The sequence below is a fragment of the Escherichia sp. MOD1-EC5990 genome (assembly GCF_002965285.1).
In the GTDB taxonomy this organism is placed as follows: Bacteria; Pseudomonadota; Gammaproteobacteria; order Enterobacterales; family Enterobacteriaceae; genus Escherichia; species Escherichia coli_F.
Genome location: NZ_PTRV01000007.1, coordinates 1 through 57671, shown reverse-complemented (window position 1 = coordinate 57671; position 57671 = coordinate 1). Strand labels below are relative to the sequence as shown.

Here is a 57671-nt window from a genome sequence, read left to right as displayed (position 1 = left end):
CTTAACGAAGGCTGTGAGGTATGCAGTTTTTCCGCCGCACGGGTAAAGTTCAGTGCCTGCGCCACTGCGACGAAATAGCGTAAATGCCGTAGTTCCATCACCTTCCCCTTGTTATCGAAAAAACGTCTCAGTTGGTAGAAATTAACTATTTCACATATCAGCAACCAACCAGCAACATCCTTATGGCACAAAAATAGAAGGTCAATACATCTTATCTTTCAGGATTAAAAAATATGACCACACCCTCAGATTTGAACATTTACCAACTGATTGACACCCAAAACGGTCGGGTTACTCCGCGTATTTATACCGACCCGGATATTTACCAACTGGAGCTTGAGCGCATTTTCGGTCGTTGCTGGCTGTTTCTCGCTCATGAAAGCCAGATCCCTAAACCCGGTGATTTTTTTAACACCTACATGGGAGAAGATGCGGTTGTCGTGGTGCGCCAGAAAGACGGCAGCATCAAGGCGTTTCTCAACCAATGCCGCCACCGGGCCATGCGTGTGAGTTATGCCGATTGCGGCAACACTCGCGCCTTTACCTGCCCGTATCATGGCTGGTCTTATGGTATTAACGGCGAGTTGATTGATGTACCGCTGGAACCTCGCGCCTACCCACAAGGGCTGTGTAAATCCCACTGGGGGTTAAACGAAGTTCCCTGTGTGGAGAGTTATAAGGGGCTGATTTTTGGCAACTGGGATACCTCCGCGCCGGGCCTGCGTGATTACCTGGGTGACATTGCCTGGTATCTAGATGGCATGCTGGATCGTCGCGAAGGCGGTACCGAAATTGTCGGCGGCGTACAGAAGTGGGTGATCAACTGCAACTGGAAATTCCCGGCAGAGCAGTTCGCCAGTGACCAGTATCACGCCCTGTTCAGCCATGCTTCTGCCGTACAGGTATTAGGGGCGAAAGATGATGGCAGCGATAAGCGTCTCGGCGATGGACAAACCGCCCGCCCGGTATGGGAAACCGCTAAAGATGCCCTACAATTCGGTCAGGACGGACACGGTAGCGGTTTCTTCTTTACCGAAAAGCCAGACGCCAATGTCTGGGTCGATGGTGCAGTTTCCAGCTATTACCGCGAAACCTACGCCGAAGCAGAACAGCGTTTAGGCGAAGTTCGCGCCCTACGCCTGGCAGGTCATAACAACATATTCCCCACACTTTCCTGGCTCAACGGCACTGCCACACTCCGCGTCTGGCATCCGCGCGGCCCTGATCAAGTTGAAGTGTGGGCGTTCTGTATTACTGACAAAGCCGCCTCTGATGAAGTTAAAGCCGCTTTTGAAAACAGCGCCACCCGCGCTTTTGGTCCTGCTGGTTTTCTTGAGCAGGATGACTCGGAGAACTGGTGTGAAATTCAGAAATTGCTGAAAGGCCACCGCGCCCGCAACAGTAAACTTTGTCTGGAAATGGGGCTTGGTCAGGAAAAACGTCGCGACGACGGCATTCCAGGCATTACAAACTATATCTTCTCAGAAACGGCCGCCCGAGGAATGTATCAACGCTGGGCCGATCTCCTGAGCAGCGAAAGCTGGCAGGAAGTGCTCGATAAAACCGCCGCATACCAGCAGGAGGTGATGAAATGAGTGCGCAGGTTTCACTGGAGTTACATCACCGCATTAGCCAGTTTCTCTATCACGAAGCCAGTCTGCTGGATGACTGGAAATTTCGTGACTGGCTGGCGCAGCTCGACAAAGAGATTCGTTACACCATGCGCACCACGGTTAACGCGCAAACGCGTGACCGCCGCAAAGGCGTTCAGCCACCGACAACCTGGATTTTTAATGACACCAAAGACCAGCTGGAGCGGCGAATCGCGCGTCTGGAAACGGGCATGGCCTGGGCGGAAGAGCCGCCGTCGCGCACCCGTCACTTAATCAGCAACTGCCAGGTAAGCGAAACCGACACCCCAGACGTGTTTGCTGTTCGGGTAAATTATCTGCTTTATCGGGCACAAAAAGAGCGCGATGAAACGTTCTATGTCGGGACTCGTTTTGACAAAGTTCGTCGTCTGGAAGATGGCAACTGGCGCTTGCTGGAACGGGATATCGTCCTGGATCAAGCGGTGATCACGTCCCATAACCTGAGTGTACTGTTCTGATGAATCGAATTTATGCGTGTCCCGTTGCGGATGTGCCGGAGGGTGAGGCTCTCCGGATCGATACCTCGCCCGTCATCGCCCTGTTCAACGTTGGCGGCGAGTTTTATGCCATTAACGATCGTTGCAGCCATGGTAATGCGTCGATGTCAGAAGGGTATCTGGAAGATGATGCTACGGTAGAGTGCCCACTGCACGCCGCCAGTTTTTGCCTGAAAACGGGGAAAGCGTTATGCCTGCCCGCCACCGATCCGCTAACCACTTATCCAGTACACGTTGAAGGTGGTGATATCTTCATCGACTTACCGGAGGCGCAGCCATGAGCGATCTGCATAACGAGTCCATCTTTATTACTGGTGGCGGATCGGGATTAGGACTGGCACTGGTCGAGCGATTTATCGAAGAAGGTGCGCAGGTTGCCACGCTGGAACTGTCGGCGGCAAAAGTCGCCAGTCTGCGTCAGCGATTTGGCGAACATATTCTGGCGGTGGAAGGTAACGTGACCTGCTATGCCGATTATCAACGCGCGGTCGATCAGATCCTGACTCGTTCTGGCAAGCTGGATTGTTTTATCGGCAATGCGGGCATCTGGGATCACAATGCCTCACTGGTTAATACTCCCGCAGAGACGCTCGAAACCGGCTTCCACGAGCTGTTTAACGTCAACGTACTCGGTTACCTGCTGGGCGCAAAAGCCTGCGCTCCGGCGTTAATCGCCAGTGAAGGCAGCATGATTTTCACACTGTCAAATGCCGCCTGGTATCCCGGCGGCGGTGGCCCGCTGTACACCGCCAGTAAACATGCCGCAACCGGACTTATTCGCCAACTGGCTTATGAACTGGCACCGAAAGTGCGGGTGAATGGCGTCGGCCCGTGTGGTATGGCCAGCGACCTGCGCGGCCCACAGGCGCTCGGGCAAAGTGAAACCTCGATAATGCAGTCTCTGACGCCGGAGAAAATTGCCGCCATATTACCGCTGCAATTTTTCCCGCAACCGGCGGATTTTACGGGTCCGTATGTGATGTTGGCATCGCGGCGCAATAATCGCGCATTAAGCGGTGTGATGATCAACGCTGATGCAGGTTTAGCGATTCGCGGCATTCGCCACGTAGCGGCTGGGCTGGATCTTTAAGGAAGTACGATGAAAGAAAAAACGATCATTATTGTCGGTGGCGGGCAAGCGGCGGCAATGGCTGCGGCCTCGCTACGCCAGCAAGGGTTCACCGGTGAGCTGCATCTGTTTTCCGATGAGCAACATCTTCCTTATGAACGCCCCCCGCTCTCGAAATCCATGTTGCTGGAAGATTCCCCGCAGTTACAGCAGGTGTTACCCGCTCACTGGTGGCAGGAAAACAATGTTCATCTGCATTCCGGTGTAACCATCAAATCGCTGGGCCGCGACACAAGAGAGTTAGTGTTAACCAACGGCGAAAGTTGGCACTGGGATCAGCTGTTTATGGCAACCGGCGCGGCAGCCCGACCGCTGCCATTGCTTGATGCACTGGGAGAACGCTGCTTTACCCTGCGCCATGCCGGCGATGCCGCCAGACTGCGAGAAGTTCTGCAGCCCGAACGGTCAGTCGTGATTGTCGGTGCCGGAACTATTGGTCTGGAACTGGCTGCCAGCGCCACGCAGCGTGGATGTAAGGTGACAGTGATTGAACTGGCGGTAACCGTCATGGGCCGTAATGCACCACCACCCGTGCAACACTATCTTTTACAGCGCCATCAGCAGGCTGGTGTGCGCATTCTGCTCAATAATGCCATTGAACATGTGGTCGATGGTGAAAAAGTAGAACTGACGCTGCAAAGTGGCGAAACGCTTCAGGCCGATGTGGTGATTTACGGTATTGGTATCAGCGCCAACGACCAACTGGCTCGCGAGGCCAACCTTGATACTGCCAATGGTATTGTCATTGATGAAGCTTGCCGCACCTGCGATCCCGCGATCTTTGCCGGTGGCGATGTGGCAATCACCCGTCTTGATAATGGTGCACTACACCGCTGCGAAAGCTGGGAAAACGCCAATAACCAGGCGCAAATTGCCGCTGCCGCAATGTTGGGGCTACCGCTTCCGCGACTGCCGCCGCCGTGGTTCTGGAGCGATCAGTACAGTGATAACTTACAGTTTATTGGCGATATGCGTGGCGATGACTGGATTTGTCGTGGCAACCCGGAAACTCAGAAGGCGATTTGGTTTAATCTGCAAAACGGCGTGCTTATCGGTGCGGTAACACTGAATCAGGGCCGTGAGATTCGCCCAATCCGCAAATGGATCCAGAGCGGCAAAACGTTTGATGCGAAACTGCTGATAGATGAGGACATCGCGCTTAAATCACTGTAACCAGGATAATTAGCGAATATCTCAACGCCTGGGGCGTGGCGAGGTACCAGAGTGTGTATTACGTTTAAATCACATTATCTTGCAAAGGGATTGGTTATGAACACACTACGTTATTTTGATTTTGGTGCTGCCCGCCCCGTTTTGTTATTAATTGCCCGTATCGCCGTGGTCTTAATTTTCATTATTTTTGGTTTTCCCAAAATGATGGGCTTTGACGGTACGGTCCAATATATGGCCTCGCTGGGCGCGCCAATGCCGATGCTGGCAGCGATTATTGCGGTAGTTATGGAAGTGCCCGCCGCGATTTTAATCGTACTTGGCTTTTTCACCCGTCCGCTGGCGGTGCTGTTTATTTTCTACACGCTGGGTACGGCGGTGATTGGTCACCATTACTGGGATATGACCGGCGATGCGGTTGGGCCAAATATGATTAATTTCTGGAAGAATGTCAGTATCGCTGGCGCATTCCTGCTGTTGGCAATTACCGGGCCGGGGGCAATTTCTCTCGATCGGCGTTAAAAACATGCCGGATGCGGCGTGAACGCCTTATCCGGCATTTTATAAATTACAGTAACGCAATCCGCAACGACATCTCTGACGTTATTGATTCCCCCGGAGCAAGCGCAATGAGGTCACCTCCTTCCGGACGATGATGGTCATCCGGCGCATGGCTCATCGGTTCCAGACAGAAGAAATCAAACGCATATCCTTTATCAAACGCCGGATCGGAAACAAAGATGAAATAACATGGTGCAGGCGGCGTCGTTTCCATGATGATGGCATAACCCTCCTGCGGCTGCTCAATGCGGGCCTGACCATTCCATCCGGCAAAGCCATTGTTCACCCACTGGTGCGGCAACGGCGCGAGCTGGTTGAAATCCAGCTCCTGCGGTAGCTGCTCGCAAAACTCACCCGCCAGCCACTGCTCCCGCTCCAGCCAGTAACCGCTCGCCTGCGCCTGAATCCGCGTTTGTGGTGACAACGGAAAATAAGGATGCCAGCCGGTACCAAATGGCAGCGTCTCTGTCCCTTGGTTGGTGACAGAGAGCGTCACCGTCAGCGTATCTGCCGTTAAATGAAACGCCTGACTTACCCGATACTGATAAATACCTGTGCGATGTTCATATACCAGACACAAGCTTTCATCGCTGCGCGAGACACATTGCCACTCGCCCAGCCAGCCGTCGCCGTGCAGATAGTGCGCATCCCATTCAATATTCGGTTGCAGTTGATACTCACGCCCCTGCCAGACAAAATGGTTGCCGCTCACCCGGTTTGCAAACGGCACCAGCGGAAAACAAGAGGCATCGGTTGCCACACCGCTTTTTTTACCGGGACGTAAGAGCGGCGTCACGTCACGCCAGAAGCCTTCGATGACGCCGCCCCGGTCAGAAACGTCCAGCTTTAGCGGCCCGTGAGATAAGGTATAGATGGTCATCCGCTGACTCCTTAATCCGGGAAGTTAATCACAACTTTCCCGCATTTGCCGCTCGCCATCAGCGCATAGGCATCAGCTGCCTGTTCCAGCGTGAAGCGGTGGGTAATGGCGTTACGCGGCCACAGTTTCCAGTCAGTCAAATCATGGGCACATTTTTCCATATGGAACAAACTGGTCACCCAGGAGCCAATAATCCGCCGTTGATGGTGCATCAGGTCGGCGCTAACCTCGAACTCGACTTTTCCGGTTTCTCCGATGTAAACCACGCGTCCCCAGTCAGCGGTGGATTGCAAAGCCAGTAAGCGACCTGCGGCATTACCGGAACAATCGAGCGCAACATCCGCGCCGCCGTGGGTAAGTTCGGCGATAATCTGCGGCAGACCTTCAGTGGTTGCTAAATAACCATGATCCATCACCCCTAACTGTTTCGCCATCGCCAGACGTTCCGGCAGCATATCAACGCCGATGATCCTTTTTGCACCGCGACCTTTCGCCAGCATCATCGCCATCATGCCGACCGGCCCCAGACCGACCACCAGCACGTTATCACTGCCGGAAACTTCGCCACGCAAAATCCCTTCATACGCTGTGCCAACGCCACAACTGATAAACGCACCATCTTCGTAGCTCAACGCATCCGGCAGGAGGATCAGATCTTTTTCTTCCGCCAGCAGATATTCAGCATGACCGCCGTCACGCTGCCAGCCGTAAGCAGCTTTTCCTTCGCCAGTACAAGAGATAGGAAAACCGTGACGGCAGTTCGGGCAAAAACCACAGCCAGAAATGTGATACACCAGCACGCGGTCGCCCTCTTTAAAATGGCGACAACCTTGCCCCATCGCCACAATTTGCCCGCACGGTTCATGACCGTTGATAAATCCCTGGTATAACGGTTTATCGGGAGCCGCCGCTGTGGCGCGGTGTTGATGATAGATATAGTGGACATCGCTTCCGCAAATCCCGGAGGATTTCATTTTAATCAGTACCTGGTTAATCCCCGGTGTCGGCACCGCAACTTCCCGCAGATCGACGGTCGAATTTCCTGGTAAATAAGCTGCCAGCATCGTTTTCATAATTCCCTCATTAACAATACGATTAATTTTCATCCCTGCCGCACCCGCGCCAGGGGCGTTAAGGTTTAGCGTTTCGCTTTACTGCTTCGCTGGGTCAGCAAGATATTCGCCAGAACCGCCACCACGATGATGACGCCGCGCACCACCTGCTGGAAAAAAGAGTTAATCCCGAGCAACACCAGACCGTTACCGATTAGCGTAATCACCAGCACACCAAGCAACGTACCGAACAAGGAACCGCGACCGCCGGAAAGTGCCGTACCGCCGACCACGACCGCAGCGATGACGTCAAACTCCAGACCGTTTGCGGCACCTGCGTTACCAGAACCGAGGCGCGCCGCCAACAAAATGCCGGTCACCGCCGCTAATAATCCCGAAAGGGTAAAAATAAGAATGCGTACCCGACGAACGTTAATACCGCACAACTGCGCCGCCGTGGCATTACCGCCAACAGCAAAAACCGAGCGCCCGAAGGCGGTTTTGCGGCTAATGAACACAAACAGCGCAAACAACACCATCATGATCAGCGCGGATACTGGCACACCGAGAAATTGTCCCCCCAGCCAGTCCAGTACCTCGTTTTCGTCAATCGGCACTGGCAGGGCGTTAGTCATAAACAGCCCCATTCCGCGCAGGGCGCTCCACAGCCCCAGCGTGGCAACGAAACTTGGCACGTTAAACACGCCGCGCAGTACCCCGGCGAGCGTTCCCATCAGCGCCCCTAACAGCAACACCAGCAGACAAGCAATCGCCAGCGGAACCTCAAATTGCAGCAAAAATGCCAGGCACACCGAGACAAAAGCCACCATCGGTCCAACGCTGACATCAATTTCACCGGAGATAATAATCAGCGTCATCGCCCAGGCGGCAATCCCAATGGTGGCGGCATCGCGCAGCACGTTCATCTGGTTATTCAATGAGATAAAACCCGGCGCGTTCAGAGAGAAGACCAGATAAAGAATGGCAATCACCACCAGCAAACCGATCTCATTAATATGGCGACTGACAAATTGTTTGAGCGAGACGCTCTTGCCCTGCGGCAATGATAATGACGAAGCAGACATCTTCAGGTTCCTCGGTAAAATTCATCAGTGCACAGACAGAATGGCGGACATCAGCTCATCCACATTGACCGGCGAGTGAAACTCCTGCGAGAACGTGCCGTGCTGTAACAACAGGATGCGGTCGCACACCAGCGGCAACTCCTCCACTTCACTGGAGATAAACACCACGCTTTTCCCTTCGGCAGCCAGCTCGCGGACAATACGGTAAATCTGCTGTTTGGCTTCGATATCGACGCCGCGCGTTGGCTCGTCGAGCAATAAAATCTGGCTGGCGGCATAGACCCAACGACCGATCACCACTTTTTGCTGATTGCCGCCAGAAAGCGTGCCAATAGGCGTTTCGCTACTGGCTGCCTTGACCGTCATCCGCTGCATCACCTCTTCGGTCAGGCGGCGGATGGTGGACCATTGCAGCACACCGTTGGCGCTGATTTTTTGCCGATTGGTCAGTACCGTATTTTCGTCAACGCCCAGCCAGGGAATGATCCCCGCTTCTTTGCGGTTTTCTGGCGTATAGCCAATACCGCGTTTCAGCATCTCGCCGTAATCGGGGCGCGTGATTTTCTCGCCGTTGATAACAATTTCGCCCTGTTCATACGTCTCCAGCCCAACAATCGCCTTCAGCAATTCACTGCGCCCTGCCCCCAGCAGGCCAGCAATGCCGAGCACTTCGCCACGACGCAGGGAAAAACTGATCTCCGTAAGTTTTGGTCTGTGGCGTAACGCGCGAACTTCCAGTACGGTCTGGTCCGCAATCTCCTGAGCTACAACCGGTGCAAGATCAACGTGATCGCGCCCGAGCATCAGCGACACAATATGACGGGTTGAGGTGTTTTCGAGCATCACATCGCCCGCCACCTGACCATCGCGCATAACGGTGGCACAGGAGGCAATGCGGCGAATTTCTTCCATCCGGTGGCTGACATAAATCACCGCCACGCCCAGTGCTGACATTTTTTTCACGGCGCTGATTACCAGTTCAACTTCCGTACTGGCAAGCGAGCTGGTGGGTTCATCAAGAATGACCACGCGCGGCTCGCCTTTCATCACCCGCGCAATTTCCACCAGTTGCTTTTGCGCCGGGCTTAGTGTCGAAACAAGTTGTTCAGGGCTAACATCGACGCCCAGCGCCTGCAAGCAACGTTGGGCGTCCTGCGCCATTTGCAGGTAATCAATCATGCCGTTGCGGCGGGGCCACTGACCGAGGCAGAGGTTTTCCGCCACTGTCAGCCCTTCCACCAGACTTAATTCCTGATAAACCGCGCGTACCCCCAGTTCAGCGGCACGGCGAGTCAGCGTAGCTTCGTCACCTTCCAGTCGCGTCTCGCCAATCCAGATATCACCGCTATCCGGACGTTCGCTACCGGTAAGCATTCGAATGAGGGTCGATTTTCCCGCACCGTTTTTGCCTAACAGCGCGCGAACTTCGCCTTTATTGAGCGTAAAGTTAACGTTATCCAGCGCAACGACACCGGGGTAACGCTTATTTCCTGCCACCACTTTTGCTACCGGAACTGCCTCTGTTGCCGTGAACATAGGGACCTCTGCGAATCAGCTATTAGGGCAGACCATCAACGTGCGTTGCCAGCCACTGTTTACCGTCTTCCGTTTTGGTATAGAGATCGATTGGCACCTGAATCACTTTTTCACCGTCGGCTTGTTTATTGATAACCTTCAATGTTTGCGCGAAAACAGCATTGCCCATTTTCTTACCGGAAATATCCACTACCGCTTTCAGCACCTGGTTATTTTCCAGTTCCTGTGCAATTTCAGTGGTCATATCCGAACCGAAAACGGCAATTTTTCCAGCCTGATTTTGATTACGTACCGCTTTTACCGCGCCGAGTGTCGCTCCACCCGATTCCCCCATAATGGCGTTGAGATCTGGCGTGGAGATAATCAGTTTTTCACCAACAGAAATCGCTTTATCTAAAACAGTCCCTTCCTGATTAGCGACAATTTTCGCGCCGGGAACGCGGGCTTTTAATACTTCTTCAAACCCTTTACGTCGTTGCACACAAACTTCAAAGGCTTCGCAATTGATGACAGCAATTTTCGGCTGGTCAATTTTGTTAGCAATAAAATAATCGGCGGCAGCGTTACCCAGTTTTTTACCAAATTCCAGCGGATCGCCAACCAGATATGCCGAGACATATTTATCGACACCCTTTTGATTAATACAGGTGTTGTAGCAAATCACCGGAATACCCGCCTCACTGGCGCGGCGAACGGTGCGGCTACTGCCATTTTCAGACACTGCCGACAAAATAATGGCATCGACATTACGCGCCACGAGGGTATCAACAAAGGTACTTTCTTTCGAAATATCGCCCTGGGCGTTAGTTTCAATTAACTGTACGTGTACTGAAGAATCTTTTGCCGCATCCTGAACGCCCTGGCGCACTCCAGCGTAATATCCCTGGGTATCAAGGTATATTGCGCCAATGGTCATTTCTTTATCCGCAGCGTTGGCAAATAGTGTGCTACCTAATAGCGTAGCCATTAATAATAGATTACGGGTTGTTCTCATTTTTTTAGGCATAGTGCCTCCTGTAGGGTTTTTATTTACAACGGCTTATTTTAATTATTTGAGCGTGAGCGGCAGCGCGTGCCGCTCAAATATTACAGTTAATAAGGTTTAGTGAACGCGGTTAAAAATAAAAGGCATCACGGTGGTGAATAATGCCGCTTTCGGCCAGGCCGGATTAATCGCCGTCAATTCAGCGCGAGCAGATTCGTATTGCGCAATCTCGCCTAATCCCGCGGCCGCCAGCATCGCCACCATCAGGCATTTTTCTTTATGTTGCTGTTGTAAATCGCCATACAGCGATAACAAGTCAGGTTGCGAGACGGCAAAGAAATCCGCTTCGATACTGGTTTTTGCCATCTCTTGCGCCCACTGTTTCATTTCACTAAACAGTTGCTGTGCGGTTTTTTGTTCGCCCAGTAATCGCAACGCCATCCCTTGCCAGAAGAGATAATCAACCGGTTGATCGTTGTAATAACTGTGAATGTTAATGGTGCGATCGCCAGTCGCCGCCAGACGTAAACAGCGCGTTGCTGCAGTTTCATCGCCCTGGGCTTTGGCACATATCGCCTGCCAGAACCAGATGTCGTTGTCAGTTTGCCCCGGTAAACGGCCTTCGCTTAAATTCTCCGGATAGTGCAGCGCGGCATGAAGCAGTTCGCTGGCCTGCTGCAGTTGTCTGGCATCAAGGTGTTGCCAGGCGCGTAACAACTGGTTGAGGATAAACTGACTGGTGACTTTCCCTTCTCCGCCTTCCCACGGATGGAATTTACGCGTGGCGAGAATGTCTGCCGCTTTGTCCGCCTGACCAGTGAGATGCCACAAATTGAGCAATTCTGCGGTCATGTCGTCGCGTTTCAGAGCAATTTCCAGATTATTTTCCAGACGAGCCAGTCGTTTCTCCGGTGCGGCTCCGGTTAGCTTATCCAGCAAATCCCGTTCAAAAAGCAGACGAGCATCCTGCGGCGCAAGCTGATAAGCACTATCAAGATAACGCGCGGCCAGTTCATAATCATGCTGCTTATTCCACGCATGGATTGCCAGCCCACGCCAGCCGTCGGCAAACTCCGGCGACATCTCAACGCAACGTTGCCATAAGGCAATTGCTTTGCCGTAGCTGCGCTTGTTGTAGTAGAAACAGGCCAGTAAATGCCGGGCAAACCAGCACTCTTCAATACTCTCCAGCGCCGCAACCTCTTCCAGCGTATTAGGGAAACGGACAAACTGCGGGAAAACATCAATGGCTTTTGCGACCAGTTCGCCGCGTTCAGCTTTCGGCAGCAAGCTGGCTTGCAGGTAAAGCGGTAGCGTGCGCTGACAGTCCAGTGCGTTCAGCATCTCTGCCGCCAGAGCGGGCATGCCCCAGTTAATCAGTTGCCCGGCGGTCATCAGGGCGTTAACGTCGCGTCCCTGACACAGACCTCGCCACTGTACGAGGGCAGATTCGCTACAACCATCGAACCAGTTCAGCCACCACAGAGTGGCGTTCAGCGGATAATCACGCAGCAACTTCTCTCGCTGCAAACGCGCGTTGTCCTGACGACCACTTAACACCAGCAGCAGGTTATGCAGGCAAAGCACTTCCTGATTGGTTGGGCAGGCGCGAAGACTTTGTTGGCAAAAATCCAGACCAGCGTCAAAGTTACCATTACGCGCAGCCAGCCGTGCCAGACCATAATAGCCACCCGCTTTACTGTTGCCGCTCCAGACCGCACGCCAGAAATCCTCTTCGGCTTGTTGATATTGCCCCTGACGTTCGTAAGCACTGGCGCGAATTAAACTCGCCTGTCCGCACTGCGGGTTTTTGTTCAACGCATGTGCGCGTTTCAGCGCCTGAGTGGCATACGCCACCGTTTGCGGGAAGTCGGCGCGGTTATATTCCAGCATCGCCAACGCCAGGTTACAGCGATAATCCAGCGGGTCCAGCGCCACGCCGCGCAGGTAGTAATCGAAGGGGGAACGGCTGGCATGATGATATTGCTCCAGATGCTGCCCGATAAACCAGGCTTCATCTGTACTGGTAATCTCTTGTGCTGCCAGTGGCGCTTTGGCGACGTCCGGCAACGGCAACTCTTGTGGCTGATGTTCCTGATAACTCAGTACGATATTGCCATCGGCATCGGAGAGTTCAATGGTTAGTCTGTCAGGATTGATACCATGCAACACGCCCTGAATGGCGTTCGCTGGTGTCAGAGCCACGGCATCGTCGAGTAACGCGTTGCATCTGCCGATTTCGCGGATCGCCAGCCGGTATCCGTTCAACGGGGAGATGGCATACAGCCCCCACTCAATCCCCCGCTCGCTACGCTGGAGTTTAATCACCGCATCGCGGGAGGCGTTTTGCACCATGCCCAGAGAATGATAAGGCAGGAAATACTGCTCGAAACGCTTCTCTTCGTAAGCATCAAGCCAGGTAAAATCGGGCTGGTTATCGGCAAAAATCCCCGTCATCAGTTCGATATACGGGCCGTTATTGTCGGTCAGGCTCTTATCCCACGCCTGGCCGAATTCACTGTGTCCCCAGCTCCACTGTTTTTTACCTGGCGCGATGTGGTGGTTGGCAACGTGTAGCAAACCGCCATCTTCATCGTGACACCATGCGCCAACAAAATCGTACTGCGATTTTTCGGCCATATACGAAGTCGGCACTGGCACATTTTTATAGCGAGAAATATCCACTCCGGCGGAGTAGTCCACTTTGTAGTAAGTGCCGGTAGCGATAGGGAAAGCTGAAACAGCCCGTTTGCCGTGATCAAACACCGCCGTTACATCCGGCGGGAAAACGCTCTGATGCCCTTCGCCACCTTTCACTGCCGGGTTGGCCCACCACAAGAAATGACGCGGCGTGGCATTGCCGTTATAGACGCGGCTGGCAATCTCCAGCGCCGCCTGGTCAGGGCGTAGTGTGAAACCGGTCATCACCTGTAAACCGTGCATCGGCTCCGTTTCGCCGACCCACACCGTCTGTGCGCCGTCTTCATGGGCTTCGATGGTGAAATCAACGGGCATAAAGGTAGTCGGGCGATGGTGTTGTGGCCAGTTAAACTCAATCCCGCCCGAAATCCACGGCCCCAATAGCCCTACCAGCGCCGGTTTAATCACCTCATTGTGATAGACAAAATCGCGCTGTTTCACTTTATCCCAAGCGCGATGCACCCGACCGCCCAACTCCGGCAGGATCATCACTTTGATATAGTCGTTTTCCAGCCACACCGCTTGCCAGGATTTCAGGACTTTCTGCTCGCTCAGCGTATCGGTCACGCCGTAGGGATAAACCGCGCCGGACGATCCCTGATAAACGCGATTTTCCAGGAACATAGGGTGTATATCCTGCGGCCCGGTTTCATAAGTCGGGATCTCAACGCGCTCTTGCCACACTTTTACTGGAGTCATGGTGCCCTCAATATTAACAAGACATAATGAATTAAAAGATTTGTGGCAGTGTATTGAACAATCTGGCAATGTTTTCGCGGAATAATCACGCAATTAACTAAACAAGGTTTAGTGAATATGAGAGCCTGCATTAACAATCAACAGATCCGCCACCATAACAAATGCGTGATTCTGGAACTGCTGTACCGGCAAAAGCGCGCCAATAAATCAACGCTGGCCCGGCTGGCGCAAATTTCAATTCCAGCGGTCAGTAATATTTTGCAGGAGCTGGAAAGCGAAAAACGGGTGGTGAATATCGACGATGAAAGCCAGACGCGCGGGCACAGTAGCGGTACATGGCTGATCGCGCCGGAAGGTGACTGGACGCTGTGCCTGAACGTAACGCCCACCAGCATTGAGTGTCAGGTCGCTAATGCCTGTTTAAGTCCGAAAGGCGAATTTGAGTATTTTCAGATTGATGCACCGACACCGCAGGCTCTGTTGTCCGAAATCGAAAAATGCTGGCATCGTCATCGTAAACTGTGGCCGGACCGTACTATCAACCTGGCGCTGGCAATCCACGGTCAGGTTGATCCAGTGACTGGCGTGTCGCAAACCATGCCGCAAGCGCCGTGGACAACGCCGGTTGAGGTGAAGTATCTGCTGGAAGAGAAGCTGGGCATTCGGGTGATGGTCGATAATGACTGCGTGATGCTGGCGCTTGCGGAGAAATGGCAAAATAATTCGCAGGGCCGGGATTTCTGCGTGATCAACGTTGATTACGGTATTGGCTCGTCGTTCGTGATTAACGAGCAAATTTATCGCGGCAGTTTGTATGGTAGCGGACAGATTGGTCACACCATCGTTAATCCGGATGGCGTCGCCTGCGACTGTGGACGTTATGGCTGCCTGGAAACCGTCGCCTCGTTAAGCGCATTAAAAAAACAGGCGCGAGTATGGCTAAAATCACAACCGGTTAATACTCAGCTTGATCCTGAAAAATTGACAACCGCACAATTAATCGCTGCCTGGCAGAGTGGAGAACCGTGGATCACCAGCTGGGTTGACCGCAGTGCCAACGCCATTGGTTTGAGTCTGTATAACTTCCTGAATATCCTCAATATTAATCAGATTTGGCTGTATGGTCGCAGCTGCGCCTTTGGTGAGAACTGGCTTAATTCCATTATTCGCCAGACAGGATTTAACCCGTTCGACCGTGACGAAGGACCGAGCGTGAAAGCGACACAGATTGGCTTTGGGCAATTAAGCCGCGCACAACAGGTGATGGGGATTGGCTATTTGTATGTTGAGGCGCAGTTACGACAGATTTGATGGCGCGATAACGTAACAAGGCTTCCCGAAGAAAGCCTTGATGATCACAAACGAAAAATTGCCTGATGCGCTACGCTTATCAGGCCTACACGGAGATTGCAATATCTTGAATTTGCAATAATTTGTAGGCCGGATAAGGCGTTCACGCCGCATTCGGCATGAACAACGAGCACATTGTCAGCAAATCACCGTTTCGCTTATGCGTAAACCGGGTAACGTGAGCAGATGTCGAGAACTTTACCTTTGATGCGCTCGATAACGGCTTCATCATTGATGCTGTCCAGCACGTCACACATCCAGCCAGCCAGTTCTTTCGCTTCGGCTTCTTTAAAGCCACGACGTGTAATCGCCGGAGTACCCACGCGAATACCGGAGGTTACAAACGGGCTCTTCGGATCGTTCGGTACGCTGTTTTTGTTGACGGTGATGTTAGCACGGCCCAGAGCGGCGTCAGCTTCTTTACCGGTCAGGTTTTTATCAACCAGATCAACCAGGAACAGGTGGTTATCAGTACCGCCGGAAACCACTTTGTAGCCGCGCTCCAGGAATACTTCTACCATCGCTTTAGCGTTTTTCGCGACCTGCTGTTGGTAAGTTTTGAACTCAGGTTCCATCGCTTCTTTCAGAGCAACCGCTTTACCAGCGATTACGTGCATCAACGGGCCGCCCTGACCACCAGGGAAAACGGCAGAGTTCAGTTTTTTGTACAGTTCTTCGCTACCGCCTTTCGCCAGGATCAGGCCGCCGCGCGGACCCGCCAGGGTTTTGTGAGTGGTGGTAGTCACTACGTGAGCATGAGGAACCGGGTTCGGGTAGACGCCAGCAGCGACCAGTCCCGCAACGTGCGCCATATCAACGAACAGGTAAGCACCGATGCTGTCAGCGATTTCACGCATTTTCGCCCAGTCAACCACGCCGGAATATGCAGAGAAGCCACCGATGATCATTTTCGGCTTGTGTTCTTTGGCTTGTTTTTCCAGATCGGCGTAGTCGATATGACCGGTAGCATCGATACCGTAAGGAACGATGTTGTACAGTTTACCGGAGAAGTTAACCGGAGAACCGTGAGTCAGGTGACCGCCATGCGCCAGGTTCATCCCCAGAACGGTGTCGCCGGGTTCCAGCAGCGCGGTGTAGACCGCAAAGTTCGCCTGGGAGCCGGAGTGCGGCTGGACGTTAGCGTAGTCAGCGCCGAACAGTTCTTTCGCGCGATCGATCGCCAGTTGTTCAACGATATCAACATACTCGCAACCGCCGTAGTAGCGTTTGCCCGGATAACCTTCAGCATATTTGTTGGTCAGCTGAGAACCCTGCGCCTGCATTACGCGCGGGCTGGTGTAGTTTTCGGAGGCGATCAGTTCGATGTGCTCTTCCTGACGTACTTTTTCCTGCTCCATAGCCTGCCACAGTTCGGCATCATAATCGGCAATGTTCATTTCACGCTTTAACATCCGCATCTCCTGACTCAGCTAACAATAAAATTTTCGGCCTTTATAGGCGGTCCTGTTGGACAACGGCGAACAGTATAACCGAATCATTGTGCGATAACAGGTCTTGACAAAGGAATTTACGCAAACGATTACCTTAAGGCTGCGCAAGGCTTTGGAGAATAAAGAGCTTGCAACCGTAAACGGATTTCTTTTCAGGTTTGTGATGCAAATTTTTCACTTCATCACATTCTTCATGAAAAACACCAAAGAACCATTTACATTGCAGGGCTATTTTTTATAAGATGCATTTGAGATACATCAATTAAGATGCAAAAAAAGGAAGACCATATGCTTGACGCTCAAACCATCGCTACAGTAAAAGCCACCATCCCTTTACTGGTGGAAACAGGGCCAAAGTTAACCGCCCATTTCTACGACCGTATGTTTACTCATAACCCAGAACTCAAAGAAATTTTTAACATGAGTAACCAGCGTAATGGCGATCAACGTGAAGCCCTGTTTAACGCTATTGCCGCCTACGCCAGCAATATTGAAAACCTGCCTGCGCTGTTACCAGCGGTAGAAAAAATCGCTCAGAAACACACCAGCTTCCAGATCAAACCGGAACAATACAATATCGTCGGTGAACACCTGTTGGCGACGCTGGACGAAATGTTCAGCCCGGGCCAGGAAGTACTGGACGCGTGGGGTAAAGCCTATGGCGTACTGGCTAATGTATTTATTAATCGCGAGGCGGAAATCTATAACGAAAACGCCAGCAAAGCCGGTGGCTGGGAAGGTACTCGCGATTTCCGCATTGTAGCTAAAACACCGCGCAGCACGCTTATCACCAGTTTCGAACTTGAGCCGGTGGACGGCGGCGCAGTGGCGGAATACCGTCCAGGGCAATATCTCGGCGTCTGGCTGAAGCCGGAAGGTTTCCCACATCAGGAAATTCGTCAGTACTCTTTGACGCGCAAACCGGATGGCAAAGGCTATCGTATTGCAGTGAAACGCGAAGAGGGTGGGCAGGTATCAAACTGGTTACACAATCACGCCAACGTTGGCGATGTCGTGAAACTGGTCGCTCCGGCAGGTGATTTCTTTATGGCTATCGCAGATGACACGCCGGTGACGTTAATCTCTGCAGGTGTCGGTCAAACACCAATGCTGGCAATGCTCGACACGCTGGCAAAAGCAGGTCATAGCGCTCAGGTAAACTGGTTCCATGCGGCAGAAAATGGCGATGTTCATGCCTTTGCCGATGAAGTTAAGGAACTGGGGCAAGCACTGCCACGCTTTACCGCGCACACCTGGTATCGTCAGCCGAGCGAAGCCGATCGCGCTAAAGGTCAGTTTGATAGTGAAGGTCTGATGGATTTGAGCAAACTGGAAGGTGCGTTCAGCGATCCGACAATGCAGTTCTATCTCTGCGGCCCGGTTGGCTTCATGCAGTTTGCCGCGAAACAGTTAGTGGACCTGGGTGTGAAACAGGAAAACATTCATTACGAATGCTTTGGCCCGCATAAAGTGCTGTGATTTGAGGTTGCCGGATGGAGACATCCGGCAACCCTGACGCGGTTTAAATTGCCGCGTCATCCTCTTCGCCAGTACGGATACGAATGACCCGTGCCACGTCAAAGACGAAAATTTTACCGTCACCGATTTTGCCGGTTTGCGCCGTGCGAATAATCGTATCTACGCAGATATCGACAATGTCGTCCGGCACGACAATCTCAATTTTCACTTTCGGCAGAAAATCCACCATATACTCCGCGCCGCGATACAGCTCGGTATGGCCTTTCTGGCGGCCAAAACCTTTCACCTCGGTGACCGTCATGCCGGTAATGCCGACTTCAGCCAGTGCTTCGCGGACATCGTCCAGCTTGAAGGGTTTAATAATCGCATCAATCTTTTTCATGCTATTCCTTGAAAAGGTCGCCTGTCTTTTGATCTGCTAAACGTAACACATTACGCCGATTCATTCCTTGAAATCGTTTGCATCCAGCTCGTGTCGGGAAAGCAGTTTATAAAATTCTGTCCGGTTGCGCCCCGCCATTCTCGCCGCGTGGGTGACATTACCTTTGGTGATTTGCAGCAGCTTACGCAAGTAGTTGAGTTCAAACTGATTACGCGCCTCAACAAAGGTTGGCAGAGCCGTATTTTCGCCCTCCAGCGCCTGCTCGACTAACGCATCACTAATCACCGGAGATGATGTTAGCGCCACGCACTGTTCAATCACGTTGACCAACTGGCGCACATTACCCGGCCAGCTCGCGGTCATCAGTCGTTTCATTGCATCGGTGGAGAATGCGCGGACAAACGGTTTATGTCGCTCTGCCGCCTGGCGCAATAAGTGGTTTGCCAGTAGCGGAATGTCTTCTGTGCGCTCCGCCAATGCCGGAATTTTCAGACTGACAACATTGAGGCGATAGTAGAGATCTTCACGGAATTCCCCGCGCGCCATCGCCTTTGGCAGGTCACGGTGAGTGGCGGAAATAATCCGCACGTCGATATCAATATCGCGGTTGCTGCCCAGCGGGCGCACTTTGCGCTCCTGCAACACGCGTAGCAGTTTGACCTGCAACGGTGCGGGCATGTCGCCAATCTCATCGAGAAACAGCGTACCGCCTTCCGCCGCCTGGAATAAACCTTCGCGATTGCTGACAGCGCCAGTAAACGCGCCACGCGCATGACCAAACAGCTCGGACTCCAGTAATTGCTCGGGCAATGCGCCACAGTTAATAGCAATAAACGGCTTGCTGTTGCGCGGGCTGGCGTTGTGGATCGCCTGGGCAAAAATCTCTTTCCCGGTACCGCTCTGACCGTTAATCAAAACGCTAACATCTGACTGCGCCACCAGCCTCGCCTGTTCCAGCAAACGCAGCATCAGCGGGCTGCGGGTGACAATCGCCTCGCGCCAGCGTTCGTCGGTGGTTGGCGCGGATTGTTCCAGCGCATCATCAATTGCCTGATACAGCGCGTCTTTATCGACGGGCTTGGTGAGGAAACTGAACACGCCCTGCTGTGTCGCGGCAACCGCATCGGGAATGGAGCCATGCGCGGTGAGGATGATTACTGGCATACCTGGCTGCACTTTCTGGATTTCGGCAAACAACTGCATACCGTCCATTTCATCCATCCGCAGGTCGCTGATGACTAAATCTACTTTTTCGCGATTCAGTACCCGCAATCCTTCAGCTCCACTTTCTGCCGTAACCACGCTGTAGCCTTCGCTGGTCAGACGCAAGCCAAGCAGTTTCAGCAATCCAGGATCGTCATCGACCAGTAATAAATGCGCAGGTTTATGGCTCATCAGGAGTGACCTCATGGGTAGATGGCGCGGGATTTTCGCTCTCGTGCGGCGTATCGGGCGAGAAATTGCCAGCCGGTTTGCGGGTCGAGAGCTGACGTTCAATATCGGTCAGATTTTCCAGCTTGCGGGTGGTGAGCTCCAGTTGCTGCTGTAGAACGTGATGTTGCTGGCGCAAAGTATCCAGTTCGCTGTCGCTGGACTGCTGGAGTTTGCTGTAGCGTTGGCGCTCTTCCGCCAGTTGCAGTTGCAGCGCCTGACCGTCGCGCCAGAGTTGATACAGTGGGCGAACCTGTGCCGGGATCTCGGTACTTAACCCATCAATGCGCGCGACCAGCTGGCGGCGCTCATAAGGCGTAATTTTGGCGTCGGCGAGCAAAATCCCTTGTTTGAAGGTATTTTGCCAGCTGCCGTCGTCATATTGGCGGGCTTGCTGACGCGACTGCGCAGGCATTAAACGATCAGCACAATCCATCGCCCGCAGCCAGTAAAGCGGATTGGTTTCGGTTGACTTACCGTGCAGTGCCCAGATGTCGCTGCATTCAGTAGAAAGATAGTCAGCCAGTTGATAAACCGGAATTTTTTCTTCTGCTGGCGTATCAATAGCTGGCTTATTGTGACTCTGCACGCAACCCAGCAATGCCAGACATGGCAGCCCTGCCAGCCATAGCCGTCGGGGCAATAATCGTTGAAAAATGTGTCGCATATTCACCAGACTTAAAACCTATCCCAGTGGGCGTAATTGTTGCAGGCAGTTTGGACATGGACAGCGCGGAGAAACCGGAGCGTACACGTAGTACGTAAGGATTTCGAGCACTGCACGGGGCCAAACTGGCAAATAAAATAGCCTGATGGGATAGGCTCTTAACATTATTTCGTGTTTTTCGACGACGGTAATTCAATGCGGAAGCAAACCTCTTGCCCGCTCTCGTCGACCAGATACAGTTCCCCCTGCATACGGCGAATACAATCCCTGGCAATGCTTAATCCCAGACCGCTGCCCTTCACCGCCCCTTTTCGCTGGTGGCTTCCCTGAAAAAAGGGTTCGAAGATCATGGCGCGTTCCTCTTGCGGAATGGGTGTGCCCGTATTGATGACATCAATATAAACCCGCGCGCCATGTAAACTGCTGCGAAGGCAAATGTTACCGGATTCAGCCCCGTAGTGCACCGCATTGGAGTAAAGATTATCCAGTACGCTCATCAGCAGCATTGGCTCCGCCAGGCAAGCTGTTGCTTTGAGATCGACGTCGGTATGCATCATTTTAGCCCGTGCGGGCAGGCTATGAGCAGAAACCACCATTTCCACCAGCGGTGCCAGCTCTACACTCTCCAGTTCCACCGCGCCGTCCGCCTGTTTACGGTTGTAATCAAGCAGTTGTTCGATCAGTTTTTGCAAATTGCGGCTGCTGCTATCAAGGATGCTCACCACCTCTTTTTGCTCGGGCGTAAGCGGCCCGACAACCTGGTCAGCCAGTAATTCAGTGCCCTCGCGCATACTCGCCAGCGGGGTTTTTAATTCATGAGATAAATGTCTTAAAAATTGATGACGTTGGGATTCCAGCCATGACAGGCGCTCACTTAACCAAAGAATACGTTGCCCAACCGAGCGTAACTCACTCGGTCCACTGAACGAAACGCTATTGCCCAGAGAACGCCCTTCCCCCAGACGGTTGATCATCCGTTCAATATTTTTTACCGGGCCGATAATCATCCGGGTGAAGAGCAGTACCATCACCAGACTTACCAGAAATAACACCAGCGATTGCCAACCAAAATATTGCCCACGTTCGGCGATTTCACGCTGAAGCTGCTGTCCGCGAGAGAACACCACTGTGCGCGTGGCCTGTACCATTTCGGTATTGGCACTGGCAAAGGCTTCCAGACGCGCGGCGGCAGCAGCATCGGGACCGCTGTTGTTACACTGAAGTTGAGCCAGATTGTTCAAATCCTGACGCAATGCCTGGTAAAGTTTATCGTCCGGCAGTACGCCTGCGTGGGCATCGAGCATTTCGCTGTAACGCTTGCGCTGGCTTTGATAAACCTTCGCCAGAGTTGGGTCGTCCAGCACGCAATACTGACGGTAGCTACGCTCCATCTCCAGCGCCGCGTTGGTCATCGCTTCACTGCGTCGGGCATCAATAAGCGTAGTGCGGTTAACCAGCGCCGCCTGATCGCTAAGCGCATTCAGGCTTTGCCAGGCTTGCCATGCCAGCACCAACAGGGGTAGCAGAATCAGCAAAAATGCCAGCATTACCAGTTGTCGTAATGAGCGGGGAAAAACGGGCCAGCGTTTCAAGGTGTTACTCTCGTCAGACGCGAATAGCCTGATGCTAACCGAGGGGAAGTTCAGATACAACAAAGCCGGGAATGACCCGGCTTTGTTATGGAATAAGGCGGTGCCTAACTCGACGTTTCGCCCGAGGGTTGATATAGCTAAGCTGATATCAGAAGTTGGACGGCAGGCACCTTGTTGTGCGTCATTCGAATTTTATGTAGCACGTCCCGAAGGGGCTGACATAAGTCGGTGAATGAGCCACTAATGACTATTATGCAGTAACTGTGCCAATAAATAAAATAGTTTGGTAACGTACTGATTATACGTTGTTTTGATGGATTTATGACTTCTTCGCTATTTGGGTGTAAATCAGCCATTGTGTCGCTAAAAAGAGACACCTTAAGATAAATTTATTAGATCCAAATAAAATCAATCAATTAAATGTCGCCAAAAAGCGACACGGTAAACCACCCATTGTCGTGATTTACAGACACAAAAAAAGCTCCCGGAGCTGGGAGCTTATGATAGTGGTCGGCGTTTAATGCCGGATGCGGCGTGAATGCCACATCCGGGCAGCAAAACCAATAGTTTGACGACTTACCCCAACTGCTTACGCGCATTGCGGAAAATACGCATCCATGGGCCATCCTCGCCCCAGTTTTCCGGATGCCAGGAGTTACTGACAGTACGGAAAACACGTTCCGGGTGCGGCATCATAATGGTGACTCGACCACTTTCAGTCGTGACCGCCGTAATACCATTCGGAGAACCGTTCGGGTTAGCCGGGTAGGTTTCAGTGACTTTGCCGAAGTTATCGACATAGCGCAGTGCCACCAGCCCTTTGCTTTCCAGTGCCGCCAGATGCGCCGCATCGCGCACTTCCACGCGCCCTTCGCCGTGAGAGACAGCAATCGGCATCTGCGAACCCACCATCCCTTGCAACAGCAGAGACGGGCTTTGGGTCACTTCTACCAGGCTGAAACGCGCTTCAAAGCGATCGGAGGTGTTACGCACGAAACGTGGCCACAACTCGCTACCTGGGATCAGTTCGCGTAGGTTAGACATCATCTGGCAACCGTTACATACCCCCAGCGCCAGCGTTTGCGGACGGTGGAAGAAGGTTGCAAACTCATCGCGTACACGGTCATTGAACAGGATAGACTTCGCCCAGCCTTCACCTGCACCCAGCACGTCACCGTAGGAGAAACCGCCGCACGCTACCAGAGCGTGGAAATCCTCCAGGCCCGTGCGTCCAGCCAGCAGGTCGCTCATATGCACATCGATTGCATCGAAGCCTGCACGGTGGAAAGCTGCCGCCATTTCAACATGCGAGTTCACCCCCTGCTCACGCAGCACGGCAACTTTCGGACGCGCACCGGTGGCAATATACGGTGCTGCCACATCTTCGTTGATATCAAACGACAGTTTCACATTCAGGCCCGGATCGGCGTCGTTAGATTTCGCCTGATGTTCCTGATCGGCACACTCCGGGTTGTCACGCAGGCGCTGCATCTGCCAGGTAGTTTCTGCCCACCAGACACGCAACGTGGTGCGGCTTTCGCTGAATACAGTCTGCCCGTTGGCGGTAATTACAAAACGGTCACCGGAAACCGCCTGGCCAACATAATGGACGCAATCAGCAAGCCCATGCTGTGCCAGTACCGCTTCAACTGCTTCACGGTCAGCGGCTCGAACCTGAATCACCGCACCCAGTTCTTCGTTAAACAACGCCGCCAGGCGATCGTCACCCAGAGTGGCGATATCCGCGTCAATGCCGCAATGACCAGCAAAGGCCATTTCCGCCAGCGTTACCACCAGCCCGCCATCAGAGCGGTCGTGATACGCGAGCAGCTTACGCTGTGCAACCAGCGCCTGAATCGCATCATAGAAGCCTTTCAGTTGCGCGACATCGCGTACATCTGCCGGTTTGTCGCCAAGCTGACGATAAACCTGCGCCAGTGCCGTTGCGCCCAGCGCGTTATTGCCTTTGCCTAAATCAATCAGCAGCAGTGCGTTATCTTCGGTAGAAAGCTGCGGCGTGATGGTGTGACGCACATCTTCCACGCGGGCAAATGCAGAAATCACCAGCGAAAGCGGCGAGGTCATTTCGCGCTCTTCGCTACCTTCCTGCCAGCGGGTTTTCATCGACATAGAGTCTTTACCCACCGGAATCGTCAGGCCCAGCGCCGGACAAAGCTCTTCGCCCACCGCTTTAACGGCTTCATACAGGCCCGCGTCTTCACCTGGATGACCTGCTGCCGCCATCCAGTTAGCGGAAAGTTTAATGCGTTTGATATCGCCAATCTGCGTAGCGGCGATGTTAGTTAACGCTTCACCGACCGCCAGGCGGGCAGAAGCGGCGAAATCCAGCAGTGCAACTGGCGCACGTTCGCCTATTGCCATCGCTTCACCGTAGTAACTGTCGAGGCTGGCGGTAGTGACTGCGCAGTTAGCGACCGGCACCTGCCACGGACCCACCATCTGATCGCGCGCCACCATGCCGGTTACGCTGCGATCGCCGATGGTCACCAGAAAGGTTTTCTCCGCCACAGTCGGCAGATGTAACACACGTTTCACCGCGTCAGCGATGGTGATCCCTTCACGGGCCAGCGCGTCGCCTTTCGCTTTCAGCGTTTGCACATCGCGGGTCATCTTCGGCGTTTTGCCAAGTAGTACGTCGAGCGGCAGATCGATGGGTTGATTATCAAAATGACGATCGTGCAGAGAAAGATGTAATTCTTCGGTGGCCTCACCAATCACCGCGTACGGTGCGCGCTCACGCTTACACAGTTCGTCAAACAGCGGTAACTGATCGGCAGCAACGGCCAGCACGTAGCGTTCCTGGGATTCGTTACACCAGATTTCCAGCGGGCTCATGCCCGGTTCGTCGCTCAGGATATCGCGCAGTTCAAATTTACCGCCGCGCCCGCCGTCGCTCACCAGCTCCGGCATGGCGTTAGAAAGACCGCCTGCGCCGACGTCGTGGATAAACAGAATCGGGTTCGCGTCGCCAAGCTGCCAGCAGCGGTCGATCACTTCCTGGCAACGACGTTCCATTTCCGGGTTATCGCGCTGAACGGACGCGAAATCGAGATCCGCGTCAGACTGGCCGGAGGCCATGGAAGAGGCCGCGCCGCCGCCAAGACCGATGTTCATTGCCGGGCCGCCGAGAACGACCAGTTTCGCACCGACGTTGATCTCGCCTTTTTGTACGTGATCGGCGCGAATGTTGCCGATCCCACCCGCCAGCATGATCGGTTTGTGATACCCGCGCAGCTCTTCGCCGTTGTGGCTGTTCACTTTTTCTTCATAGGTACGGAAGTAGCCGTTCAGTGCCGGACGACCAAATTCGTTGTTAAATGCCGCGCCGCCCAGCGGACCTTCTGTCATGATGTCCAGCGCGGTGACAATGCGCTCAGGCTTACCGAAATCTTCTTCCCACGGTTGTTCAAAGCCAGGAATACGCAGGTTGGATACGGAGAAACCGACCAGACCAGCTTTCGGCTTCGCGCCGCGGCCGGTGGCACCTTCATCACGAATTTCGCCACCGGAACCGGTTGCCGCACCCGGCCACGGAGAAATCGCCGTTGGGTGGTTGTGGGTTTCGACTTTCATCAGGATGTGCGCCGGTTCCTGATGGAAATCGTAGCGGCCCGTTTCGTGGTCAGCAAAGTAGCGGCCCACTTCAGAACCTTCCATTACGGCGGCGTTATCTTTATAAGCCGAAAGAACGTGATCCGGCGTGGTTTCGAAGGTGTTTTTGATCATCTTGAACAGCGATTTCGGCTGTTGTTCTCCGTCGATAATCCAGTCGGCGTTAAAAATTTTATGACGGCAGTGCTCAGAGTTCGCCTGGGCGAACATATACAGCTCGATGTCGTTCGGGTTACGACCCAGCTTTGTGAATGCATCCTGCAGATAGTCAATTTCATCTTCCGCCAGTGCCAGGCCAAGACGCAGGTTAGCGTCGATTAGCGCCTGACGGCCCTGCCCCAGCAAATCAACGCTGGTGACCGGAGTCGGTTGATGGTGTGCAAACAGCTGCTCTGCATCATCTAAAGCAGAAAAGACCGTTTCCATCATGCGGTCGTGCAGTTCAGCGGTCACCTGCTGCCATTGTTCATGGGTCAGCGTACCGGCTTCTATATAGTAAGCAACGCCGCGCTCAAGGCGGTTTACCTGTTGCAGCCCGCAGTTATGGGCGATATCGGTCGCTTTCGAAGACCAGGGAGAGATGGTACCAGGACGCGGGGTCACCAGCAGGAGTTTACCTTGCGGGGCGTGGCTGGCGAGTGCCGGGCCATATTTCAGCAGGCGTTCAAGTTGTGCGTGCTCATCATCGTTTAACGGCGCATTGAGGTCAGCAAAATGGACATACTCGGCGTAAATATTGTGAACCGGGAGCCTGGCAGCCTGAAAACGTGCCAGCAGTTTGTTGATTCGGAATGCCGACAATGCAGGCGAACCACGCAGAATTTCCATCATAAGTCTCTCGTCTTCTAAGCTTTCGGTGTACCCAAGGGGGGGAAACGGGCGTCATTATAAAGAATCTGATGCGCTGACGAAACCGTTTGCGTGGAAATAAAATCACCATTGTGAATTAGCAACGCGTGCCGCCAATGGCTGTAATAAGTTGCCAACTGGCGCTGGTTTACGCAAAATGCCGCTCATTTATGAGTAAACCTTTCACTATTATTACGTTTTTTCAAGCTGGGATGCGCACGACACAGAGAATTAACTAATTGAAAAAATTAAAGATTAATTATCTGTTCATCGGCATTCTGGCACTGCTGCTCGCGGTCGCTCTCTGGCCACCCATTCCCTGGTTTGGTAAAGCCGACAACCGTATCGCCGCCATTCAAGCGCGGGGAGAGTTGCGTGTGAGCACTATTCATACCCCACTGACTTATAACGAAATCAACGGGAAACCTTTTGGCCTGGATTACGAACTGGCGAAACAGTTTGCCGAGTACCTCGGCGTAAAACTGAAAGTGACCGTGCGGCAGAATATCAGCCAGCTGTTTGACGACCTCGATAACGGCAACGCCGATCTGCTGGCTGCAGGACTGGTTTATAACAGTGAGCGGGTAAAAAACTATCAGCCTGGCCCTACCTACTATTCCGTGTCACAACAACTGGTTTATAAAGTGGGTCAGTATCGCCCGCGTACGCTGGGCAATCTGACAGCGGAGCAACTTACCATCGCACCAGGCCATGTGGTGGTTAACGATCTCCAGACCCTGAAAGAAACAAAATTCCCGGAATTAAGCTGGAAGGTAGACGACAAAAAAGGCTCAGCAGAATTAATGGAAGATGTCATCGAAGGAAAACTCGATTACACCATTGCTGATTCTGTCGCCATCAGCCTGTTTCAGCGCGTTCACCCGGAACTCGCTGTAGCGCTTGATATCACCGACGAACAGCCGGTGACCTGGTTTAGCCGATTAGATGGCGATAATACCCTTTCTGCCGCTCTGCTCGACTTCTTCAACGAAATGAATGAAGACGGTACGCTGGCACGCATTGAAGAGAAATACCTGGGGCATGGCGATGATTTTGATTACGTCGATACGCGCACGTTTTTACGCGCCGTCGATACCGTACTGCCGCAGTTGAAACCGCTGTTTGAGAAGTACGCCGAAGAAATTGACTGGCGTTTGCTGGCCGCTATTGCTTATCAGGAATCGCACTGGGATGCACAGGCCACTTCCCCGACGGGTGTACGTGGCATGATGATGTTAACCAAAAATACCGCACAAAGCCTCGGCATTACGGATCGTACCGATGCCGAACAGAGCATCAGCGGCGGTGTGCGTTATTTGCAGGATATGATGAGTAAAGTGCCGGAAAGTGTGCCGGAGAACGAACGGATCTGGTTTGCCCTCGCCGCGTACAATATGGGCTATGCGCATATGCTGGATGCCCGCGCCCTGACGGCAAAAACTAAAGGTAATCCTGACAGTTGGGCTGACGTGAAACAGCGCCTGCCTTTACTTAGCCAGAAACCCTATTACAGCAAGCTGACTTACGGCTACGCACGTGGGCATGAAGCCTACGCTTATGTCGAAAATATTCGTAAGTATCAGATTAGCCTGGTGGGGTATCTGCAAGAGAAAGAGAAGCAGGCTACAGAAGCGGCGATACAACTGGCGCAGGATTATCCGGCAGTATCGCCAACGGAGCTGGGCAAAGAGAAATTTCCTTTTCTCTCGTTTCTTTCCCAGTCGTCATCAAACTATTTGACCCACTCTCCCTCTCTGCTGTTTTCGAGGAAAGGGAGTGAAGAGAAACAAAATTAATCCGTCGAGGATTGCGCTTTTTTCTGCGCTTTAATTTCCTGTCGGCGCATGCGAAAGAAGTCACTGAGCAACGCCGCGCACTCATCCGCCAGTATTCCTTCTGTAATTTCCACTCGGTGATTCATACCCGGATGGTGCAGCACATCCATTAAAGATCCCGCAGCGCCCGTTTTCGCGTCACGCGCACCAAAGACCACGCGACCAATGCGACTGTGGATCATTGCTCCGGCACACATTACACAGGGTTCAAGCGTGACATACAACGTGGCGTCGATCAGACGATAATTTTGCATCACCAGACCGCCCTGCCGCAGAGCCATGATTTCTGCATGTGCGGTGGGATCATGTCGACCAATCGGACGGTTCCAGCCTTCGCCGATTACCCGATTGTTATGCACTAATACCGCGCCGACCGGTACTTCCCGCTCATCCCAGGCACGCTTCGCCAGCGTCATTGCATGACGCATCCAGTATTCGTGGCTAAATTCGACTTCAGACAAAAAGAAAACTCCGGTTATAAAAGCGCGGCGCATTATACACGGACGCTATGCTTTACTCTATTCCAGTTGCTGGAGTTCACCGCGCGGGGTTACCCGCCAACGATGCTGGCAGAAATAAAGCAGCGGGTTGTCCTGATTACTGTCGCTATAGCCACTGTACAGCCGCAGCGGCGTGCCGATTTTGCGCTCCAGTTGCGCGACCTTTTCATGTCCCAGACAACGCATCGTCAATACCCAACCACCATAGCCACGCTGAATTTGGCTGGCGATAAGATTAACCCGCGGCAGCCAGGGCGTATCGAAATAAACCGCTTCAACCAGCGGCTGCGGAGATCCTGTGATCAACCAAATATCCGCATCGGAACTTAACAGGTAGGTAGTCAAACGCTCCTGAACCAGCGGAAAAGCGGTAACATTGTCGCGAAACCAGTGCACAAAATCGGCCTGCAACGCTTGTAAGCGCGCTTCACTGTGACCAAAAGTGCATCCCCAAAGAAGCAGACTCATCGGCCAGCGTGCTGCACGACCTTTTATCAATAACGCGATGGCAATGACCGGCAACAACGGCAGGACAAGTAATGCATTCAGCGGTTGGCGACGCAGTAAATAACGCATAAAACTGCCGAACATATCCTGCTGATGCAATGTTCCATCTAAGTCAAAAAACACCACACGACGCTCGTGAGTTGCCAAACCATACTCCTCTGGACTGAAACATCCTGATTAATCTTCGCTACTACATAGCCTAACAGATAGATCATCACTTTTCCGGCAACAATCGACTGCATCATGGCTATCTGGAATTTTTAATTCATGGCAATTAGCAGCGATGGAATATAAAATTCACTCGCGTGTGTTTCATATTGCCTGTTGTCGCCATAATTTCATCGCGAGGAAAGATATGAACGGCTTACTTCGTATCCGTCAGCGTTACCAGGGGCTTGCCCAGAGTGATAAAAAACTGGCGGACTATTTGCTACTACAACCTGATACGGCGCGCCATTTAAGCTCTCAGCAACTGGCCAACGAAGCCGGAGTCAGTCAGTCCAGCGTCGTGAAGTTCGCGCAAAAACTCGGCTATAAAGGTTTTCCGGCATTGAAGTTGGCGTTGAGTGAAGCGCTGGCAAGCCAGCCGGAATCCCCTTCTGTGCCCATTCATAACCAAATCCGTGGTGATGATCCGTTACGGCTGGTCGGCGAAAAACTGATTAAAGAAAATACTGCCGCCATGTACGCAACGCTAAACGTTAATAGTGAAGAGAAACTACATGAAGGCGTGGCAATGTTGCACTCTGCGCGGCGGATAATTCTGACCGGTATTGGCGCTTCGGGTTTGGTGGCGCAAAACTTTGCATGGAAGCTGATGAAGATTGGCTTCAATGCCGCCGCAGTGCGCGATATGCATGCGCTACTCGCCACAGTCCAGGCGTCGTCCCCTGACGATCTGTTATTAGCCATTTCCTACACTGGTGTACGACGCGAGTTAAACCTGGCGGCAGATGAGATGCTGCGAGTGGGCGGAAAAGTACTGGCGATTACCGGCTTTACTCCCAATGCCCTGCAACAACGCGCTTCTCACTGCCTGTATACCATTGCCGAAGAACAAGCGACAAACAGTGCTGCAATCTCTGCTTGTCACGCTCAGGGAATGTTAACGGATTTACTGTTCATTGCGCTGATTCAGCAGGATCTGGAACTGGCACCAGAACGTATTCGTCATAGTGAAGCGCTGGTGAAAAAACTGGTTTGAGTAAAGAATGCGCGTATAATGCCCGCCCGGTTTGTGTTGTTTTGAGAGTTTCCTTATGGCGCTGTTAATCACTAAAAAATGCATCAATTGTGATATGTGTGAACCCGAATGCCCGAATGAGGCGATTTCAATGGGCGATCATATCTACGAGATTAACAGCGATAAGTGTACCGAGTGCGTAGGGCACTACGAGACACCAACCTGCCAGAAGGTGTGCCCGATCCCTAATACTATTGTGAAAGATCCGGCGCATGTCGAGACAGAAGAACAGTTGTGGGATAAATTTGTGCTGATGCACCACGCGGATAAAATTTAATATTTTGCTCTATGAGCAGGATATTGCTTATTTGCTCGTATAAAAGCGAAAGTTACATATTCATTTCCATGATGTCATTAATGAATATATTCATTAAATGAATTCCGATAATATATACGCCGACACTTACGTCTAATTATTAAAGGCGCGCCTGGCTGGTTAACCTGACGCGCCTTAAGTACGTTTCCTGGTGTTACAAGAACAGAAGGATCAGCTGTAAAACAGCAATGACGACTTTAATGACCCGTTTAATCAGGTATCGGCAATCAGTCATTCGTTTTTCCTTAAACAAGGAATGCAGCCGTTCAGATTAGCCCTTACATCTCCCCAAAACTGAACGTGCGAGTTATTGGAATCGAGTGCCGCACTCCACACCAGAGCTTTGACGACACCACTCGTTTCAACGGGGGAATTCAGTGGCATGGCGTAGAACACAGCAAAATTGCCAATAACGAAACCGATTTTAATGTACTTATCAAAAAGCGGTCACGTTAATCTTTTCATCAATGTCGATTTCTTCGTAAAGGCTCGCGTTTTTTATGTCAGAGATTGCAAGTTGCTTGTACAGGATAACGAAATTGATCCATAATCATTTCCGTTGGAATCGTGTGCTGCACAAAATTAAAGTTGTAAAGTAAACCCCCTGTTCCTTACCAGTTCGGGGGTTTTACTTTTTAAAGAGAACGATATTATTTTAACTTTCGATAATTACCGTGGCACAAGCATAGTGGCGCTCATCTGCCAGCGTTACATGCATATTTACAACGCCGAGCTTTTCCGCCAGTTTTAATGCCTCGCCCCACAGTCGCAGCCGTGGCTTACCAAGCTCATCGTTAAATACTTCAAACTGATTAAACGCCAGACCATTGCGGATCCCGGTGCCAAACGCTTTTGCTGCGGCTTCTTTTACGGCAAAGCGTTTCGCCAGAAAACGCACCGGCTGGTGGTGCGTTTTCCAGATTGCCCATTCGTTATCGCTTAATACGCGGCGTGCCAGGCGCTCACCGGATCGGGCGATCACCGATTCAATGCGAGCGATCTCCACAATATCCGTACCTAAACCTAATATTGCCATTAGCCACGCGCTTCCAGCATCAAACGCTTCATTTCTGCCACCGCATCTTTCAGTCCGGTCATCACTGCACGACCAATAATGGCATGACCGATATTCAGTTCATGCATCTCAGGGATGGCGGCAATGGCTTTCACGTTGTGATAGGTCAGACCGTGACCAGCGTTAACTTTCAGACCGAGACTAGCGGCAAAGGTCGCGGCTTTGGCGATACGCGCCAGCTCTTGCGCCTGTTCGGCGTCAGTTTTGGCATCAGCATAGCAACCGGTGTGGATCTCGATAAACGGTGCGCCAACCTCTGCCGCAGCTTTGATCTGCTCTTCATCGGCGTCGATAAACAGAGAAACCAGGATCCCGGCCTCCGCCAGACGTTTGCAGGCATCGCGCATTTTTTCACGCTGTCCAGCGACGTCCAGGCCACCTTCGGTTGTGACTTCCTGACGCTTTTCAGGTACCAGGCAGCAAAAATGCGGCTTTGTTTCAACGGCGATCGCCAGCATCTCTTCGGTCACCGCCATCTCCAGATTCATGCGGGTATCCAGCGTCTGACGCAGGATGCGCACGTCGCGGTCGGTAATGTGGCGACGATCTTCACGTAGATGCACGGTAATGCCATCCGCCCCCGCCTGCTCAGCAATAAACGCCGCCTGCACCGGATCCGGGTAAGCAGTACCACGTGCGTTACGCAGCGTTGCAATATGGTCAATGTTGACGCCTAACAGTAATTCAGCCATGACAATCCTCATCATTCATAATGTGTTTTCACCGTTCGCTTAGGCATAAACTGCCGGAACAGTTCCCTGCTCTTTAATGGTTTACCGCCAAGATACGGCTTAAGCGCCATGCGGGTAAAGCGTTTCGCGGCGCGTAGTGTGTCTGCGTCAGGAAATTCCCGCGCGTTTAACGCTTTTAACTGCCTTCCAGTGAACGTTTTATTGTCGATAACGACGCTTGCGATAAACCCTTTTTCTTCGCGATAACGATACGTCATGGTGTCATCTACCGGCTCGCCGCTACCCGCACAATGGGTAAAATTGACGCCATAACCCAGATGACCGAGCAGTGCCAGTTCAAAGCGGCGCAGCGCGGGTTCTGGCGTACCAGTGGCACCTGCAAGAGACTGAATGCAGTGCAAGTAATCGAAAAAGAGTTCAGAGAAGCGCGTCTCGTATTCCAGCACGCGGGAAAGAAGTTCGTTGATGTACAAACCGCTGTAAAGGGTGATACCGCTTAATGGCAGCGCCAGCGAGACAGCTTCGGCACTGCGCAGTGTTTTGACTTCACCACGCCCACCGAAGCGAAGCAAGAGAGGGGTGAAAGGTTGTAATGCACCTTTCAGAGTAGAGCGTTTAGAGCGTGCGCCTTTGGCAACCAGACGCACGCGACCCGATTCCTCCGTGAAGACGTCCAGCATCAGGCTGGTTTCGCTCCACGGGCGACTATGCAATACGAATGCGCGCTGCCAGCCTTCCATCATACTCGTCGCCTTTCAAGTTGCAGGTGCCTTGGCTGCACCCGTTCACCCTGGTCACTTACTTTAGTAAGCTCCCAGGGATTCACGGTCTTGCCGCCTTCCTGCACCTCGAAAGTCATAGAGTATGCTAATTAAAGATCGTCAACGTAACCGAGACTGCGCAGTGCGCGTTCGTCGTCGGCCCAGCCAGATTTCACTTTTACCCACAGTTCAAGGTGGACAGGCGCTTCGAACATTTCCTGCATGTCTTTACGCGCTTCAATTCCGATGGTTTTAATCTTGGCCCCTTTGTTGCCAATCACCATCTTCTTCTGCCCCTCACGCTCAACGAGAATCAAACCGTTGATGTCATAACCACCGCGTTCGTTAGAGACAAAACGTTCGATCTCCACGGTCACGGAATATGGCAGTTCAGCACCGAGGAAACGCATCAGTTTTTCGCGGATGATTTCAGACGCCATAAAACGCTGCGAGCGATCGGTGATGTAATCTTCCGGGAAGTGATGGGTCGCTTCAGGCAGATGCTTACGCACAATTGCCGCGATAGTGTCGACATTCAGCCCGGTTTCGGCAGAAATCGGCACGATATCGAGGAAGTTCATCTGGCTTGCCAGGAACTGTAAATGCGGCAGCAGATCGGCTTTTTCCTGCACGTTGTCCACTTTATTCACCGCGAGGATTACCGGCGCTTTGCCATCGCGCAGTTTGTTGAGCACCATTTCATCGTCCGGCGTCCAGCGGGTGCCTTCAACGACAAAAATCACCAGCTCAACGTCGCCAATGGAGCTGCTCGCCGCTTTGTTCATCAGGCGGTTAATGGCGCGTTTTTCTTCCATATGCAGGCCTGGGGTATCGACGTAGATCGCCTGATACGCGCCTTCAGTATGGATCCCTACAATGCGGTGACGAGTTGTCTGCGCCTTGCGGGAGGTGATGGAGATTTTCTGCCCCAACAATTTATTCAACAATGTGGATTTGCCAACGTTCGGACGTCCGACGATAGCAATAAATCCGCAGTAACTTTTATCGTTGCTCATTCCAGCTCCAGTTTTTTCAACGCCTGTTCGGCGGCAGCCTGCTCAGCCTTACGACGGCTTGAACCTGTGCCAACCACCGGTTCACTCAGGCCGCTGACCTGGCAGTGGATAGTAAATTCCTGATCGTGCGCTTCGCCACGTACCTGAACTACCAGATAAGTCGGCAGCGGCAGATGGCGACCCTGCAAATATTCTTGCAAGCGCGTTTTCGGATCTTTTTGTTTATCGCCTGGGCTAATTTCGTCCAGACGGGTTTGATACCAGTTAAGGATTAATTTCTCGACGGTTTGAATGTCACTGTCGAGGAATACGCCACCAATTAATGCTTCGACGGTGTCGGCGAGAATTGACTCACGACGAAATCCACCGCTTTTAAGTTCACCTGGCCCTAAACGTAAGCACTCACCTAACTCAAATTCGCGCGCCAGTTCAGCCAGCGTATTGCCACGGACCAGCGTGGCGCGCATCCGGCTCATATCGCCTTCATCCACGCGAGGGAAACGGTGATAAAGCGCATTGGCGATAACGTAGCTCAGAATAGAGTCGCCTAAAAATTCTAAACGCTCGTTATGTTTGCTGCTGGCACTACGATGGGTTAATGCCTGCTGCAACAGTTCCTGATGATTAAAAGTGTAGCCCAGCTTCCTTTGAAGCCGATTAATTACGATGGGGTTCATGCGATACCAATAAATAAATGCGTCAACAATTCAGCACACGAAACAGACCTGATATACATGGCTCTGCTAACTGCTTCGCTGCAGTTTCAGTTTACCGGTATATGGGGACCAACGCTGTTTCGTGTGCCGTGGCAACCTGGAGGTGCCAACCTTAAACTTCGGGGGAATATTCTATACACAACGACGGGGGATGTCGTTAGCCACGGGAGATTTATCTCATAAATAATTCACGTTGTCGCCATAACGGCGACAACGTGAACGAAGATAAGCTATTAATGGATGCCGCCAATACGACTTAAGCGCACACCAGTCGGCCATTCGCCTTCTTGCTTATCGAAACTCATCCAGATAGCCGTTGCCCGACCTACCAGATTCGCTTCCGGCACAAAGCCCCAGTAACGGCTGTCCGCGCTGTTGTCACGGTTGTCACCCATCATGAAGTATTGGCCCGGTGGAACAATCCAGGTTGCCAGTTGTTGCCCTGGCTGCTGGTAATACATCCCCACCTGATCCTGCGCAATCGGCACTGTCAGAATACGGTGCGTCACATCACCCAGAGTCTCTTTACGCTCGGAAAGACGAATTCCATTTTCTTTGGTTTCGTTTTTCGGCACTTCAAAGAATCCGCTGGTTGCTTCCCCACCATTACGACGTGAGAAGGTCTGAACGAAATCGCTCGGTTCCACGTTTGAGTAGGTGACCGGCAGCGCGTTTTCACACGCCTGACCGGAGCTGCATCCCGGCTGAATCGTCAGCTCTTTTGAAACCGGATCGTAAGTGACTTTATCGCCCGGTAAACCCACCGCACGCTTGATGTAATCAAGCTTTGGATCTTCCGGGTATTTAAAGACCACGATATCGCCACGTTTCGGATGACCGGTTTCGATCAGCGTTTTCTGGTAGATAGGATCTTTAATGCCGTAAGCAAACTTTTCTACCAGAATAAAGTCACCGATTAACAGAGTCGGCATCATCGAACCTGACGGGATCTGGAACGGTTCATAAATAAACGAACGCACAATCAATACAATAGCCAGCACCGGAAAAACAGAAGCCCCGGTTTCCAGCCAACCTGGCTTCGGCGCAACTTTTTTCAGCGTTGCTTTATCCAGTGAGTCACCAGCAGCCGCTTGAGCCGCTGCCTGACGTTCCCGTCGCTTAGGTGCGAAAAAGAATTTATCCACGCACCATAAAATGCCCGTCACCAGTGTGGCAATCACCAGAATGAGGGCAAACATATTCGCCATGCCAACTCCTAAGGGTTATTTGTTGTCTTTGCCGACGTGCAGAATGGCGAGGAACGCTTCCTGCGGAAGCTCGACGTTACCGATCTGCTTCATGCGTTTCTTACCTTCTTTCTGCTTCTGCAGCAGCTTTTTCTTACGGCTTATATCGCCACCATAACATTTAGCCAGTACGTTTTTACGCAGCTGTTTCACGGTGGAGCGCGCAATGATGTGCGTACCAATCGCTGCCTGAATGGCAATATCAAACTGCTGGCGTGGGATCAGATCCTTCATCTTTTCCACCAGCTCGCGACCACGGTTTTGCGAATTATCACGGTGGGTGATCAGCGCCAGCGCATCAACACGTTCACCGTTGATTAATACGTCTACACGTACCATGTCGGACGCCTGGAAGCGTTTGAAGTTGTAATCCAGAGACGCATAACCACGAGAGGTAGATTTCAGGCGATCGAAGAAGTCGAGCACCACTTCAGCCATCGGGATCTCGTAGGTCAACGCTACCTGGTTACCGTGGTAAACCATGTTGGTTTGTACGCCACGTTTTTCTACGCACAGCGTAATAACGTTACCGAGATATGCCTGCGGCAATAGCATGTGACACTCTGCAATCGGCTCGCGCAGTTCGTAGATGTTATTTACCGCTGGCAGCTTCGATGGGCTGTCGACGTAAATAACTTCTCTTGACGTAGTTTCAACTTCATACACTACGGTCGGCGCCGTGGTGATCAGATCCAGATCGTATTCACGTTCCAGACGTTCCTGAATGATCTCCATGTGCAGCAGGCCGAGGAAGCCGCAGCGGAAACCAAAGCCCAACGCGCTGGAGCTTTCCGGCTCATAGAACAGTGAGGCATCATTCAGGCTGAGTTTGCCCAGCGCGTCACGGAAGGCTTCATAGTCGTCAGAGCTTACCGGGAACAAGCCTGCGTAAACCTGCGGTTTGACTTTCTTAAAGCCAGGCAGCGCCTTTTCTGCCGGATTACGCGCCAGTGTTAAGGTATCGCCTACCGGTGCACCGTGGATGTCTTTGATCGCACATACCAACCAGCCAACTTCACCGCATTTCAGTTCAGTGCGGTCAACCTGCTTCGGCGTGAAAATACCCAGACGGTCGGCGTTATAGGTCTGCCCGGTACTCATGACTTTCACTTTGTCGCCCTTACGCAGGGTGCCGTTTTTAATACGGATAAGTGAAACAACGCCCAGGTAGTTGTCGAACCAGGAGTCGATAATTAGCGCCTGTAACGGGCCTTCCGGATCGCCTTCCGGCGGCGGAATATCGCGCACCAGACGTTCGAGAACGTCCTGCACACCAACGCCGGTTTTCGCTGAGCAGCGCACTGCGTCGGTGGCGTCGATACCAACGATATCTTCAATTTCTTCTGCTACGCGTTCAGGATCAGCTGCCGGCAGGTCAATCTTGTTCAGTACCGGCACTACTTCGAGATCCATTTCCATCGCGGTGTAGCAGTTTGCCAGGGTTTGCGCTTCTACGCCCTGCCCGGCGTCGACCACCAGCAATGCACCCTCACAGGCAGCCAGCGAACGGGAAACTTCATAGGAGAAGTCTACGTGGCCCGGGGTGTCGATAAAGTTAAGCTGATAGGTTTCGCCGTCAGACGCTTTGTAATCCAGCGTCACGCTTTGCGCTTTGATGGTAATGCCACGCTCACGCTCAAGATCCATGGAATCGAGAACCTGCGCCTCCATTTCACGGTCAGACAGGCCACCGCAGATCTGGATAATACGGTCAGACAGCGTCGATTTACCGTGGTCAATGTGAGCTATGATCGAAAAGTTACGTATATTCTTCATAAAGTATGATTATTGTGCCTTAATGCCCGGTTAACCAGGCTTTTAGAAGTCGCTGTTCTGAGCTTAACGTCTGTATTAATAGAAACGCCGCATTCTACACTACAACATTGAGGCGAGGAAATGTTCATACGGTATGGATTGTGGTATCTGGAAACGTCCTCGCATTTGTTATGCAAAATGCAACAAAGCCAGTGAAATCACTGGCTCGCGTCTTCCGAAGATGTTTCAAATCGCACAAGGCCTGGCGGCAATGCCACGCTTAAGATGATCGGTTGCCATTCCGCCCGGGCAGCAAACTTTCGCGAGTAGCCGCGTGCAATCAGGAATCCACCAACGCCGCCGAGAATCGCACCGCATAATGCTGCAATATCTGAAGCAAAGAGTAGCTGAAATAACGAAGCGATGAGGAATAATCCCACCAACGGCGACATATAAACCAGTAATGCGGAGCTAAGAAGGCTGCCCTCGGCGATTCCTAATTCCACTTTTTGCCCCGGCACTAACGGTTCATCACAGGGTACGACAATGGTATGCGTGGTTTGTGGGCCAAGTTTATTCAGCACGCGGCTACCGCAACCGACACGAGAAGCACAGCTGCTGCATGAGGCTTTAACATCACAACTGACCAGCGCCTGCCCGTTTTGCCAGGAGACGACCGTAGCCCACTCTTTGATCATTGCGCTGCCCCGAACTTAATATTCTCGGCAATGCGTTTCGCCGTTTGCGGCGGCAGTTCGCCGACAATGGTGATTTCGGCGTTATCACGTACGCTTGTACTGACGGTTCTGCGTCCGGTGCGCAACATCTGATCGGTGCTCGATGGCGTAGCGCGGTTAACGTTTACCGAGAAGCTGAATAATCCGTCGGAATAGAGACGTGATTCGATAGGCATGTTGTCCATCGTCGGTAACGGACGTCGGCTGCTGGAAACTTCACTAAACCCCTGTGGCAACCAGGTTGGCGTCCAGCTGAATTTAGCTTTTTCACCTACAGGAACAGAAAGCAGCGGCGGCAGATTTGCTTTCGCCAGCGTCTGCATACTGCTGCTGATATCCTGATTAACGTTAAAAGCAATCACGCGAAATTGTTCCAGCGTTTCACCATCGCGATCAAGAAGATCAACCCGCATCGGTAATTTCGATTCGGTGTCCATCCACACGATGTAGCTGTAGCGTGTGCCATCACGGGCCACCACGCGAATGACTTCGCAAAGACGATCAGCAATACGCGTGCGTCCCACGGAGATAAAGTCGTAGTAAGGAGAAAGGCGTTTGAAATCGGTATAGATGAGCGATGGCAGAGAATCAACAATGTAATCGCCATTAAGCGTGAACGGTTCAAGGCCCGGTTCAAAGTAGCTGATTTCATTGCCGCGCTGTACCACTTCCCGGCGCGGGCCATCCATTTGCAACAATTGTGCAAGAGGACGGTTATCGAGGCGTGCATGTCGATAACGCAGAGACTCAACACCCTGTTTATTGATGCTGATGAATGACAGCTCGTAATTCAGTGACTGACTGGCCAGGTTCATCTGCTGTAATAACGCCCCGGACGCGGTAGTGGCCGAGGCGTTAGCAGAGAATAACAGGCTACCTGTCACTAATGACATGGCAAACCAAAGTTGCTTCATTACTGCGATTGCGTTCCTAAAGTTTGAATTCCTGGCACCTGTACAGCGGCTTGCTGTGTTTGGGCCTGCTCAAACTGAAGCTGTTCAGAGTGGAGTCGACGTTGCAGTTCGTAATCCTGCAACATTGCATTAATGCGACGACGCTGCTCCTGTACCTGCTGCTGTTGACCATTGTTTGCAGTCGCTTCAGAAGGTACTCCCAGGCTAACCGGGCTGGCTTTACCCATCATCGGCAGTGTATTAAATACTGGCGTTTCGGGCTGCTGGGACGTTTCAGATTGCCCATTATAGTGCTGGACGCCAACGATAACTGCAAGCGATACGCATGCTGCTACGCCCATTTGGGTAAGCTGTGCAGCCCATGGACGTACTTTCTGCCAGAATGGCATTTTCTGCCATTGATGCGGCGCAGGCTGGGCCTCTGGGATCAGTGTCGCCGGTTGACGTACTGGCTCTTCTTCAATGGCGGCCATTACGCGTGAAGAGATATCGAAATGGAGCACCTCGGGAGTATCACCCCGCATTGAGTCACGGATTAAGTGATAGCTTTCCCAGGTTTTCTGCATTTCTGGGTTATGAGCCAGTTCGTTAAGCAGCTCACTATCCAGCGTTTCGCCATCCATTAAAGCGGAAAGTTGTTCTTTCTGCATGCCTAATACCCTTATCCAGTATCCCGCTATCGTCAACGCCTGATAAGCGGTTGAACTTTGTTATCAATAGCTTCCCTCGCTCGGAAGATACGTGAACGCACCGTACCTACCGGACAATCCATGATAGCGGCTATCTCTTCATAGCTCAGGCCATCCAGCTCCCGCAAGGTTATTGCCATGCGTAAATCTTCCGGGAGGGACTCAATAGTTCGGAAAACTATCTGTCTCAGTTCTTCTGACAACATTAAGTTCTCAGGGTTCGAAATTTCTTTCAACGCGCCGCCACTTTCGAAGTTTTCAGCTTCAATGGCATCCACATCACTGGAAGGTGGACGGCGTCCCTGAGCAACCAGGTAATTTTTCGCTGTATTTACAGCAATCCGATACAGCCATGTATAAAAAGCGCTATCTCCCCGGAACGAATCCAGCGCACGATAGGCTTTAATAAAAGCTTCTTGTACCACATCGGGAACATCACCCGACGGCACATAGCGGGAAACCAGACTCGCCACTTTATGCTGATAGCGCACTACCAGTAAGTTAAAGGCTTTCTGATCTCCCTTCTGGACCCGTTCAACCAGGACCTGGTCCGTTAACTGCTCGCTCATCCGAGGTAAAGTCTCCCCAAACCAAATTTCCACGCGCTATCGAAACGCCACTCCATTAGCTGCAATTTGAGCAAGCAAAGGGTTAGAGTGTCTCGTTTTTGTAAAGTTCCGTAACGCATCTGTTTTTGTTTGTCATGCTGTAGACGGATCATTATCTATCATTATAAGTCTACAGAATCTGAACATCGCATTATCTGTGTAGAAATGCCCATTTAACTGCCTGAAGAGTAACCCAACGGCCTTTTTATTTCACCACCTAATCCTTCGCCAGCCAGTAACTTCTCGTTTTCTCGTCGCCGTGATTCGGTCTGTTTAGCCTCTGTAACAAAAATTAAAATAGCAGGTGTTTAATCGCACAACATGATGCTATGCTGACCAAACCGTGTTTAGTAAATTAAACAAAGAAAATGAATACTCTCCCTGAACATTCATGTGACGTGTTGATTATCGGTAGCGGCGCTGCCGGGCTTTCACTGGCGCTACGTCTGGCTGATCGGCATCATGTCATCGTTCTAAGTAAAGGCCCAGTAACGGAAGGTTCAACATTTTATGCCCAGGGCGGAATTGCCACCGTGTTTGATGAAACTGACAGCATTGATTCGCATGTGGAAGACACAATGATAGCCGGTGCTGGTATTTGTGATCGCCATGCAGTTGAATTTGTCGCCAGCAATGCGCGTTCTTGTGTGCAATGGTTAATCGACCAGGGGGTGTTGTTTGATACCCACGTTCAATCGAATGGCGAAGAAAGCTACCATTTGACTCGTGAAGGTGGACATAGTCACCGACGAATTCTTCATGCTGCGGACGCCACCGGTAAAGAAGTAGAAACCACACTAGTGAGCAAGGCGCAGAACCATCCGAACATTCGCGTGCTGGAGCGCAGCAACGCGGTTGATCTGATTGTCTCTGACAAAATTGGCCTGCCGGGCACGCGACGAGTTGTAGGCGCGTGGGTATGGAACCGAAATAAAGAAACGGTTGAAACCTGCCACGCAAAAGCGGTTGTGCTGGCAACCGGCGGTGCGTCGAAGGTTTATCAGTACACCACCAATCCGGATATTTCTTCTGGCGATGGCATTGCTATGGCGTGGCGCGCGGGCTGCCGGGTCGCCAATCTCGAATTTAATCAGTTTCACCCTACCGCGCTCTATCACCCACAGGCACGAAATTTCCTGTTAACGGAAGCACTGCGCGGCGAAGGTGCTTATCTCAAGCGCCCGGATGGCACGCGTTTTATGCCCGATTTCGATGAGCGCGGCGAACTGGCCCCGCGCGATATTGTCGCCCGCGCTATTGATCATGAAATGAAACGCCTCGGTGCGGATTGTATGTATCTCGACATCAGCCATAAGCCTGCCGATTTTATTCGCCAGCATTTCCCGATGATCTATGAAAAGTTGCTCTGGCTGGGGATAGATCTCACGAAAGAACCGGTGCCGATTGTGCCTGCTGCACATTATACCTGCGGTGGTGTAATGGTTGATGATCATGGGCGTACGGACGTCGAAGGTTTGTACGCCATTGGCGAAGTGAGTTATACCGGCTTACACGGCGCTAACCGCATGGCCTCGAATTCATTACTGGAGTGTCTGGTTTACGGCTGGTCGGCGGCGGAGGATATTACCAGGCGTATGCCTTATGCCCACGACGTCAGTACGTTACCGCCGTGGGATGAAAGCCGTGTTGAGAACCCTGACGAACTGGTGGTGATTCAACATAACTGGCACGAGCTACGTCTGTTTATGTGGGATTACGTCGGCATTGTGCGCACAACGAAACGTCTGGAACGCGCCCTGCGGCGGATCAATATGCTTCAGCAGGAAATAGACGAATATTACGCCCATTTCCGCGTATCAAATAATTTGCTGGAGCTGCGTAATCTGGTACAGGTTGCCGAGTTGATTGTTCGCTGTGCGATGGTGCGCAAGGAGAGCCGGGGGCTGCATTTCACGCTGGATTACCCGGAGTTGCTCACACACTCTGGCCCATCGATCCTTTCCCCCGACAACCTTTACATAAACAAATAAAAAGCCTGGGTCAGCGCAGTGTACGCTTCGGAATAGCTCTGGTCTGGCCCACGAATCACTAAGCGATCGCTATAGCATTCTCCCGCCTGTGGGGAGAATGCCAGCAGCACCCGATGCGGCTGTCGCGTTTCGTTTTCCGCCACATCCGTCCGTAAACGTAAATGCCAGCCCATTCTTAATGCCAGTTCAGTAAAACCATTACCAATCTGCTCTGGCAACACCACGCAGAAAAATCCCTCTTCGGTAATGCACTCCGCCGCACAGGTCAGCAACGATTGGTGATCAAGCGTAGTGGTATAGCGTGCCTGTTCCCTCTGCGGCGTAGCGCACTCAACGCCCTGCTGATAATAAGGCGGGTTACTGATGATTAAATCAAAGCGTGCTGTCTGCTGTGTGATCCACTGCTGAATATCCGCTGGATAGATATTAATCCGCTCTGCCCACGGGGACTGGTTGATATTTTCCTGCGCCTGAGTCGCAGCTTCACTTTCCAGTTCAACGGCATCAATCATCACGCTGTCATCGGTTCGCTGCGCCAGCATTAATGCCAGCAACCCGCTACCCGCGCCGATATCAAGGCAACGTTTTACCCCAGCCACCGGTGCCCATGCGCCCAGCAAAATGCCATCCGTTCCCACTTTCATTGCACAGCGATCGTGAGCAACAAAAAACTGTTTAAAAGTAAATCCATTACGACGAAGCACGGATGTAGACTGTGACATGAAAATAAAACCTTGCAGGAAAAACGGCGATAGCACCGGGTGAGAACAATACCCGAGAAGCGATATCCATACAAACAGATGAAGATTGCAGCCGTAACGTCTATAATCAGCGCCCCACACAGAGGTAGAACATGACTGTAACGACTTTTTCCGAACTTGAACTCGACGAAAGCCTGCTGGAAGCCCTCCAGGATAAAGGTTTCACTCGCCCGACCGCCATTCAGGCTGCCGCCATTCCGCCTGCGCTCGATGGCCGTGATGTACTCGGTTCTGCGCCGACAGGCACCGGTAAAACGGCGGCGTATCTGCTGCCAGCGTTGCAGCACCTGCTCGATTTTCCCCGTAAGAAATCCGGCCCGCCGCGTATTTTGATCCTCACCCCAACTCGCGAACTGGCGATGCAGGTGGCCGATCATGCCCGCGAACTGGCGAAACATACGCATCTGGATATCGCCACCATCACCGGCGGCGTAGCCTATATGAACCACGCGGAAGTATTCAGCGAAAACCAAGATATCGTGGTTGCCACGACCGGACGTCTGCTGCAATACATAAAAGAAGAGAACTTCGATTGCCGCGCGGTTGAAACGCTGATCCTCGACGAAGCAGACCGAATGCTGGATATGGGTTTTGCTCAGGATATCGAACATATTGCGGGCGAAACGCGCTGGCGTAAACAGACTCTGCTCTTCTCGGCAACGCTTGAAGGCGATGCCATTCAGGATTTTGCCGAGCGTCTGCTTGAAGATCCGGTGGAAGTTTCTGCGAATCCATCCACCCGTGAGCGCAAAAAGATTCATCAGTGGTATTACCGCGCTGATGATCTTGAGCATAAAACCGCATTACTGGTGCATCTGTTAAAACAACCGGAAGCGACCCGCTCAATTGTATTTGTGCGTAAGCGTGAGCGTGTGCATGAACTGGCAAACTGGCTGCGCGAAGCGGGCATCAACAACTGCTATCTCGAAGGTGAGATGGTACAAGGCAAGCGTAACGAAGCGATCAAGCGTCTGACCGAAGGTCGCGTTAACGTACTGGTTGCCACTGATGTTGCCGCGCGCGGTATCGACATTCCGGATGTCAGCCATGTCTTTAACTTCGATATGCCACGCAGTGGCGATACTTATTTACACCGTATCGGACGTACTGCTCGCGCTGGTCGTAAGGGAACCGCGATTTCACTGGTTGAAGCTCATGACCATCTGCTGCTGGGCAAAGTAGGCCGTTATATTGAAGAGCCAATTAAAGCTCGCGTAATTGATGAGTTACGCCCGAAAACGCGTGCGCCAAGCGAGAAGCAGACCGGCAAGCCATCGAAGAAAGTACTGGCAAAACGCGCCGAGAAGAAAAAGGCTAAAGAGAAAGAGAAGCCACGGGTGAAAAAACGCCATCGCGATACCAAAAATATTGGTAAGCGACGCAAACCAAGCGGAACAGGCGTACCGCCACAAACGACAGAAGAGTGATCTTAATTCCGGGTTTAAGCCCGGAATTAAAAGTGCTGGCAAACGCAAAACTGCCTGATGTGCTACGCTTATCAGGCCTACATGGCTCATGCAATATATTGAATTTGCACGATCTTGTAGGCTGGATAAGGCGTTCACGCCGCATCCGGCATGAACAAAACGCACTTCGTCGACAAGTTGGGTGCCGGGTTTAAGCCCGGCATTATTTTTATCCCGGCAAAAAACACTCCTCAACACACTGAATAAAAGTGTGCATCGCCGGGCTAACCGCTTTCCCGGCATGGTGAGCGCACATTGCCGTAATGGTCTGCGACTGTTCGCCAAAAGGCAATTCGATTAATTCTCCGCACTCCAACTCTTTTGCCACCGCAAAACGCGGCAGATAGCTAACTCCGATATTCGCCGCGACACAACGCTTTATGCTTTCGATACTTATAAGCTCAATGGTATTTTCCACCGTGATCCGCCGCTGGCGCAGCGTGCTCTCAAATATCTGCCGGAAGACACATTGTGGTTCGTTGATAATAAAGCTACAGGCGTTATGTCTTCCAGGCTGAGTAAAATCGACATCTGCAATTTGCGGTGAAGCCACCAGCACCAGCGATTGTTCACCCAATTCTCGTCGATTCAGAGCATCATCATTTCCTACGCGATAAAAAACACCGACGTCGGCCTCATCATTCAGTAGAGCATCACGGATCACGTAACAGTTCAGCGACTGCAGTGATAAACGCACTTTTGGTGCACGTTGCCGAAAACGCTGCAACACCTGCGGCATTCGGTAAGAGAGCAGCGTTTCGCCTGAAACAACGCGTAGTTCCCCGTCCGGTTCCGACTCTTTTTTGGCAGCCTCACGAAGCGTATCCATCACTCTGGTGAGTTCATAGATGTGCGGCAGCAACTTTTTGCCTTCGCGAGTGAGGCACATCCGTCGGCCAATTTTCTCAAACAATTGTACTGAGAACTCCTGTTCAAGCTGCTGAATATGAAAAGTCACCGTCGATTGTGTGCAGCACAATTTTTGCGAAGCTCGCAAAAAGGAACCCTCTTCCACCACGGTTTTAAGCGTAATAAAACGGCGCAGATCCATAACCCCAAACCCATCGAAAATATCGAATTTAGAATATTAAAACATTCATTTTTTTAAATGTTTCGTGTCGGGTACTGTCTACCAAAACAGAGGAGATAACAAGTGACACCGACCCTTTTAAGTGCTTTTTGGACCTACACCCTGATTACCGCCCTGACGCCAGGACCAAACAATATACTCGCTCTTAGCTCTGCCACGTCGCATGGATTTCGTCGGAGTACCCGCGTGCTGGCAGGGATGAGTCTGGGATTTTTGATTGTGATGTTACTGTGTGCAGGAATTTCATTTTCACTGGCTGTTATCGACCCGGCAGCGGTGCACCTTTTGAGTTGGGCAGGAGCGGCATATATTATCTGGCTGGCGTGGAAAATCGCTACCAGTCCAACCAAGGAAGACGGACTTCAGGCCAAACCGATCAGCTTCTGGGCCAGCTTTGCTTTGCAGTTTGTGAACGTCAAAATTATTTTGTACGGCATTACAGCACTGTCGACATTTGTCCTGCCACAAACGCAGGCGTTAAGCTGGGTGATTGGCGTCAGCGTTTTGCTGGCAATGATTGGGACCTTTGGCAATGTGTGCTGGGCGCTGGCGGGGCATCTGTTTCAGCGATTGTTTCGCCAGTATGGTCGCCAGTTAAATATCGTGCTGGCGTTGTTGCTGGTCTATTGCGCAGTGCGCATTTTCTGTTAATGAAAAAAAGCGGAAGAGGTCGCCCTCTTCCGCTTAGTAACTTGCTACTTAAACCTTACAGGCTTTCAGTAAAGGTACGAGCAATAACATCGCGCTGCTGTTCCGGAGTCAGAGAGTTAAAGCGAACTGCATAACCGGATACACGGATGGTCAGCTGCGGATATTTTTCCGGATGCTTAACTGCATCCTCCAGAGTTTCACGACGCAGAACGTTTACATTCAGGTGCTGACCACCTTCAACGCGAACTTCTGGTTTAACTTCTACTGGAACTTCACGGTATTCAATGTCACCCAGTTTGCTTACTGCAACCACTTCGTCTTCTGCAAAACCTGCTTTCGCAACGATGCAACGCGCTTCGCCTTTTTCGCTGTCCAGCAGCCAGAAAGAGTTCAGCAGATCGTCATTAGCAGCTTTAGTAATCTGGATACCTGTAATCATGTGATGCCTCCCCGGCAAAATTATTTGATTTGATTAGCCTGTCGCGGCCAATTGGTAAAACCATTGTTGCTTGAGTGTATATATACTCCTCAAACACCCTTGATTCTTTGATTTAAATCAATAAAAACCACACATCAAGTGTGGTCGCAAATGGATTTTATTGTTTTACATCAACTTATACGGGTGTGAAATTTTACCAATTTACATTTTTTTGCACTCATTAAAGTCTAAAAAATGAGCTTGGTTTTGTTCTGTAGAAAGAAGCAGTTAAGCTAGGCGGATTGAAAATTCGCAGGAGAGCGAGATGGCTAACGAATTAACCTGGCATGACGTGCTGGCTGAAGAGAAGCAACAACCCTATTTCCTTAATACCCTTCAAACCGTCGCCAGCGAGCGGCAGTCCGGCATCACTATCTATCCACCACAAAAAGATGTCTTTAACGCCTTTCGCTTTACCGAGTTGGGCGACGTCAAAGTGGTGATTCTCGGCCAAGATCCTTATCACGGACCGGGACAGGCGCACGGCCTGGCATTTTCCGTTCGCCCAGGCATTGCGACACCGCCGTCACTGCTGAATATGTATAAAGAGCTGGAAAATACCATTCCCGGCTTTACCCGCCCTGGTCATGGCTATCTTGAGAGCTGGGCGCGTCAGGGCGTTTTGCTGCTCAATACCGTCTTGACGGTTCGCGCAGGTCAGGCGCATTCCCACGCCAGCCTCGGTTGGGAGACCTTCACCGACAAAGTCATCAGCCTGATTAACCAGCACCGCGAAGGCGTGGTGTTTTTGTTGTGGGGATCACATGCGCAAAAGAAAGGGGCGATTATAGATAAGCAACGCCACCACGTACTGAAAGCGCCGCATCCATCGCCGCTTTCTGCACATCGTGGATTCTTTGGCTGCAATCATTTTGTGCTGGCAAATCAGTGGCTGGAACAACGTGGCGAGAAACCGATTGACTGGATGCCAGTATTACCGGCAGAGAGTGAGTAAATTTAAGGGAAAACGCCGGATGGCAGAAGTGCCACCCGGCTGATTTATCAGGCTTTGTTCTGACGCCACCATTCGCCAAGCAAAACGCCGGTTGCAACAGAGATATTCAGCCCGGCAACATTGCCAGTTCCGTCAATCTTCACGCGCAAATCGTTCGGATCGCGTGCGGCATCCGGTAACCCTTCATATTCCTGACCCAGCACTAGCACCATTTTCTCTGGCAGACTGGTTTTGAACAGCGGTTTACCCTGCTCGCTGGAGGTGGTCACTACGGTGTAACCCGCCTGGCGGAAGTCATCCAGCACGTTAACAATGTTGTCGCCAGTAATCGGCTGAACATGCTCTGCACCGCCTTCTGCGGTACGGATAGCCGCACCGGATTCCAGCAACGCCGCATCCTGCACCACAACGCCTTTCACGCCGAAGTGTGCGCAACTGCGCATCATGCCGCCCAGGTTATGCGGGTTAGATTCGTTTTCCAGTGCCAGTACACAATCCTGCGCACCTGCCTGACTTACCCACTGCTGCACGGTTGTACCGTTACGCTTTTTGATCAGGAAGCAAACGCCGCCGTGATGTTCCGTGCCTGACGCTTTGGTCAGTTCCGCTTCATCCACCACATGATACGCTTTGCGGTTTGCCGCCATCCAGCGCAATGCTTCTTTAAAACGTGGCGTTACGCTCTGAATAAACCAGGCGCGAACAATCGCTTCGGGGCGGCTCTGGAACAGTGCCTGACAGGCGTTTTCGCCGTAGACGCGGGTTTCTTCCGCACGCTGACGACGCAAAACTTCCGGATCAATAAAACTTTTACCACTGATGCCACCGTGATCGGCCTTTTCCGGCGTCTCATCACCCGGTGCGCGGGAAACCGTGCGCCACGGAGACTCTTCCCACTTGCGGTCACGGGGCTGACTTTGTTTGTCATCGCGGGCGGGGCGACGGCCACCGTCGGCACGAGATTTTCCTGGACGCCCGCCCCCTTTCCCGGTACGCGGGTTATGGGTACGTTTATCAGAATCATCATCACTGCGGACATACATCACTTTGACCTTGCCGCTTTTACCTTTCATCTCATCGTTCATGCTTTTCTCCACCAGCGCTGCGCGAAGCGCGCAGATTACCCGAAGTGCGCGCGGTTCGCCATGATTTCGTACCAAAGCCTGCGACTATCATACCTATTGAATAAAACAGATTGTTGTCTGGAACAATGTCCCCGATAATATGTAACATATTAGAAACATACCGGCGTCGTTGCCGATAAGTCTCCTTACTCATCCCGAGGTTAGTTATGAATACCGTTTGTACCCATTGTCAGGCCATCAATCGCATTCCCGACGATCGGATCGAAGATGCGGCAAAATGCGGACGCTGCGGTCACGACTTGTTTGACGGAGAGGTGATTAATGCGACCGGTGAAACGCTCGATAAATTGCTGAAAGATGATCTGCCTGTGGTGATCGACTTCTGGGCGCCGTGGTGCGGCCCCTGCCGTAATTTCGCACCAATTTTTGAAGATGTTGCGCAAGAGCGTAGCGGTAAAGTGCGCTTTGTGAAAGTGAATACCGAAGCTGAACGTGAATTAAGCAGCCGCTTTGGTATTCGTAGCATTCCGACAATCATGATTTTCAAAAACGGTCAGGTTGTCGACATGCTTAATGGCGCAGTACCAAAAGCACCTTTCGATAGCTGGCTGAACGAATCGCTTTAATCTTGTCGGGGTGCATCTTGTGCCCCGTTTTCTCCTCTGCGACAATGGCGTTTTTTCGACGCTCTCTTATGACCGAAAACGCTGTTCTCCAGTTACGCGCCGAGCGTATTGCGCGCGCAACACGTCCTTTTCTTGCCCGCGGTAATCGCGTTCGTCGTTGCCAACGCTGTCTTTTGCCAGAGAAATTATGTCTCTGTTCGACAATTACTCCAGCGGAAGCTAAAAGTCGCTTTTGTTTGCTGATGTTCGACACCGAGCCAATGAAGCCCAGTAACACCGGGCGTCTGATTGCCGATATCTTGCCAAATACCGTCGCGTTTCAATGGTCCCGTACCGAACCCTCGCAGGATTTGCTAGCTCTGGTACAAAACCCGGACTATCAGCCAATGGTGGTCTTTCCCGCCTCGTATGCTGATGAGCAACGGGAAGTGATCTTCACACCACCTGCCGGTAAGCCTCCGCTATTTATCATGCTCGATGGTACCTGGCCGGAAGCTCGCAAGATGTTTCGTAAAAGTCCGTATCTGGATAATCTTCCCGTCATTTCCGTCGATCTTTCCCGGCTATCAGCCTATCGCCTGCGTGAAGCCCAGGCTGAAGGCCAATACTGCACTGCCGAAGTTGCCATCGCACTGTTAGATATGGCCGGCGATACCGGAGCGGCGGCAGGTCTAGGCGAGCATTTCACCCGCTTTAAAACACGCTATCTGGCAGGAAAAACGCAACATCTGGGTAGCATCACAGCAGAACAGTTAGAAAGCGTTTAAAATCATTCGGTCACTTCTGCGGGAGACCGATATGAGTCAGCGAGGACTGGAAGCACTACTGCGACCAAAATCGATTGCGGTAATTGGCGCATCGATGAAACCCAATCGCGCAGGTTATCTGATGATGCGTAACCTGCTGGCGGGGGGATTTAACGGGCCGGTACTCCCGGTGACGCCTGCCTGGAAAGCGGTGTTGGGTGTGTTGGCCTGGCCGGATATTGCCAGCCTGCCCTTTACACCCGATCTTGCGGTTTTATGTACCAATGCCAGCCGCAATCTTACTCTTCTGGAAGAGCTCGGCGAGAAAGGCTGTAAAACCTGCATTATTCTTTCCGCCCCGGCATCGCAACACGAAGATCTCCGCGCCTGCGCCCTGCGCCATAACATGCGTCTGCTGGGGCCAAACAGTCTGGGATTACTGGCCCCCTGGCAAGGCCTGAATGCCAGCTTTTCGCCTGTACCGATTAAACGCGGCAAACTGGCGTTTATTTCGCAGTCTGCCGCCGTCTCCAATACCATCCTCGACTGGGCACAACAGCGGGAAATGGGCTTTTCCTACTTTATTGCTCTCGGCGACAGCCTGGATATCGACGTTGATGAATTGCTCGATTATCTGGCGCGCGACAGCAAAACCAGTGCAATCCTGCTCTACCTCGAACAATTAAGTGATGCGCGACGTTTTGTTTCGGCTGCACGTAGCGCCTCACGTAATAAACCGATTCTGGTGATTAAAAGTGGACGTAGCCCGGCGGCGCAACGACTACTGAACACCACGGCAGGAATGGATCCTGCTTGGGATGCAGCTATTCAGCGCGCCGGTTTGTTGCGAGTACAGGATACCCACGAGCTGTTTTCGGCAGTCGAAACCCTTAGCCATATGCGCCCGCTACGTGGAGAGCGGCTGATGATTATCAGCAACGGTGCAGCACCTGCCGCACTGGCACTGGATGCCTTATGGTCACGCAATGGCAAGCTGGCTACGCTCAGTGAAGAAACCTGCCAGAAATTGCGCGATGCACTGCCAGAACATGTGGCAATCTCTAACCCGCTCGATCTTCGTGATGACGCCAGTAGTGAGCATTATATTAAAACGCTGGATATTCTGCTCCACAGTCAGGATTTTGATGCGCTGATGGTTATTCATTCGCCCAGCGCCGCTGCCCCCGCAACAGAAAGCGCACATGCATTAATTGAAGCGGTAAAGCATCATCCCCGCAGCAAGTATGTTTCTCTGCTGACGAACTGGTGCGGCGAGCACTCCTCGCAAGAGGCACGACGTTTATTCAGCGAAGCCGGGCTGCCGACCTACCGCACCCCGGAAGGAACCATCACCGCTTTTATGCATATGGTGGAGTACCGGCGTAATCAGAAGCAACTACGCGAAACGCCGGCGTTGCCCAGCAATCTGACCTCCAATACCGCAGAAGCGCATCTTCTGTTGCAACAGGCGATTGCCGAAGGGGCTACGTCGCTTGATACCCATGAGGTTCAGCCCATCCTGCAAGCGTACGGCATGAACACACTTCCCACCTGGATTGCCACTGACAGCACCGAGGCTGTGCATATTGCCGAACAGATTGGTTATCCGGTGGCACTAAAATTACGCTCGCCGGATATTCCACATAAATCAGAAGTTCAGGGCGTCATGCTCTACTTGCGTACAGCCAATGAAGTCCAGCAAGCCGCAAATGCTATTTTCGATCGCGTAAAAATGGCCTGGCCGCAGGCGCGTATCCACGGCCTGCTGGTACAAAGTATGGCTAACCGTGCTGGCGCTCAGGAGTTGCGAGTAGTGGTTGAGCACGATCCGGTTTTCGGACCGTTGATCATGCTGGGCGAAGGCGGTGTGGAGTGGCGTCCTGAAGATCAAGCCGTCGTCGCACTACCGCCGCTGAACATGAACCTGGCACGTTATCTGGTCATTCAGGGGATCAAAAGTAAAAAGATTCGTGCGCGTAGTGCGCTACGCCCGCTGGATGTGGCGGGATTAAGCCAGTTACTGGTGCAGGTTTCTAACTTGATTGTCGATTGTCCGGAGATTCAGAGGCTGGATATTCATCCTTTGCTGGCTTCCGGCAATGAATTTACCGCACTTGATGTCACGCTGGATATCGCTCCGTTTGAAGGCGATAACGAGAGTCGCCTGGCTGTGCGCCCTTATCCGCATCAGCTGGAAGAATGGGTAGAATTGAAAAACGGTGAACGCTGCTTGTTCCGCCCGATTTTGCCAGAAGATGAGCCACAGCTTCAGCAATTCATTTCGCGAGTCACCAAAGAAGATCTTTATTACCGCTACTTTAGCGAGATCAACGAATTTACCCATGAAGATTTAGCCAACATGACGCAGATCGACTACGATCGGGAAATGGCTTTTGTGGCGGTACGACGTATTGATCAAACAGAAGAGATCCTCGGCGTCACGCGTGCGATCTCCGATCCTGATAACATCGATGCCGAATTTGCCGTGCTGGTTCGCTCGGATCTCAAAGGGTTAGGCTTAGGTCGACGCTTAATGGAAAAGTTGATTACCTATACGCGAGATCACGGACTGCAACGTCTGAATGGTATTACGATGCCAAACAATCGTGGCATGGTGGCGCTGGCCCGCAAGCTCGGGTTTAACGTTGATATCCAGCTCGAAGAGGGGATCGTTGGGCTTACGCTAAATCTTGCCCAGCGCGAGGAATCATGAGTAAGGTACTGGAAATGTTGACCACTTAATCGGGACTGGTGTTATTATTGCCCGCTTATGTCGTCTGCATTGCACAGAGGACCCTTCAATGAACAGAGAAGAAATGCACTGTGATGTTGTCAAAATTTAAGCGTAATAAACATCAACAACACCTTGCCCAACTACCCAAGATTTCTCAATCAGTTGATGATGTCGATTTCTTTTACGCTCCCGCCGACTTCCGGGAGACGCTGCTGGAAAAAATAGCCAGCGCGAAGCAGCGCATTTGCATTGTCGCCCTGTATCTCGAACAGGATGACGGTGGCAAAGGCATTCTGAACGCGTTGTATGAGGCTAAACGGCAGCGTCCGGAACTGGATGTGCGGGTGCTGGTCGACTGGCATCGTGCACAACGTGGACGCATTGGTGCTGCGGCGTCTAATACTAACGCTGACTGGTACTGCCGCATGGCGCAGGAAAATCCGGGCGTAGATGTTCCGGTTTATGGCGTTCCAATCAATACCCGTGAAGCCCTTGGCGTCCTGCACTTTAAAGGCTTTATCATCGACGATAGCGTACTTTATAGCGGTGCCAGCCTGAACGATGTTTATCTGCATCAGCACGATAAATACCGCTACGACCGTTATCATCTGATTCGTAACCGCAAGATGTCAGACATTATGTTCGAATGGGTTACACAGAATATAATGAACGGTCGCGGAGTTAATCGTCTGGATGATGTTAATCGTCCAAAAAACCCGGAAATCAAGAACGACATTCGCCTGTTCCGCCAGGAGCTGCGTGATGCCGCTTATCATTTCCAGGGTGATGCTGATAACGATCAGCTTTCTGTTACGCCATTGGTGGGCCTGGGGAAATCGAGTCTGTTGAACAAGACCATTTTCCACCTTATGCCTTGTGCCGAGCAGAAACTAACCATCTGTACGCCATACTTCAACCTGCCAGCAATCCTTGTGCGCAATATCATCCAGTTGCTGCGCGAAGGGAAAAAGGTCGAAATTATTGTTGGTGATAAAACCGCGAATGACTTCTACATTGCGGAAGATGAACCTTTCAAGATAATTGGCGCATTGCCTTATCTCTATGAGATCAATCTGCGTCGTTTCCTGAGCCGTTTGCAGTATTACGTCAATACTGACCAGTTAGTGGTTCGGTTATGGAAAGACGACGACAACACCTATCACCTGAAAGGGATGTGGGTTGATGATAAGTGGATGCTGATCACCGGCAATAACCTGAACCCGCGCGCCTGGCGTCTGGATCTGGAAAACGCTATTTTGATTCACGATCCGCAACTGGAGCTTGCGCCACAGCGAGAGAAAGAACTGGAGCTGATCCGCGAGCATACCACCATCGTTAAGCACTATCGCGATCTGCAAAGTATTGCCGATTATCCGGTGAAGGTTCGTAAACTCATTCGCCGTTTGCGCCGTATCCGCATCGACCGATTAATTAGCCGCATCCTGTAATCACAACCCCGTCCTGTACGGGGTTTGTTTTTGGAGGCCACGTTTTGCGTATTCTTTTTGTCTGTTCGCTATTGTTACTTTCTGGATGCAGCCATATGGCTAACGATAGCTGGAGCGGGCAGGATAAAGCTCAACACTTTATCGCCTCGGCGATGCTTTCCGCTGCCGGAAATGAATATTCACAGCATCAGGGGATGAGTCGCGATCGCAGTGCCACTTTCGGGCTGATGTTCTCTGTTGGGCTGGGCGCGTCAAAAGAACTTTGGGATAGCCGCCCCGAGGGGAGCGGCTGGAGCTGGAAAGATTTTACCTGGGATGTCGCCGGTGCAACTACTGGCTATACCGTCTGGCAGTTGGCGCATAATTAAAGGCGCATCCCCTTCCCTTTGCGATGAAGCATCAGAGAAACCAGAAACGCTACTACAGCCATCAAGGTCACATACCAGAAGAAGGCTGTTTCCATTCCTATTGATTTCAGCGACAACGCTACGTACTCCGCCGAACCACCAAATATAGCATTGGCGACCGCATATGACAGACCAACGCCTAATGCGCGAACCTGTGCCGGGAACATCTCAGCCTTCAGTATTCCACTGATTGAAGTATAAAAACTCACTATCAGCAGGGCGCACATCACCAGACCAAAAGCGGCGTAAGGCGAAGAAACGTTCTGCAATGCTGAGAGAATAGGAACGGTAAAAATGGTTGCCAGAGAACCGAAACATAACATTGAGGTACGACGACCAATCTTATCCGACAGCGCGCCAATAAGTGGTTGAATAAGCATGAATACAAACAATGCGGCAGTCATAATGCCACTCGCCACGTTGGCATGCATTCCCGCAGTATTTACCAGATACTTCTGCATATAAGTGGTGAAGGTATAGAAACAAAGGGAGCCCGCAGCGGTAAAACCGAGAACCATGATGAATGCACGGCGATTGCGCCATAATCCTTTTAGAGATCCAGCTTCTTTTAAAGCGCGTGTTTCTTGTTGTGAAGTTTCATCTAACTGACGACGTAACCACAACGCCACAACAGCTAACACAGCTCCTAACGCGAAAGGAATACGCCATCCCCACTCTCTGAGTGCAGCGTCTTCCATGGTGTGTTGTAAAACCACGACAACCAGTAGAGCTAGCAGTTGCCCGCCGATCAACGTCACATACTGAAATGATGCGTAAAAACCTTTGCGCCCTTCAACGGCAACTTCACTCATATAGGTGGCGCTGGTGCCATATTCTCCGCCAACGGATAATCCCTGGAATAAACGAGCAAGAAGCAATAATGCCGGAGCCCAGGTACCGATTGTTTCGTAGCCTGGCAAACAGGCGATAACCAGTGAGCCGAAACACATCATACACACCGATAATAGCATCGATTTTTTGCGACCATGTTTATCGGCTATGCGGCCAAATAGCCAACCGCCTATTGGGCGCATCAGAAATCCCGCAGCAAAAACACCTGCTGTTTGCAGTAGTTGAGTCGTCGTGTTCCCGGAAGGGAAGAAGATGTGGGCGAAGTAGAGTGAACAGAACGAGTAGACATAGAAATCGAACCACTCGACCAAATTACCTGAAGAGGCCCCCACAATTGCCCAAATGCGGCGACGAGTATCACTACTTGTCAGTTTGCTGTCTGCCGTTACAGTACTTTCAGCCATGCCATTATGTCTCCTGCCGTAATCCGATGCTTTTGTCGGTCGCTGTTGTTTATTTTTTTGGTAAAGAAAATGTTATACATTTGTTGCACATCATTATGCAACCTTAACCATGAATTTAGTTAGCAGGAAAATGGTTATTAAGGAGCTTAAGGATAGATTTCTGGTAAGGAGGAAGTATTTAAGTGGGCAATTTGGGGGAGCCGTATTCGCTGTTGAATCTGGCTTATGTGGGAGCGTAGGACGGATAAGATGCAGCCAGCGTCGCATCCGGCATTTTTTCCGCACCAGCGCAAAAAGGCCATCCGTCAGGATGGCCTTTCGCTTAATTTGATGCCTGGCAGTTCCCTACTCTCGCATGGGGAGACCCCACACTACCATCGGCGCTACGGCGTTTCACTTCTGAGTTCGGCATGGGGTCAGGTGGGACCACCGCGCTAAGGCCGCCAGGCAAATTCTGTTTCATCAGACCGCTTCTGCGTTCTGATTTAATCTGTATCAGGCTGAAAATCTTCTCTCAATCCGCCAAAACACCTTCGGCGTTGTAAGGTTAAGCCTCACGGTTCATTAGTACCGGTTAGCTCAACGC

The 57671-nt window shown here is 51.9% G+C and carries 53 protein-coding genes and 1 rRNA gene (1 of these 54 running past the window's edge); 20 read left to right on the top strand and 34 right to left on the bottom strand.

Annotated features, from left to right (window positions below):
- Positions 1-98: the 5' end (the start) of a DNA-binding transcriptional regulator HcaR gene (hcaR, locus tag BEB42_RS10370; protein WP_000423267.1), read on the bottom strand. The gene continues 793 nt to the left of window position 1, outside the view; only the first 98 of its 891 coding nucleotides appear in the window; its start codon is at positions 96-98; the stop codon falls past the left edge of the window.
- 135 nt (positions 99-233) lie between these two features.
- Between hcaR and hcaE the strand changes: the two genes are divergently transcribed.
- The 6 genes from hcaE (at position 234) to BEB42_RS10340 (ending at position 4970) form a co-directional block, all read left to right on the top strand.
- On the top strand, positions 234-1595 hold the full coding sequence (hcaE, locus tag BEB42_RS10365) for a 3-phenylpropionate/cinnamic acid dioxygenase subunit alpha (protein ID WP_000211172.1): 1362 nt from the start codon (positions 234-236) through the stop codon (positions 1593-1595).
- Complete coding sequence (hcaF, locus tag BEB42_RS10360) at positions 1592-2110, top strand: 3-phenylpropionate/cinnamic acid dioxygenase subunit beta (RefSeq protein ID WP_001276084.1); 519 nt, start codon at positions 1592-1594, stop codon at positions 2108-2110. Before hcaE ends, hcaF begins: the two co-directional genes overlap by 4 nt.
- Positions 2110-2430: a bifunctional 3-phenylpropionate/cinnamic acid dioxygenase ferredoxin subunit gene (locus BEB42_RS10355; protein ID WP_001080102.1), complete on the top strand. Its 321-nt coding sequence runs from the start codon at positions 2110-2112 to the stop codon at positions 2428-2430. The genes hcaF and BEB42_RS10355 overlap by 1 nt, the downstream gene beginning before the upstream one ends.
- Complete coding sequence (gene hcaB, locus BEB42_RS10350) at positions 2427-3239, top strand: 3-phenylpropionate-dihydrodiol/cinnamic acid-dihydrodiol dehydrogenase (protein WP_001281377.1); 813 nt, start codon at positions 2427-2429, stop codon at positions 3237-3239. Before BEB42_RS10355 ends, hcaB begins: the two co-directional genes overlap by 4 nt.
- A 9-nt stretch (positions 3240-3248) precedes the next feature.
- Positions 3249-4451: a phenylpropionate dioxygenase ferredoxin reductase subunit gene (gene hcaD / locus BEB42_RS10345; RefSeq protein WP_105267357.1), complete on the top strand. Its 1203-nt coding sequence runs from the start codon at positions 3249-3251 to the stop codon at positions 4449-4451.
- Between the two features lie 96 nt (positions 4452-4547).
- Positions 4548-4970, top strand: coding sequence for a DoxX family protein (locus BEB42_RS10340; protein ID WP_001094726.1), 423 nt, complete (start codon positions 4548-4550; stop codon positions 4968-4970).
- A gap of 46 nt (positions 4971-5016) precedes the next feature.
- Here the strand turns inward: BEB42_RS10340 and BEB42_RS10335 are convergent, their stop codons facing one another.
- The 6 genes from BEB42_RS10335 to BEB42_RS10310 all read right to left on the bottom strand — a co-directional run bounded on the left by BEB42_RS10335 (position 5017) and on the right by BEB42_RS10310 (position 13946).
- Positions 5017-5889 carry an aldose 1-epimerase gene (locus BEB42_RS10335; protein ID WP_000158533.1) on the bottom strand — a complete coding sequence of 291 codons (873 nt, stop codon included), beginning with the start codon at positions 5887-5889 and terminating at the stop codon, positions 5017-5019.
- Between the two features lie 11 nt (positions 5890-5900).
- Positions 5901-6995, bottom strand: coding sequence for a zinc-dependent alcohol dehydrogenase family protein (locus tag BEB42_RS10330; RefSeq protein WP_172954546.1), 1095 nt, complete (start codon positions 6993-6995; stop codon positions 5901-5903).
- A 32-nt stretch (positions 6996-7027) separates the two neighbouring features.
- On the bottom strand, positions 7028-8026 hold the full coding sequence (locus BEB42_RS10325) for an ABC transporter permease (RefSeq protein WP_001276688.1): 999 nt from the start codon (positions 8024-8026) through the stop codon (positions 7028-7030).
- A gap of 24 nt (positions 8027-8050) precedes the next feature.
- On the bottom strand, positions 8051-9562 hold the full coding sequence (locus BEB42_RS10320; RefSeq protein ID WP_000493492.1) for a sugar ABC transporter ATP-binding protein: 1512 nt from the start codon (positions 9560-9562) through the stop codon (positions 8051-8053).
- A 22-nt stretch (positions 9563-9584) separates the two neighbouring features.
- Positions 9585-10568 carry a substrate-binding domain-containing protein gene (locus BEB42_RS10315; RefSeq protein WP_001124913.1) on the bottom strand — a complete coding sequence of 328 codons (984 nt, stop codon included), beginning with the start codon at positions 10566-10568 and terminating at the stop codon, positions 9585-9587.
- A 96-nt stretch (positions 10569-10664) separates the two neighbouring features.
- Positions 10665-13946 (bottom strand): DUF5107 domain-containing protein, encoded by a 3282-nt coding sequence (locus BEB42_RS10310; protein WP_074500905.1) that lies wholly within the window; start codon positions 13944-13946, stop codon positions 10665-10667.
- A gap of 117 nt (positions 13947-14063) precedes the next feature.
- Between BEB42_RS10310 and BEB42_RS10305 the strand changes: the two genes are divergently transcribed.
- On the top strand, positions 14064-15257 hold the full coding sequence (locus BEB42_RS10305) for an ROK family protein (RefSeq protein WP_001353029.1): 1194 nt from the start codon (positions 14064-14066) through the stop codon (positions 15255-15257).
- Positions 15258-15454: 197 nt separating this feature from the next.
- On the opposite strand, the gene glyA is transcribed toward BEB42_RS10305, so the two are convergent.
- The gene (gene glyA / locus BEB42_RS10300; protein WP_000919161.1) at positions 15455-16708 is read right to left on the bottom strand and encodes a serine hydroxymethyltransferase; all 1254 of its coding nucleotides are present in this window, start codon (positions 16706-16708) and stop codon (positions 15455-15457) included.
- Between the two features lie 327 nt (positions 16709-17035).
- Between glyA and hmpA the strand changes: the two genes are divergently transcribed.
- On the top strand, positions 17036-18226 hold the full coding sequence (hmpA, locus tag BEB42_RS10295) for an NO-inducible flavohemoprotein (RefSeq protein WP_000883135.1): 1191 nt from the start codon (positions 17036-17038) through the stop codon (positions 18224-18226).
- Positions 18227-18269: 43 nt separating this feature from the next.
- On the opposite strand, the gene glnB is transcribed toward hmpA, so the two are convergent.
- The 5 genes from glnB to purL all read right to left on the bottom strand — a co-directional run bounded on the left by glnB (position 18270) and on the right by purL (position 26762).
- Entirely contained in the window at positions 18270-18608 is a 339-nt protein-coding gene (gene glnB / locus BEB42_RS10290) for a nitrogen regulatory protein P-II (protein ID WP_000717691.1), read from the bottom strand.
- 60 nt (positions 18609-18668) lie between these two features.
- Complete coding sequence (gene glrR / locus BEB42_RS10285) at positions 18669-20003, bottom strand: two-component system response regulator GlrR (RefSeq protein WP_012599921.1); 1335 nt, start codon at positions 20001-20003, stop codon at positions 18669-18671.
- Positions 19993-20706, bottom strand: a complete 714-nt coding sequence (qseG, locus tag BEB42_RS10280; RefSeq protein WP_105267356.1) for a two-component system QseEF-associated lipoprotein QseG — start codon at positions 20704-20706, stop codon at positions 19993-19995. Before qseG ends, glrR begins: the two co-directional genes overlap by 11 nt.
- 164 nt (positions 20707-20870) lie before the next feature.
- Positions 20871-22298 carry a two component system sensor histidine kinase QseE/GlrK gene (gene qseE / locus BEB42_RS10275; protein WP_001353026.1) on the bottom strand — a complete coding sequence of 476 codons (1428 nt, stop codon included), beginning with the start codon at positions 22296-22298 and terminating at the stop codon, positions 20871-20873.
- Between the two features lie 576 nt (positions 22299-22874).
- The gene (gene purL, locus BEB42_RS10270; RefSeq protein ID WP_000970072.1) at positions 22875-26762 is read right to left on the bottom strand and encodes a phosphoribosylformylglycinamidine synthase; all 3888 of its coding nucleotides are present in this window, start codon (positions 26760-26762) and stop codon (positions 22875-22877) included.
- 257 nt (positions 26763-27019) lie between these two features.
- On the opposite strand from purL, the gene mltF reads away from it, so the two are divergent.
- The gene (mltF, locus tag BEB42_RS10260) at positions 27020-28576 is read left to right on the top strand and encodes a membrane-bound lytic murein transglycosylase MltF (RefSeq protein WP_105267355.1); all 1557 of its coding nucleotides are present in this window, start codon (positions 27020-27022) and stop codon (positions 28574-28576) included.
- Here the strand turns inward: mltF and tadA are convergent.
- Together tadA and yfhb are read right to left on the bottom strand one after the other, a co-directional pair.
- The gene (gene tadA, locus BEB42_RS10255) at positions 28573-29076 is read right to left on the bottom strand and encodes a tRNA adenosine(34) deaminase TadA (RefSeq protein ID WP_001301544.1); all 504 of its coding nucleotides are present in this window, start codon (positions 29074-29076) and stop codon (positions 28573-28575) included. The genes mltF and tadA overlap by 4 nt on opposite strands.
- A 57-nt stretch (positions 29077-29133) precedes the next feature.
- Positions 29134-29769, bottom strand: a complete 636-nt coding sequence (gene yfhb, locus BEB42_RS10250) for a phosphatidylglycerophosphatase C (protein WP_000190667.1) — start codon at positions 29767-29769, stop codon at positions 29134-29136.
- A 208-nt stretch (positions 29770-29977) separates the two neighbouring features.
- Between yfhb and BEB42_RS10245 the strand changes: the two genes are divergently transcribed.
- Both BEB42_RS10245 and yfhL read left to right on the top strand, forming a co-directional pair.
- Positions 29978-30826 (top strand): MurR/RpiR family transcriptional regulator, encoded by an 849-nt coding sequence (locus BEB42_RS10245; protein ID WP_002431671.1) that lies wholly within the window; start codon positions 29978-29980, stop codon positions 30824-30826.
- 55 nt (positions 30827-30881) lie between these two features.
- On the top strand, positions 30882-31142 hold the full coding sequence (gene yfhL, locus BEB42_RS10240) for a 4Fe-4S dicluster ferredoxin YfhL (protein WP_001196283.1): 261 nt from the start codon (positions 30882-30884) through the stop codon (positions 31140-31142).
- Between the two features lie 193 nt (positions 31143-31335).
- On the opposite strand, the gene shoB is transcribed toward yfhL, so the two are convergent.
- From shoB to rseD, 13 genes are all read right to left on the bottom strand, one after another.
- Positions 31336-31416, bottom strand: coding sequence for a type I toxin-antitoxin system toxin ShoB (gene shoB, locus BEB42_RS10235; protein WP_000128779.1), 81 nt, complete (start codon positions 31414-31416; stop codon positions 31336-31338).
- A 420-nt stretch (positions 31417-31836) separates the two neighbouring features.
- Positions 31837-32217 carry a holo-ACP synthase gene (gene acpS / locus BEB42_RS10225; RefSeq protein ID WP_000986047.1) on the bottom strand — a complete coding sequence of 127 codons (381 nt, stop codon included), beginning with the start codon at positions 32215-32217 and terminating at the stop codon, positions 31837-31839.
- A complete protein-coding gene (pdxJ, locus tag BEB42_RS10220) occupies positions 32217-32948 on the bottom strand; it encodes a pyridoxine 5'-phosphate synthase (protein ID WP_024198867.1) in 732 nt (243 codons plus the stop codon). The genes acpS and pdxJ overlap by 1 nt, the downstream gene beginning before the upstream one ends.
- Positions 32949-32959: 11 nt before the next feature.
- Positions 32960-33688 carry a DNA repair protein RecO gene (gene recO, locus BEB42_RS10215; protein WP_000399393.1) on the bottom strand — a complete coding sequence of 243 codons (729 nt, stop codon included), beginning with the start codon at positions 33686-33688 and terminating at the stop codon, positions 32960-32962.
- Between the two features lie 131 nt (positions 33689-33819).
- The gene (gene era / locus BEB42_RS10210; protein ID WP_000063883.1) at positions 33820-34725 is read right to left on the bottom strand and encodes a GTPase Era; all 906 of its coding nucleotides are present in this window, start codon (positions 34723-34725) and stop codon (positions 33820-33822) included.
- Positions 34722-35402 carry a ribonuclease III gene (gene rnc, locus BEB42_RS10205; protein WP_001068343.1) on the bottom strand — a complete coding sequence of 227 codons (681 nt, stop codon included), beginning with the start codon at positions 35400-35402 and terminating at the stop codon, positions 34722-34724. The genes era and rnc overlap by 4 nt, the downstream gene beginning before the upstream one ends.
- Before the next feature lie 272 nt (positions 35403-35674).
- On the bottom strand, positions 35675-36649 hold the full coding sequence (gene lepB / locus BEB42_RS10195) for a signal peptidase I (protein ID WP_000002542.1): 975 nt from the start codon (positions 36647-36649) through the stop codon (positions 35675-35677).
- 15 nt (positions 36650-36664) lie between these two features.
- Positions 36665-38464, bottom strand: a complete 1800-nt coding sequence (gene lepA / locus BEB42_RS10190) for a translation elongation factor 4 (RefSeq protein ID WP_000790168.1) — start codon at positions 38462-38464, stop codon at positions 36665-36667.
- Between the two features lie 197 nt (positions 38465-38661).
- Positions 38662-39141, bottom strand: a complete 480-nt coding sequence (gene rseC, locus BEB42_RS10185; RefSeq protein WP_000589075.1) for a SoxR-reducing system protein RseC — start codon at positions 39139-39141, stop codon at positions 38662-38664.
- A complete protein-coding gene (gene rseB, locus BEB42_RS10180; RefSeq protein WP_105267353.1) occupies positions 39138-40094 on the bottom strand; it encodes a sigma-E factor regulatory protein RseB in 957 nt (318 codons plus the stop codon). The genes rseC and rseB overlap by 4 nt, the downstream gene beginning before the upstream one ends.
- Positions 40094-40744, bottom strand: coding sequence for an anti-sigma-E factor RseA (gene rseA / locus BEB42_RS10175; RefSeq protein ID WP_001168459.1), 651 nt, complete (start codon positions 40742-40744; stop codon positions 40094-40096). Before rseA ends, rseB begins: the two co-directional genes overlap by 1 nt.
- A gap of 32 nt (positions 40745-40776) precedes the next feature.
- Positions 40777-41352: an RNA polymerase sigma factor RpoE gene (rpoE, locus tag BEB42_RS10170; protein WP_001295364.1), complete on the bottom strand. Its 576-nt coding sequence runs from the start codon at positions 41350-41352 to the stop codon at positions 40777-40779.
- A complete protein-coding gene (gene rseD / locus BEB42_RS26225) occupies positions 41349-41504 on the bottom strand; it encodes a rpoE leader peptide RseD (RefSeq protein ID WP_001303621.1) in 156 nt (51 codons plus the stop codon). The genes rpoE and rseD overlap by 4 nt, the downstream gene beginning before the upstream one ends.
- Before the next feature lie 255 nt (positions 41505-41759).
- Between rseD and nadB the strand changes: the two genes are divergently transcribed.
- Entirely contained in the window at positions 41760-43382 is a 1623-nt protein-coding gene (nadB, locus tag BEB42_RS10165; RefSeq protein ID WP_105267352.1) for an L-aspartate oxidase, read from the top strand.
- Here the strand turns inward: nadB and trmN are convergent.
- The gene (trmN, locus tag BEB42_RS10160) at positions 43367-44104 is read right to left on the bottom strand and encodes a tRNA(1)(Val) (adenine(37)-N(6))-methyltransferase TrmN (protein ID WP_001353022.1); all 738 of its coding nucleotides are present in this window, start codon (positions 44102-44104) and stop codon (positions 43367-43369) included. The genes nadB and trmN overlap by 16 nt on opposite strands.
- 131 nt (positions 44105-44235) lie before the next feature.
- Between trmN and srmB the strand changes: the two genes are divergently transcribed.
- Positions 44236-45570 (top strand): ATP-dependent RNA helicase SrmB, encoded by a 1335-nt coding sequence (gene srmB, locus BEB42_RS10155; RefSeq protein ID WP_000219193.1) that lies wholly within the window; start codon positions 44236-44238, stop codon positions 45568-45570.
- A 208-nt stretch (positions 45571-45778) separates the two neighbouring features.
- On the opposite strand, the gene BEB42_RS10150 is transcribed toward srmB, so the two are convergent.
- Entirely contained in the window at positions 45779-46660 is an 882-nt protein-coding gene (locus BEB42_RS10150; RefSeq protein ID WP_105267351.1) for a LysR family transcriptional regulator, read from the bottom strand.
- Positions 46661-46762: 102 nt separating this feature from the next.
- On the opposite strand from BEB42_RS10150, the gene eamB reads away from it, so the two are divergent.
- Complete coding sequence (gene eamB, locus BEB42_RS10145; RefSeq protein ID WP_105267350.1) at positions 46763-47350, top strand: cysteine/O-acetylserine transporter; 588 nt, start codon at positions 46763-46765, stop codon at positions 47348-47350.
- A 55-nt stretch (positions 47351-47405) separates the two neighbouring features.
- Here eamB and grcA read toward each other — a convergent pair whose 3' ends face one another.
- Entirely contained in the window at positions 47406-47789 is a 384-nt protein-coding gene (gene grcA / locus BEB42_RS10140) for an autonomous glycyl radical cofactor GrcA (RefSeq protein ID WP_000627804.1), read from the bottom strand.
- A 304-nt stretch (positions 47790-48093) separates the two neighbouring features.
- Here grcA and ung point away from each other — a divergent pair, with 304 nt between their 5' ends.
- Positions 48094-48783 carry a uracil-DNA glycosylase gene (gene ung / locus BEB42_RS10135; RefSeq protein WP_088541189.1) on the top strand — a complete coding sequence of 230 codons (690 nt, stop codon included), beginning with the start codon at positions 48094-48096 and terminating at the stop codon, positions 48781-48783.
- A 47-nt stretch (positions 48784-48830) separates the two neighbouring features.
- On the opposite strand, the gene BEB42_RS10130 is transcribed toward ung, so the two are convergent.
- Entirely contained in the window at positions 48831-49868 is a 1038-nt protein-coding gene (locus tag BEB42_RS10130; RefSeq protein WP_000997419.1) for a tRNA/rRNA methyltransferase, read from the bottom strand.
- Between the two features lie 206 nt (positions 49869-50074).
- On the opposite strand from BEB42_RS10130, the gene trxC reads away from it, so the two are divergent.
- From trxC to BEB42_RS10100, 5 genes are all read left to right on the top strand, one after another.
- Positions 50075-50494, top strand: coding sequence for a thioredoxin TrxC (gene trxC, locus BEB42_RS10120; RefSeq protein ID WP_001098726.1), 420 nt, complete (start codon positions 50075-50077; stop codon positions 50492-50494).
- A 68-nt stretch (positions 50495-50562) separates the two neighbouring features.
- Positions 50563-51261, top strand: coding sequence for a tRNA-uridine aminocarboxypropyltransferase (tapT, locus tag BEB42_RS10115; RefSeq protein WP_001353020.1), 699 nt, complete (start codon positions 50563-50565; stop codon positions 51259-51261).
- Between the two features lie 31 nt (positions 51262-51292).
- Positions 51293-53953 (top strand): peptidyl-lysine N-acetyltransferase PatZ, encoded by a 2661-nt coding sequence (gene patZ, locus BEB42_RS10110; protein ID WP_105267349.1) that lies wholly within the window; start codon positions 51293-51295, stop codon positions 53951-53953.
- Positions 53954-54066: 113 nt separating this feature from the next.
- A complete protein-coding gene (pssA, locus tag BEB42_RS10105) occupies positions 54067-55422 on the top strand; it encodes a CDP-diacylglycerol--serine O-phosphatidyltransferase (RefSeq protein ID WP_105267348.1) in 1356 nt (451 codons plus the stop codon).
- Positions 55423-55466: 44 nt separating this feature from the next.
- Positions 55467-55790, top strand: coding sequence for a YfiM family lipoprotein (locus BEB42_RS10100; RefSeq protein WP_001221087.1), 324 nt, complete (start codon positions 55467-55469; stop codon positions 55788-55790).
- Here the strand turns inward: BEB42_RS10100 and kgtP are convergent.
- Positions 55787-57085, bottom strand: coding sequence for an alpha-ketoglutarate permease (kgtP, locus tag BEB42_RS10095; RefSeq protein WP_000841106.1), 1299 nt, complete (start codon positions 57083-57085; stop codon positions 55787-55789). The two genes, BEB42_RS10100 and kgtP, sit on opposite strands and share 4 nt — an antisense overlap.
- Positions 57086-57417: 332 nt before the next feature.
- Positions 57418-57533 (bottom strand): 5S ribosomal RNA (gene rrf, locus BEB42_RS10085).
- Between the last annotated feature and the right edge of the window lie 138 nt (positions 57534-57671).

Coding starts and splice junctions, on each gene's coding strand:
- hcaE (WP_000211172.1), top strand. CDS start 234: ATGACCACACCCTCAGATTTGAACATTTACCAACTGATTGACACCCAA.
- hcaF (WP_001276084.1), top strand. CDS start 1,592: ATGAGTGCGCAGGTTTCACTGGAGTTACATCACCGCATTAGCCAGTTT.
- BEB42_RS10355 (WP_001080102.1), top strand. CDS start 2,110: ATGAATCGAATTTATGCGTGTCCCGTTGCGGATGTGCCGGAGGGTGAG.
- hcaB (WP_001281377.1), top strand. CDS start 2,427: ATGAGCGATCTGCATAACGAGTCCATCTTTATTACTGGTGGCGGATCG.
- hcaD (WP_105267357.1), top strand. CDS start 3,249: ATGAAAGAAAAAACGATCATTATTGTCGGTGGCGGGCAAGCGGCGGCA.
- BEB42_RS10340 (WP_001094726.1), top strand. CDS start 4,548: ATGAACACACTACGTTATTTTGATTTTGGTGCTGCCCGCCCCGTTTTG.
- BEB42_RS10335 (WP_000158533.1), bottom strand. CDS start 5,889: ATGACCATCTATACCTTATCTCACGGGCCGCTAAAGCTGGACGTTTCT.
- BEB42_RS10330 (WP_172954546.1), bottom strand. CDS start 6,995: ATGAAAATTAATCGTATTGTTAATGAGGGAATTATGAAAACGATGCTG.
- BEB42_RS10325 (WP_001276688.1), bottom strand. CDS start 8,026: ATGTCTGCTTCGTCATTATCATTGCCGCAGGGCAAGAGCGTCTCGCTC.
- BEB42_RS10320 (WP_000493492.1), bottom strand. CDS start 9,562: ATGTTCACGGCAACAGAGGCAGTTCCGGTAGCAAAAGTGGTGGCAGGA.
- BEB42_RS10315 (WP_001124913.1), bottom strand. CDS start 10,568: ATGCCTAAAAAAATGAGAACAACCCGTAATCTATTATTAATGGCTACG.
- BEB42_RS10310 (WP_074500905.1), bottom strand. CDS start 13,946: ATGACTCCAGTAAAAGTGTGGCAAGAGCGCGTTGAGATCCCGACTTAT.
- BEB42_RS10305 (WP_001353029.1), top strand. CDS start 14,064: ATGAGAGCCTGCATTAACAATCAACAGATCCGCCACCATAACAAATGC.
- glyA (WP_000919161.1), bottom strand. CDS start 16,708: ATGTTAAAGCGTGAAATGAACATTGCCGATTATGATGCCGAACTGTGG.
- hmpA (WP_000883135.1), top strand. CDS start 17,036: ATGCTTGACGCTCAAACCATCGCTACAGTAAAAGCCACCATCCCTTTA.
- glnB (WP_000717691.1), bottom strand. CDS start 18,608: ATGAAAAAGATTGATGCGATTATTAAACCCTTCAAGCTGGACGATGTC.
- glrR (WP_012599921.1), bottom strand. CDS start 20,003: ATGAGCCATAAACCTGCGCATTTATTACTGGTCGATGACGATCCTGGA.
- qseG (WP_105267356.1), bottom strand. CDS start 20,706: ATGCGACACATTTTTCAACGATTATTGCCCCGACGGCTATGGCTGGCA.
- purL (WP_000970072.1), bottom strand. CDS start 26,762: ATGATGGAAATTCTGCGTGGTTCGCCTGCATTGTCGGCATTCCGAATC.
- BEB42_RS10245 (WP_002431671.1), top strand. CDS start 29,978: ATGAACGGCTTACTTCGTATCCGTCAGCGTTACCAGGGGCTTGCCCAG.
- yfhL (WP_001196283.1), top strand. CDS start 30,882: ATGGCGCTGTTAATCACTAAAAAATGCATCAATTGTGATATGTGTGAA.
- shoB (WP_000128779.1), bottom strand. CDS start 31,416: ATGACTGATTGCCGATACCTGATTAAACGGGTCATTAAAGTCGTCATT.
- acpS (WP_000986047.1), bottom strand. CDS start 32,217: ATGGCAATATTAGGTTTAGGTACGGATATTGTGGAGATCGCTCGCATT.
- pdxJ (WP_024198867.1), bottom strand. CDS start 32,948: ATGGCTGAATTACTGTTAGGCGTCAACATTGACCATATTGCAACGCTG.
- recO (WP_000399393.1), bottom strand. CDS start 33,688: ATGGAAGGCTGGCAGCGCGCATTCGTATTGCATAGTCGCCCGTGGAGC.
- era (WP_000063883.1), bottom strand. CDS start 34,725: ATGAGCAACGATAAAAGTTACTGCGGATTTATTGCTATCGTCGGACGT.
- rnc (WP_001068343.1), bottom strand. CDS start 35,402: ATGAACCCCATCGTAATTAATCGGCTTCAAAGGAAGCTGGGCTACACT.
- lepB (WP_000002542.1), bottom strand. CDS start 36,649: ATGGCGAATATGTTTGCCCTCATTCTGGTGATTGCCACACTGGTGACG.
- lepA (WP_000790168.1), bottom strand. CDS start 38,464: ATGAAGAATATACGTAACTTTTCGATCATAGCTCACATTGACCACGGT.
- rseC (WP_000589075.1), bottom strand. CDS start 39,141: ATGATCAAAGAGTGGGCTACGGTCGTCTCCTGGCAAAACGGGCAGGCG.
- rseB (WP_105267353.1), bottom strand. CDS start 40,094: ATGAAGCAACTTTGGTTTGCCATGTCATTAGTGACAGGTAGCCTGTTA.
- rseA (WP_001168459.1), bottom strand. CDS start 40,744: ATGCAGAAAGAACAACTTTCCGCTTTAATGGATGGCGAAACGCTGGAT.
- rpoE (WP_001295364.1), bottom strand. CDS start 41,352: ATGAGCGAGCAGTTAACGGACCAGGTCCTGGTTGAACGGGTCCAGAAG.
- rseD (WP_001303621.1), bottom strand. CDS start 41,504: ATGATCCGTCTACAGCATGACAAACAAAAACAGATGCGTTACGGAACT.
- nadB (WP_105267352.1), top strand. CDS start 41,760: ATGAATACTCTCCCTGAACATTCATGTGACGTGTTGATTATCGGTAGC.
- trmN (WP_001353022.1), bottom strand. CDS start 44,104: ATGTCACAGTCTACATCCGTGCTTCGTCGTAATGGATTTACTTTTAAA.
- srmB (WP_000219193.1), top strand. CDS start 44,236: ATGACTGTAACGACTTTTTCCGAACTTGAACTCGACGAAAGCCTGCTG.
- BEB42_RS10150 (WP_105267351.1), bottom strand. CDS start 46,660: ATGGATCTGCGCCGTTTTATTACGCTTAAAACCGTGGTGGAAGAGGGT.
- grcA (WP_000627804.1), bottom strand. CDS start 47,789: ATGATTACAGGTATCCAGATTACTAAAGCTGCTAATGACGATCTGCTG.
- ung (WP_088541189.1), top strand. CDS start 48,094: ATGGCTAACGAATTAACCTGGCATGACGTGCTGGCTGAAGAGAAGCAA.
- BEB42_RS10130 (WP_000997419.1), bottom strand. CDS start 49,868: ATGAACGATGAGATGAAAGGTAAAAGCGGCAAGGTCAAAGTGATGTAT.
- trxC (WP_001098726.1), top strand. CDS start 50,075: ATGAATACCGTTTGTACCCATTGTCAGGCCATCAATCGCATTCCCGAC.
- tapT (WP_001353020.1), top strand. CDS start 50,563: ATGACCGAAAACGCTGTTCTCCAGTTACGCGCCGAGCGTATTGCGCGC.
- patZ (WP_105267349.1), top strand. CDS start 51,293: ATGAGTCAGCGAGGACTGGAAGCACTACTGCGACCAAAATCGATTGCG.
- pssA (WP_105267348.1), top strand. CDS start 54,067: ATGTTGTCAAAATTTAAGCGTAATAAACATCAACAACACCTTGCCCAA.
- kgtP (WP_000841106.1), bottom strand. CDS start 57,085: ATGGCTGAAAGTACTGTAACGGCAGACAGCAAACTGACAAGTAGTGAT.